43 protein-coding genes (2 of these 43 only partly in view) are annotated in these 57,671 nt (G+C 64.1%); 15 read left to right on the forward strand and 28 right to left on the reverse strand.

The features are described 5' to 3' along the window. On the reverse strand, positions 1 to 855 hold the 5' portion of the coding sequence (locus GJ700_RS01315; RefSeq protein WP_154370840.1) for a ribose-phosphate diphosphokinase. Its footprint begins 147 nt before the window's first position; only the first 855 of its 1,002 coding nucleotides appear in the window; the start codon lies at positions 853 to 855; its stop codon lies off the left edge, out of view. Beyond that, positions 852 to 2,387: a thymidine phosphorylase family protein gene (locus GJ700_RS01320; RefSeq protein WP_154370841.1), complete on the reverse strand. Its 1,536-nt coding sequence runs from the start codon at positions 2,385 to 2,387 to the stop codon at positions 852 to 854. Before GJ700_RS01320 ends, GJ700_RS01315 begins: the two co-directional genes overlap by 4 nt. Positions 2,388 to 2,762: 375 nt before the next feature. Here GJ700_RS01320 and GJ700_RS01325 point away from each other — a divergent pair, with 375 nt between their 5' ends. Beyond that, entirely contained in the window at positions 2,763 to 3,605 is an 843-nt protein-coding gene (locus tag GJ700_RS01325; protein WP_154370842.1) for a universal stress protein, read from the forward strand. A gap of 21 nt (positions 3,606 to 3,626) precedes the next feature. Here GJ700_RS01325 and GJ700_RS01330 read toward each other — a convergent pair whose 3' ends face one another. The 4 genes from GJ700_RS01330 to GJ700_RS01345 form a co-directional block, all read right to left on the reverse strand. Further along, positions 3,627 to 4,373, reverse strand: coding sequence for a potassium channel family protein (locus tag GJ700_RS01330; RefSeq protein WP_154370843.1), 747 nt, complete (start codon positions 4,371 to 4,373; stop codon positions 3,627 to 3,629). Positions 4,374 to 4,560: 187 nt separating this feature from the next. Beyond that, a complete protein-coding gene (locus tag GJ700_RS01335; protein WP_154370844.1) occupies positions 4,561 to 5,337 on the reverse strand; it encodes a DeoR/GlpR family DNA-binding transcription regulator in 777 nt (258 codons plus the stop codon). After that, positions 5,334 to 5,822: a heme-degrading domain-containing protein gene (locus tag GJ700_RS01340; protein WP_154370845.1), complete on the reverse strand. Its 489-nt coding sequence runs from the start codon at positions 5,820 to 5,822 to the stop codon at positions 5,334 to 5,336. The genes GJ700_RS01335 and GJ700_RS01340 overlap by 4 nt, the downstream gene beginning before the upstream one ends. A gap of 9 nt (positions 5,823 to 5,831) precedes the next feature. Next, positions 5,832 to 6,878 (reverse strand): oxidoreductase, encoded by a 1,047-nt coding sequence (locus GJ700_RS01345; protein WP_154370846.1) that lies wholly within the window; start codon positions 6,876 to 6,878, stop codon positions 5,832 to 5,834. A 115-nt stretch (positions 6,879 to 6,993) separates the two neighbouring features. On the opposite strand from GJ700_RS01345, the gene GJ700_RS01350 reads away from it, so the two are divergent. Continuing rightward, positions 6,994 to 7,887: a type 1 glutamine amidotransferase domain-containing protein gene (locus tag GJ700_RS01350; protein WP_154370847.1), complete on the forward strand. Its 894-nt coding sequence runs from the start codon at positions 6,994 to 6,996 to the stop codon at positions 7,885 to 7,887. A gap of 35 nt (positions 7,888 to 7,922) precedes the next feature. Here GJ700_RS01350 and GJ700_RS01355 read toward each other — a convergent pair whose 3' ends face one another. The 4 genes from GJ700_RS01355 to GJ700_RS01370 form a co-directional block, all read right to left on the reverse strand. Beyond that, positions 7,923 to 8,516: an NF038129 family PEP-CTERM protein gene (locus tag GJ700_RS01355; RefSeq protein ID WP_154370848.1), complete on the reverse strand. Its 594-nt coding sequence runs from the start codon at positions 8,514 to 8,516 to the stop codon at positions 7,923 to 7,925. A 10-nt stretch (positions 8,517 to 8,526) separates the two neighbouring features. Further along, a complete protein-coding gene (locus GJ700_RS01360; RefSeq protein WP_154370849.1) occupies positions 8,527 to 11,583 on the reverse strand; it encodes a putative Ig domain-containing protein in 3,057 nt (1,018 codons plus the stop codon). Between the two features lie 191 nt (positions 11,584 to 11,774). Next, positions 11,775 to 12,239, reverse strand: a complete 465-nt coding sequence (locus tag GJ700_RS01365) for a cache domain-containing protein (RefSeq protein ID WP_154370850.1) — start codon at positions 12,237 to 12,239, stop codon at positions 11,775 to 11,777. Positions 12,240 to 12,361: 122 nt separating this feature from the next. After that, on the reverse strand, positions 12,362 to 13,738 hold the full coding sequence (locus GJ700_RS01370; RefSeq protein WP_371867781.1) for an MFS transporter: 1,377 nt from the start codon (positions 13,736 to 13,738) through the stop codon (positions 12,362 to 12,364). A gap of 203 nt (positions 13,739 to 13,941) precedes the next feature. Here GJ700_RS01370 and dsbD point away from each other — a divergent pair, with 203 nt between their 5' ends. The 3 genes from dsbD (at position 13,942) to GJ700_RS01385 (ending at position 20,801) form a co-directional block, all read left to right on the forward strand. Beyond that, the gene (gene dsbD, locus GJ700_RS01375; protein WP_154370852.1) at positions 13,942 to 15,759 is read left to right on the forward strand and encodes a protein-disulfide reductase DsbD; all 1,818 of its coding nucleotides are present in this window, start codon (positions 13,942 to 13,944) and stop codon (positions 15,757 to 15,759) included. Between the two features lie 11 nt (positions 15,760 to 15,770). Then, positions 15,771 to 16,709: a thioredoxin-disulfide reductase gene (gene trxB / locus GJ700_RS01380; protein WP_154370853.1), complete on the forward strand. Its 939-nt coding sequence runs from the start codon at positions 15,771 to 15,773 to the stop codon at positions 16,707 to 16,709. Positions 16,710 to 17,093: 384 nt separating this feature from the next. After that, positions 17,094 to 20,801 (forward strand): SIR2 family protein, encoded by a 3,708-nt coding sequence (locus GJ700_RS01385; protein WP_195763736.1) that lies wholly within the window; start codon positions 17,094 to 17,096, stop codon positions 20,799 to 20,801. On the opposite strand, the gene GJ700_RS01390 is transcribed toward GJ700_RS01385, so the two are convergent. The 5 genes from GJ700_RS01390 to GJ700_RS01410 all read right to left on the reverse strand — a co-directional run bounded on the left by GJ700_RS01390 (position 20,774) and on the right by GJ700_RS01410 (position 28,237). Then, on the reverse strand, positions 20,774 to 21,256 hold the full coding sequence (locus GJ700_RS01390) for a carbamoyltransferase C-terminal domain-containing protein (protein WP_154370855.1): 483 nt from the start codon (positions 21,254 to 21,256) through the stop codon (positions 20,774 to 20,776). The two genes, GJ700_RS01385 and GJ700_RS01390, sit on opposite strands and share 28 nt — an antisense overlap. Positions 21,257 to 21,377: 121 nt before the next feature. Beyond that, complete coding sequence (locus GJ700_RS01395) at positions 21,378 to 22,214, reverse strand: SIR2 family NAD-dependent protein deacylase (RefSeq protein WP_154370856.1); 837 nt, start codon at positions 22,212 to 22,214, stop codon at positions 21,378 to 21,380. A gap of 217 nt (positions 22,215 to 22,431) precedes the next feature. Next, positions 22,432 to 24,096, reverse strand: a complete 1,665-nt coding sequence (locus GJ700_RS35180) for a carbamoyltransferase C-terminal domain-containing protein (RefSeq protein WP_229506724.1) — start codon at positions 24,094 to 24,096, stop codon at positions 22,432 to 22,434. A gap of 51 nt (positions 24,097 to 24,147) precedes the next feature. After that, positions 24,148 to 25,104 (reverse strand): tyrosine-type recombinase/integrase, encoded by a 957-nt coding sequence (locus GJ700_RS01405; RefSeq protein WP_154370857.1) that lies wholly within the window; start codon positions 25,102 to 25,104, stop codon positions 24,148 to 24,150. 277 nt (positions 25,105 to 25,381) lie between these two features. After that, positions 25,382 to 28,237: a TIM-barrel domain-containing protein gene (locus tag GJ700_RS01410; RefSeq protein WP_229506725.1), complete on the reverse strand. Its 2,856-nt coding sequence runs from the start codon at positions 28,235 to 28,237 to the stop codon at positions 25,382 to 25,384. A gap of 359 nt (positions 28,238 to 28,596) precedes the next feature. Between GJ700_RS01410 and GJ700_RS01415 the strand changes: the two genes are divergently transcribed. Together GJ700_RS01415 and GJ700_RS01420 are read left to right on the forward strand one after the other, a co-directional pair. Then, a complete protein-coding gene (locus tag GJ700_RS01415) occupies positions 28,597 to 29,052 on the forward strand; it encodes a universal stress protein (RefSeq protein ID WP_154370859.1) in 456 nt (151 codons plus the stop codon). A gap of 48 nt (positions 29,053 to 29,100) precedes the next feature. Then, positions 29,101 to 29,943: a universal stress protein gene (locus GJ700_RS01420; RefSeq protein ID WP_154370860.1), complete on the forward strand. Its 843-nt coding sequence runs from the start codon at positions 29,101 to 29,103 to the stop codon at positions 29,941 to 29,943. Between the two features lie 17 nt (positions 29,944 to 29,960). On the opposite strand, the gene zwf is transcribed toward GJ700_RS01420, so the two are convergent. Further along, positions 29,961 to 31,424 (reverse strand): glucose-6-phosphate dehydrogenase, encoded by a 1,464-nt coding sequence (gene zwf / locus GJ700_RS01425; RefSeq protein ID WP_154370861.1) that lies wholly within the window; start codon positions 31,422 to 31,424, stop codon positions 29,961 to 29,963. A gap of 263 nt (positions 31,425 to 31,687) precedes the next feature. Here zwf and GJ700_RS01430 point away from each other — a divergent pair, with 263 nt between their 5' ends. Both GJ700_RS01430 and GJ700_RS01435 read left to right on the forward strand, forming a co-directional pair. Then, positions 31,688 to 32,521, forward strand: a complete 834-nt coding sequence (locus GJ700_RS01430) for a universal stress protein (RefSeq protein WP_195763737.1) — start codon at positions 31,688 to 31,690, stop codon at positions 32,519 to 32,521. A 32-nt stretch (positions 32,522 to 32,553) separates the two neighbouring features. Beyond that, the gene (locus GJ700_RS01435) at positions 32,554 to 32,964 is read left to right on the forward strand and encodes a bacteriohemerythrin (protein ID WP_195763738.1); all 411 of its coding nucleotides are present in this window, start codon (positions 32,554 to 32,556) and stop codon (positions 32,962 to 32,964) included. A gap of 7 nt (positions 32,965 to 32,971) precedes the next feature. Here GJ700_RS01435 and GJ700_RS01440 read toward each other — a convergent pair whose 3' ends face one another. The 8 genes from GJ700_RS01440 to GJ700_RS01475 all read right to left on the reverse strand — a co-directional run bounded on the left by GJ700_RS01440 (position 32,972) and on the right by GJ700_RS01475 (position 42,502). Then, entirely contained in the window at positions 32,972 to 34,441 is a 1,470-nt protein-coding gene (locus tag GJ700_RS01440; protein ID WP_195763739.1) for an efflux transporter outer membrane subunit, read from the reverse strand. 7 nt (positions 34,442 to 34,448) lie between these two features. Then, entirely contained in the window at positions 34,449 to 36,407 is a 1,959-nt protein-coding gene (ftsH, locus tag GJ700_RS01445; RefSeq protein ID WP_154370865.1) for an ATP-dependent zinc metalloprotease FtsH, read from the reverse strand. Between the two features lie 41 nt (positions 36,408 to 36,448). Further along, the gene (locus GJ700_RS01450; protein ID WP_154370866.1) at positions 36,449 to 36,796 is read right to left on the reverse strand and encodes a hypothetical protein; all 348 of its coding nucleotides are present in this window, start codon (positions 36,794 to 36,796) and stop codon (positions 36,449 to 36,451) included. A gap of 174 nt (positions 36,797 to 36,970) precedes the next feature. Continuing rightward, a complete protein-coding gene (locus tag GJ700_RS01455; RefSeq protein WP_195763740.1) occupies positions 36,971 to 38,752 on the reverse strand; it encodes a putative bifunctional diguanylate cyclase/phosphodiesterase in 1,782 nt (593 codons plus the stop codon). A 142-nt stretch (positions 38,753 to 38,894) separates the two neighbouring features. Next, entirely contained in the window at positions 38,895 to 39,548 is a 654-nt protein-coding gene (locus GJ700_RS01460; RefSeq protein ID WP_154370868.1) for a response regulator, read from the reverse strand. Then, on the reverse strand, positions 39,545 to 40,636 hold the full coding sequence (locus GJ700_RS01465; RefSeq protein ID WP_154370869.1) for a hybrid sensor histidine kinase/response regulator: 1,092 nt from the start codon (positions 40,634 to 40,636) through the stop codon (positions 39,545 to 39,547). The genes GJ700_RS01460 and GJ700_RS01465 overlap by 4 nt, the downstream gene beginning before the upstream one ends. After that, entirely contained in the window at positions 40,633 to 42,312 is a 1,680-nt protein-coding gene (locus GJ700_RS01470; protein ID WP_154370870.1) for a sensor histidine kinase, read from the reverse strand. The genes GJ700_RS01465 and GJ700_RS01470 overlap by 4 nt, the downstream gene beginning before the upstream one ends. After that, the gene (locus tag GJ700_RS01475) at positions 42,296 to 42,502 is read right to left on the reverse strand and encodes a hypothetical protein (RefSeq protein WP_154370871.1); all 207 of its coding nucleotides are present in this window, start codon (positions 42,500 to 42,502) and stop codon (positions 42,296 to 42,298) included. Before GJ700_RS01475 ends, GJ700_RS01470 begins: the two co-directional genes overlap by 17 nt. A 258-nt stretch (positions 42,503 to 42,760) precedes the next feature. On the opposite strand from GJ700_RS01475, the gene GJ700_RS01480 reads away from it, so the two are divergent. Further along, on the forward strand, positions 42,761 to 43,882 hold the full coding sequence (locus GJ700_RS01480; RefSeq protein WP_195763741.1) for a sensor histidine kinase: 1,122 nt from the start codon (positions 42,761 to 42,763) through the stop codon (positions 43,880 to 43,882). A gap of 34 nt (positions 43,883 to 43,916) precedes the next feature. Here GJ700_RS01480 and GJ700_RS01485 read toward each other — a convergent pair whose 3' ends face one another. Next, on the reverse strand, positions 43,917 to 45,125 hold the full coding sequence (locus GJ700_RS01485) for a serine hydrolase domain-containing protein (protein WP_154370873.1): 1,209 nt from the start codon (positions 45,123 to 45,125) through the stop codon (positions 43,917 to 43,919). A 335-nt stretch (positions 45,126 to 45,460) separates the two neighbouring features. Between GJ700_RS01485 and GJ700_RS01490 the strand changes: the two genes are divergently transcribed. After that, a complete protein-coding gene (locus tag GJ700_RS01490) occupies positions 45,461 to 46,336 on the forward strand; it encodes a transporter (protein ID WP_154370874.1) in 876 nt (291 codons plus the stop codon). Positions 46,337 to 46,401: 65 nt separating this feature from the next. Beyond that, positions 46,402 to 47,424: an AraC family transcriptional regulator gene (locus GJ700_RS01495; RefSeq protein WP_154370875.1), complete on the forward strand. Its 1,023-nt coding sequence runs from the start codon at positions 46,402 to 46,404 to the stop codon at positions 47,422 to 47,424. A gap of 24 nt (positions 47,425 to 47,448) precedes the next feature. Here the strand turns inward: GJ700_RS01495 and GJ700_RS01500 are convergent, their stop codons facing one another. Further along, positions 47,449 to 49,053, reverse strand: coding sequence for a sigma-54-dependent Fis family transcriptional regulator (locus GJ700_RS01500; protein ID WP_154370876.1), 1,605 nt, complete (start codon positions 49,051 to 49,053; stop codon positions 47,449 to 47,451). 253 nt (positions 49,054 to 49,306) lie between these two features. On the opposite strand from GJ700_RS01500, the gene GJ700_RS01505 reads away from it, so the two are divergent. The 3 genes from GJ700_RS01505 to GJ700_RS01515 all read left to right on the forward strand — a co-directional run bounded on the left by GJ700_RS01505 (position 49,307) and on the right by GJ700_RS01515 (position 55,677). Continuing rightward, entirely contained in the window at positions 49,307 to 49,528 is a 222-nt protein-coding gene (locus tag GJ700_RS01505; protein ID WP_154370877.1) for a hypothetical protein, read from the forward strand. A 10-nt stretch (positions 49,529 to 49,538) separates the two neighbouring features. After that, complete coding sequence (locus GJ700_RS01510; protein ID WP_154370878.1) at positions 49,539 to 50,537, forward strand: DUF6976 family protein; 999 nt, start codon at positions 49,539 to 49,541, stop codon at positions 50,535 to 50,537. 163 nt (positions 50,538 to 50,700) lie between these two features. After that, positions 50,701 to 55,677 (forward strand): diguanylate cyclase domain-containing protein, encoded by a 4,977-nt coding sequence (locus GJ700_RS01515; protein ID WP_154370879.1) that lies wholly within the window; start codon positions 50,701 to 50,703, stop codon positions 55,675 to 55,677. 121 nt (positions 55,678 to 55,798) lie between these two features. Here the strand turns inward: GJ700_RS01515 and GJ700_RS01520 are convergent, their stop codons facing one another. Together GJ700_RS01520 and GJ700_RS01525 are read right to left on the reverse strand one after the other, a co-directional pair. Further along, on the reverse strand, positions 55,799 to 56,404 hold the full coding sequence (locus tag GJ700_RS01520) for an alpha/beta hydrolase (RefSeq protein ID WP_154370880.1): 606 nt from the start codon (positions 56,402 to 56,404) through the stop codon (positions 55,799 to 55,801). Between the two features lie 60 nt (positions 56,405 to 56,464). After that, on the reverse strand, positions 56,465 to 57,671 hold the 3' portion of the coding sequence (locus GJ700_RS01525; protein ID WP_229506726.1) for a putative bifunctional diguanylate cyclase/phosphodiesterase. Its footprint extends 989 nt past the window's final position; 1,207 of the gene's 2,196 nt are visible here — the last part of the coding sequence; its start codon lies off the right edge, out of view — the gene reads right to left on this strand; its stop codon occupies positions 56,465 to 56,467.

Consider the following 57,671-nt stretch of genomic DNA (forward strand, 5'->3'; position numbering starts at 1 on the left):
GTTGGTGGCGTGTGGCACGGTGTTGCAACTGACGATGCCGGCCGGGCCCGCGGCGCGCAGCACGTCCAGCGCATCGCCGCCAAACAGCGCGTGCACCACCACGCAGACGGGCGGCGGCAACGCCGCCTCCCGCAGCAGCGAGACAGCCGCCGCCAGCGTGCGGCCGCTGGAAGCGATGTCATCCAGCAGCACCGGCGTGCAACCGGCCGCCGCGCCAAGTCCCTGCTGGTCGGCCGCCACGGCCACGTCGCGGTCGCCACGGCGCTCCTTGTGCAGCACGATGTACGGGCAATGCGCAAGGCGCGCCACCTGTTCGACCCATTGCGCGCTTTCCTGGTCGGGACCGACCAGCACGGGCCGCGCCACGTTGGCTGCCACCCATTGCGCAATGGCCGGCGCCGACTGCACCGCCCACGCCGGAATGCCATAGGGCTGCGACAGGCTGGTATAGCGGTGCAGGTGCGGGTCGATGGTCACCAGCCAGTCGGCGCAGCCGGACAACAGCCGTCCGACGTGGCGCGCGGTGATCCCCTCGCCGGCGGCAAAGCGGGCGTCCTGGCGCATGTATGGCAGGTAAGGCAGCACCAGGCCGACATTGCCCGCGCCCAGTTCCCGCGCCACGCAGGCGGCCAGGTACAACGCAAACAGCCGGCTGTCGGGCAAGTCGCCACTGGCGCCGGCCAGCGCCGCCACCAGCACCACATTGCGCCCGTTGAGGTCGGTGTCGAAACGCGGGCAGCATTCGCCATCGGGGAAGCGGTGCAGCGTCAGGTTGCCGATATTGCACGGCCACGCCGCCGCCAGCCCGGCCATCCAGTCCTGCGCGCCGGGCAGCGCGAACAGCAGGGGTTTCATGGCGTCTCCACGATGGTGAACAAATTATCCTGGCTCTGCGCGTACGTCATGGCGTACGCCAGTTCTCCGGGCGATTCCGCGTGCAGCGTCAGCAGCGGTTGTCCCACGTCGACCTGCGTGCCCAGCGGCGCGTGGAACACCAGTCCCGCGGCGGGCGCCTTCGGCGCCCCGGCCAGCTTGGCTGCGCGCGCCAGGGCGCGGTTATCGACCGCCGCGACCAGGCCCGCGTGCGCCGCATGCAGCGTCCGCGTGTAACGGGCGCGCGGCGGCGTGCGCAGTCCGCCCTGGGCGTCGCAAATGCCCTGGAACTTGCGCCATGCGGCGCCATTGGCCAGCGCGCCGGACGCCATGGCTAGGCCGCCGCCCGGATGCACCTTGCCGCCGAGTTCCAGCAGGTAGCCCGCCAGCATCAGCGCGCGCTTGCGCAAGTCGTCCGGCGCGTCCGCCTGGTTTTGCAGCACGGCCAGCGCATCGTATGCCTCCAGCGCCGGTCCGATGCCGCGGCCGACCGGTTGCTCGCCGCACGTCATTTCGATGCTGACGGTAATGCCCAACTGGCGGCCGACATCGGTCAGCCGCTGCCCCAGCCGCCCCGCCGCCTCCGGCGAGCGGACCTTGGCCGTGCGGCCCACCGGGATATCGATCAGCACGTGGGTGGAACCCGCCGCGACTTTCTTGGACAGGATCGACGCCACCAGCAAGCCATCGCTGTCGAGGCCCAGCGGGCGTTCCACCCGGATCAGCAAGTCGTCCACCGGGCTCAGTTGCACCGCGCCGCCCCACGTGATGCAGCCACCTTCGCGTTCGACCACGCGCCGCATCGCGGACAACTCGAGCGCCACCGGCGCCAGCGTTTCCATCACGTCGGCGGTGCCGGCCGGCGACGTGATGGCGCGCGACGAGGTTTTCGGGATCAGCAAGCCGCAGGCCGCCACGATCGGCACTACCAACAAGGTGGTGCGGTTACCCGGCAGGCCGCCGACGCAATGCTTGTCCGCCACCAGCGGCGCATCCCAACGCAGGCGCTGTCCCGCGGCGATCATGGCGGCCGTCAGCGCATGGGTTTCCGCCACGTCCAGCCGGTTGCCGGAACAGGCGGTGATCATGGCGGCCAATTCGATGTCCGAGTAGCGGCCCGCGGCGACATCGGCCACGATGGCGGCCGCGGCGTCGCGGCTAAGCGGCCGGCCGAAGATCTTGGACTGGATGGCGCCAAACGACTGCAGCGGCGGCGCATGCACCGCCGCCACCGCGTCGCCACCCGCGCCGCCCAGCGCACGCCAGGCCGCTTCGGACACGCCGATTTCATCCTCCTCCAGCAACGGTTCATGCACGACGTTGAGGATCGCCGTGAGGCCCGGACCAGGCTGGTCCAGGCGGCGGATTTCCAGCCGCGACTGCGCCTCGAAACCTTCCGACCGCACGATCGGTGCGTCGGCCCGCAGGTACACCACGTACTGCTGGTACGTATCGATGCCCAGCCGGCGCAAGCGCAGGCTGACCGGACTCACGACAGGCTCAGGCGCGTTCATGGCAGCTCCATTTCGCCGCCGTCGCCCGGCGTGCCGGCATGTCTGTCCGGATCAGTTTCATGGGAACTCCCTTGTGCGGATGCCAGGGCCGGCCGGAATGGCCGCCTGCCCCGCTAGCACACACGATACCGTCGCGGGCCATCCAAGTCAGGCAGCCCATTTGACCAAGATCAAATTTCAGTAACAAACAGCAGGAGGACCCGCCGTGTCAGTGTTTGCGCGCACAGTCAAGCGGTTGGCACAGCTTCTGACGCAGATTTGATCTGGATCATGGCGTCATTCCCGGGGCCTGACGACACTGTACCGGCAACCCGCGGCAGGCATCGGCCCTCCATGCCGCCGAACCGGTGCATTCACTGTTGATCGGAGTCCGACATGTCTTATAAAACCATTTTGCTGCACACCGATATGGCGCGCAGCGCACCAGTACGCACGCAGCTGGCTGCCACACTGGCGCGCCATCAACAGGCGCACCTGGTCTGCGCCGCGATGACCGGCGTATCGCGTTATGTCCAGAAGCCCGGGGGCCGGCCACCCCATACCGGATTCCCGGCCGACCTGATGGAAATTGCCGCGCGGCGCGCCCGGGAAGCACTGTGCGACGCCGCCGCCATGGTTGGCAAGCTCGACGTGCCGTCGCACGAGCAACGCCTGGTCGAGGACGATGCCTACGGCGGCCTGACGCTGCAGGCCCGTTATGCCGACCTGGTCGTGGTCAGCCAGGCCGACCGCGACGACCCGGCCACCGGTTCCCTGTTGCAGGACTTGCCGGAGCACGTGGTCCTGAACTGCTGCCGTCCGGTGCTGACCGTGCCTTGCGCCGGCCACTTTACCTCCATCGGCGGGCGCATCCTGGCAGCATGGGACGGCAGCCAGTCGGCCACGCGCGCCATCACCAATGCGCTGCCGCTGCTGCGGCAGGCGTCCAGCGTTACCGTTGCCGTGATTGACGCCGCCATCGGCGCCGACGAGCACGGCGAAGAGCCGGGCGCCGACATGGCCCAGTACCTGGCCCGCCACGGCGTCGCGGTCGACGTCGTGCGTGAAGCATCCGATGGCGACGTGGGAGAAGCGCTGCTGGCCATGGCGGACCGGCGGCACGCGGACTTGCTGGTCATGGGCGCCTTCGGCCATACCCGTTTCCGCGAAATGCTGCTGGGCGGCGCGACCCGCACGGTGCTCGGCGCCATGACGGTGCCGGTGCTGTTGTCTCACTGACCGGCGGCAGCCGCCGTGGGCTCAGGAATCGCGGCGCATGTCGGCGGCGGCGCCCCGCTGCGCCGCGATCTCCTTGCGCAACTCCGCGATCTGCTGCTGCAACAGGCGCATGTCGGTGTGCAGTTCGCGCCGGATCAGCCGTTCATCTTCGCCGATCAGCAGCGCGGCAATGCTGGCCGTGACCACCGACAGCAACGCGTAGCCCAGCAGCACGATAAACACGGCAAATACCTTGGACGCCGGCGTGGACGGCACGATGTCGCCGTACCCCACGGTGGCGCCGGTGGTAAACGCCAGCCACACGCCATCGGCAAAGCTGTGCACCTGGGGTTCCAGCCAGTAAAAGCCCGCGCCCGCAATCACCAGCATGGCCAGCGACACGCCGCACGTGGGCGCCAGCGAGCGGGCGCCCACGTGTCCCACGGCCAGGGACACCATGCGCAAGGAAATCGCCGCGCACACCAGCAGGCGCAGGAACCATTCGGCATCCGTCCAGGGCGGCGCCGACGGCCATATGCTGCCGGCGATGCCGGCCAGCAGGAATAAATCGATCCGGCGCCAGTGGACGGCATGCCGTACATGCCTGCGCGGCGCGGCCTTGAACAGATACAGGGACAGAAGCAGCGCGGCCATGCCGTACAGGGCCTGGCCGGCCCACCGCTGCGCGGGCGTCTGCGCATCCAGCATCAGGTAAAAACCGGGAATGGTCAGCAACAGCGCTACCGGCTGCAGCCATGGCCCCGCCTTGCCAATATTTGATGAAATCATTGCCTGCCCCCTTTTCAAACCACCATCACATCCTGGGCCAAGCGGTGTGGCGCAGCATCAATTGGATGCACTTTAGCAAGTATGAAAATTAATTTGATTGATCCAGGTCAAATTGCGATGATCTGAAAAACAAGGGAGCCCACGCATGCAACAACGTATTGTCATATTCGCGGGCGCCAGTGACCCACTACACCGCCGCCACTATCACCTGCACGCCGGCCGTGGCCAGCGCGTCGCCGACGGCGGAGGGCGGCGGCTGGTCCGTCACCAGCACGTCGATGGCGTCGAACGTGCACAGGCGGTGCATGAAAGCCTTGCTGAACTTGGAAGCGTCCGCCACCACGATCACCTGGGTGGCCTGGCGCATCATCGCCTGCTTGAGCGATGCCTCATCGTCGGACGGGCACGTCATGCCCAGCGGGTCGATGGCGCAGGCGCCGAGGATCAGCTTGTCGAACTGGAAGTGCGCCAGCGCCAGCCGGGTTTGCGCGCCTTCCAGGCTGCGCTGCCACGCATTGAAGCGGCCGCCCAGCACGTGCAATTCCACACCGTCCGCCTGGCCGAACGCCTCGGCCACGTCGATCGAATTGGTCACCACGCTGAGCGGTCTGGCCGTGGCTGCGCGGGCCGCTTCCTGCACCGTACTGGATGTGTCGAACAGCACGCGGTCGCCGTTGCGCAGCAGCGCGGCCGCCGCCGCGCCGATCGCCTGCTTGGCGGCGGAGGCGCCCAGCCGCTGGACGTACTGCTCCACCTGCCGCTCCTGCGGCGGCAGCACGGCGCCGCCGCGCACACGCAGCACGCGTCCGTCCGTATCCAGCCGCACCACGTCCCGGCGTGCCGTGTCGCGGGTCACGCCGAACAGCGTGCAAATGTCTTCGATGCCGATGCGGTAGTGCTGGCCCAGGTAATCGCAGATGGCGTCGAGCCGGGCGGACTGCGACAGTGTGCCGTCGCCGCTCACGGCCGCGCCTCCGCTTGCGCAAGGTAATCGCGCAGCACCGACGTCACCAGCGCATGGTCTTCCTGCTGCGGCAGGCCGGACACGGTCACGGTGCCGATCACGCCGGTGCCGCGCAGGGACAGCGGAAAGGCGCCGCCGTGCGCGGCGAAATCGGCCGGATCGGCGCCGCTGTCGGCCTCGAAGGTCTTGCCCTTGCTGCGGTATTGCGTGCCGACGTGCCAGGAACTGCGGCCATAGCGCTGCACCACGTTGTTCTTGCGGCGCACCCAGTTGGCATTGTCGGGCGTGGTGCCCGCCATCGCATGGTGGAACAGCTGGTGGCCGTTGCGCGTGATGTCGACCGTGACCGCCTTGCCCATTTCCCGCGCGCGCTCGACCAGTTTCAAGCCCAGCGCCAGCGCATCGTCATTGGAAAAAGCGGCGAACTGCAACGCTTGCTCTTCGCGCGCCAGCGCGGCCAGCATGCCATGGTAATCGTCCTGCATGCGCCCTCCTCAAGCGAAATCGATGGTGCGGCGCTCGTGGTGGCTGCGGTACGCGCATTCGATGACGCGCACCACGGCCACCGCGTCCTGCGCCGCCACGGGCGCCAGCGCCGGCTTGCCATCGGCGATGGCGGCGCGCACGCCACGGTAATACGCCTCGTAGCCGCCGGGGATGGTCTCCACGGTGCGGCTGGCGCCATCGGCGCCGGTGATGGTGGCGTAGTGGGCCGGGATGTCATGGCCCCAGCCCGCGTCACCCGGACGCGCGCCCTGCTTCAGCGCATCCTCCTGCGTGTCGACGCCATACTTGATAAAACTGCCCTGCGCGCCATGGACTTCATAGCGCGGACCGGGCGCGCGCACCAGCGCGCTGGCATGCAGCACGGCCTTGCGTTTGCCGTAATCCAGCACCAGCTCGAAGGCGTCTTCCACCTGCGCCCCTTCGCGCTGGATGGACAGGTGCGTGGTGACCGCCTGCGGCAAGCCGAACAGGCATAACACCTGGTCGATCAAATGCGAACCCAGGTCCCACAGCACGCCGGAACCCGGCTGCGCCGACTCTTTCCAGCGCGCCTTCACTTGCGGCGCATAGCGGTCGAAATGCGCGCGATACGTGTGGACCGGGCCCAGTTCGCCGGATTCCACCGCACGCCGCAACGTCAGGAAGTCGCCATCCCAGCGGCGGTTCTGGTAAACGCTGAGCAGCACACCCTTGTCCGCCGCCAGCGCCACCAGCTCGTCGCCTTCGGCAGACGACAGCACGAACGGCTTGTCCACCACCACGTGCTTGCCGGCCAGCAGCGCCGCCTTCGCCAGCGCGTAATGGCTGGCATTCGGCGTGCACACCACGACCAATTGAATGGCGGGATCGTCCAGCATGGCTTGCGGGGACTCGTCCAGCGAAACACCGGGATAGGCACGGCGGACTTCATCCGGATTGGCGCTGCGGCTGGCGATGCGGGCCAGTCGCAGGCCGGGCGTGGCGGCGATCATGGGAGCGTGGAAAATGGCGCCACCGAGGCCATAACCGATCAAACCTACGGCATATTGCTGCATGGAACATCCTTTATTATGCAAATCACGTACGAATTATAAGCGATTTGAATTACTTCGGAATTCCTGAGGAAACGCTCTACTTTCGTCTTGACGATTCGACTAGACTTGGCCGGCCATGCGAACCCTCAATATCCTGATCCCCCTGCCGAGTACCGACTTCGATCCCACCGAAGCCGCGCTGTCGTGGCAGATCCTGCGCGATGCCGGCCACGCCGTGCATTTCGCCACGCCGGACGGGCGGCGCGCCCATGCCGATCCGGTGATGATCAGCGGCCGGGGTCTCGACCCGTGGGGCTGGATACCGGGGCTGAACCAGTTGCGCCTGATCGGCCTGTTCCTGCGCGCCGACCGCTTCGGCCGCCAGGCGTACCACGCGATGGAACATGACGTCCATTTCCGGCATCCCAAACGCTATGACGAATTACGCGTCGGCGACTATGACGGGTTGCTGCTGCCCGGCGGTCATGCGCCGGGAATGAAGGCTTACCTGGAAAACCCGGTGCTGCAAGCTTTCGTCGCCGATTACTTCGACCACAAGGATGCGCAGGGACGGCATAAACCGGTTGCCGCCGTCTGCCACGGCGTTGTGCTGGCCGCGCGGTCGGTTTCCAAAGTAACGGGGAAGTCGGTCCTGCACGGGCGCAAGACCACGGCGCTGACGTGGAAGCTGGAAAAAAGCGCCTGGGACTTGACCCGGCTCTTCGCCCGCTTCTGGGACCCGGGCTATTACCGCACCTATGGCGAAGCCAAAGGCGAGCCGGCCGGCTACCGGAGCGTGGAACAGGAGATCAAGCGCGCGCTGGCCGGCGAAGCCGACTTCATCGATGTGCCGCGCGATGCGCCCCATCATTTCCGCAAGACCAGCGGACTGGTGCGCGACCGCCGCGGCGACGACCGCGCGGCCTGGGTGGTACGGGACAGAAATTATCTTTCCGCCCGCTGGCCGGGGGATGTGCACAGCTTTGCCACGCAGTTTGCCGGGATGCTGGAGCAGTATTACGCTCCGTGAACGCCACCCTGGCCCGACGCTGCAAAGGCGACCAATCAGCTACGGCGCCGGCGCGCAGTCCATGCCATGCCCAGGCCGGCCAGCAGCATCAGCGCAACCGTCGACGGCTCCGGCACCACCGTCACGTGGCTGAGGGCACTCTGGTTGGCCAGCAGGTAGACGGCGCCCGGGCCGGCGCCCGGTTGCAGCGATATCGTGCCGAGGTCGCCATCGCCCCCCAGATAGCCGGTATCGTCGAACAGCGCCCAGCCAAACGTGGTGCCGACGTCGCCCGCTTCCAGCGCGAAGCTGACATCGAACGACAACACCCCGCCCAGCGTGACCGCCTGGAACCAGTCGCTGCCGCCGTTGGCATTGCCAAACACCAGCGGGCCCGGCGCCGCCCCGGTCACGGCGCCGGTCGCGCTGGCGACGCCCGTCAGTGCGCCGGTCAGGTGCTCCACCGTCGCCGTGGCCGGCGCCGCGTCGGCCAGGCCCATGAAGTACAGGCCCAGGTAAGCTGGGCCGCTGCCCAGGGTGGCGGTATCGATACTGACGCTGTACAGGGGGCCGGCCCAGGCCTGGGACGCGCCGGACAGCAGGCAGACGGCCAGGATGGTCCGGGCCAGCAGGTATTGCAGGTAACGCATGGTGGTCTCCTTAATATTTAACGCTGATCAGCTTGCGGATATAGCTGATCGGTAATTTGGATGGATTGCTGAAGGTGGTGGTCAACGTCACCGTCTGTCCCGGCGCCAGGTCGGCCGACGGCAGCGTGATATAGGGCACGCCATCCTTCACGCCGCTGGCATTGTCCAGCGTGACGCCGGCAGGCAGCCCTTGCAGGTGGAAATGCAGGGGGCCGTCGATCTTCTTCTGCGTGGCGTTGGTGATGGTCACCGTGCCGCTGTATTTTTGCGTGAAGCGGTTCAGTGTCAAGCCCGATTGCAGCATCTTCACGCTGGCGCTGACATCGGCCGGCGCCAGCAAGTCATAGCGGGTGCCATGGAAGCGGAACTCGCCATACGACGAAATGCCGGGATAAGCCGGGTCGGTCGGCGGTCCCGCATGGTCGACCCGTACCAGGAAGTAGCGGAAACGCTCGCTTTCCAGCCCCGGCAGCACGGGAATCACTTCCATCTCGAAGTTGCGCACGCTGGTATCGGTGGTTTCCCGGCTGGTCAGCAGCGTCCAGTTGGCGTTGTCATTGGAGCCATAGACATTGATGCCCTGCGAACGGTTGGCGAACATGAAGCGCGCCTGGATGCCGAACGCGTTCACGGACACGCGGTAGTTTTCACCGAAGTCGAGCGTGACCGGCGCCCGCAAATCGCCCGAATAACTGTTGTAGTCGCCATCGACCAGGATGGGCGCGCGGTTGACGTCGAGTCCCACCGCCGTCACCATGTTCTTGCTCCAATCCAGGCTGCCGTCGGACGCCACCCGTGGATTCACCAGTTCCAGCTTCGCCACCACCGCCTGCACCGACTTCAGCAGGGCCGGGAACTCGGCATCCGTGACGGTGGCCACGGCTTGTTGCAACGGCGCCAGTTGCGCCTTGAACGCCGCCAGCGACGGCGTGGTGTAGATGGCGGACACGTCATATCCGCCCTGGGCGGCTTCGAACGCGGCCTGGCGCGACGACTGGACGCTCAGCTTCGCCGTCATGGTGTTGACGGAGACACCGTCGGTGGCGCTGATGACGACTTCATGCTCCCCGCCCTGCGCGGCGGTCGGCGTCCAGTTGAAGGCCCCGGTGGACGGATCCAGCGTGGCGCCTTCCGGCAGGCGGATCGCCTGGTAGAGGATGGTGTCGGCGGGATTCGCGTCGGTCGCGGTATAGGTCGCCTGGTAAGGCACGCCCTGCACGATGAATTCCGTCACCGGGAAGACCGGCATGGCAAATTTGGGCGGCGTCAACTGCGATTGCGCGGCCGGGTTCAGGAAGTCCACGTCCACCGTCGCCCCCTCCGGGCCGGTGAATTTGAAATAAATGATATTCGCGCCCAGCGGCCGGCCGTTGACGGCGGCGCTGGCCGTGTCGGGAACGAAGTAGCGCCACTGGCCGGCCGTATCCGGCACCGTCAGCACGCTCCACGGACTGGCGTCCTCGGTGGCGCTGGCGGCGAGTTTGGTCACGCCGCTGGTGCGCACCATCAAGCCCATCGGGGCGAACTTGCTGCGGTCCGGATAGCCCACGTCGTGGAACACCACGGTGGCGCCCGCCGGCGTGATCCTGGCGTGGCCATACGTGCGCTGCGCATCGGTCTCGGTGCTCCAGTCTCCGTTCAGGAAAATCGCCTTGCGTTCGGTTTCCAGCACGGTGCTGGTCACCGGCGGCGCCACGCCGGTCAGCGCCTGCGGCAACGTCAGAAACGCTTCCGCCCCCATGTCCTTGTTGTTCGGCGTCGCATTGCCCCACCGGGTCACGAAGTCATTCGCATGCGCATAGGCGGTCGCCAGGTAAGGCGCCACGGTGTCGACGTCGACGCCCTCTTCGTATTTGTAAACATTGTAGAGTTCGGGAATGCCGCCCACTTCGTACAGGCGGCCGCGATAGGCTTGCGACATGGTGGACGTGCCGCCGGTGGTGTCGGCCCAAGGCGCGTTGTAGCCCAGCATGAACTGGGCGTAGGCATTGGCGCCCATCAGCACCCGGTTGCCGCCGAACTTGTACACGCTCACGGCGTCGCCGGAAGTCGACGGGACGCCCGTGTAGGGATCGACCCTGGTGCCCTGCGCCGTCACCATGCGCAGCAGGCCCGTGAGGTTATCGACGTTGTCGCCGCCATGGGCCTGGTCGCGCGCCATTTCCTGGATCTGGTAGAACGGGTAGCCAACCTTGTTCAGCGGGTTGTCCGTTTCGATCAGCGGGATCAGTGGCAGGATGGCGCCATTGATGTCTTGCCGCGCCGAGCTGGCGTTGATGGTCATCCATTCGACGGTTTCATCGTAGCGCGCCTTGTTGTCGGTGAAGATCGCCCCCGCCATGCGGCCTACCAGCGAATACACGTGCTGGTTCATGAAGCGCTCCTTGCTGGCGAAGAAGGTGCGCTCCATCGGGTCGATCAGGTTGTCTTTCAGCTTCTGGGTGTCGGTCGCGGTCCATTCCAGCGGATAGGCGGTATACGTCGGGTCGCCCGGCGTATAGCGCATGATTTCAGCGGCCATCAGCATGCGGTACAGCGGCACGCCCGTATGGATATGCGCGTCGGGGTAATACGCGTAGCCGGCGGGATTCATGTTGCTCCACGTGCGCAGGATGCGCATGGCGTTGCGGCGGTATTCGTTGCGCCCCGTGACGTAATACAGGATGGCTTGCGTCAGCGCGCCCTGCGAATCGTTGATGATGCGGGTTTGCGCCGTGTTGCCGTTGAAGTTCGGCGTATTCGGCGTATCGACCTTGGTGGCGTCGCGGTTGGTCGGCTGCAGGTTGATGTTGGCGTAGTTGCAGCAGACCGTGCTCAGCGTGTCGTAGTAACTCTTGTAGGGCTGCACGTCGGCGCGCAATTGCTGGCGCGCGTAGTTGAGCTGGTCCAGCGTAAAGCCCAGCGCCGGGTGCTTCAGGCCCGTTGCGCCGACGGCCGCCTGCGCTGCGGGCGTGGCGACGAAATCGACGGCCTGGGCCGGCATTCCCGACAAGGTTAATAACGCCGTGGCGATGATGCGGGCGAGTCCCGCCCTCCGCCCGTACTGCGGATTGAATTGGATGTGCATGGAAGGTTGTCCTTATCGTTTTTGGATCAGGTCATTCATATCGATCACAATGTCTCCCCCATAGGGTTGTGTTATCGATATCAAGGACAACTATAACATGCAATTTCGACCACACCGCAGGAATTTGTTATCGATATCTAAAATTGTTGTGGATATGCTAAAAACGGAACGTGCCGCCCCAGCAGCGTTCCTTATTTCTGCGAATAGACGCCCACGCTCACCATATATTTTTCGCCTGCCCGGAGCACATACGCCGACTTGTGTTCCAGCGCCTTGGTCACGGGATTGGGCCAGACATAATCAACCCAGCCGGGCTTGCCCGACAGCGCGACATCCCGCATTTCCTGCGTGAACTTCTTGCCATTGGCATCCTTCAGCTCGAGCATGTCCTTGCCGTTCATTTTCGGACTGATGGGATGGCAAACCATTTTGCACTGGATGTCCTGCACGGCGACATACAGTTCGCCCTGGATAAATCCGCCTGTGGTGGAAGCAAAGTCCTTGCAGGCTTCATCGATACCTTTTTTCTGTATGTTGGCCACCGCCTTGTCGGCCAGCGCGACGGCGTCAGCCTTGCTGGCGTGCTGGGCATAGGCGGGCAACATGGCAGCCAGCATGTACGCGGCGGCCAGACGGTTGAGTGCGGATGGTTTCATGGCGGTCTCCTGTCGCATGGATTGGAATGTGCCGTGGCAGCCGGGTCCGCACCACCAGGCACGGCCTATTGTAATCCCGTGCACTTTATTTCCAACAGGCATTAAACCCCTGCGTCCCGGACTCAGTGCGCATTGATGCCGGCGGTGAGCACCGGCTTGCCGCCCTGCGGCTTGTTTCGGTCGGCAATCTGCTTGATCACCAGCGCCACTGACGCGGCAACGGAGGCGAAGGCGATCACCGTGAATACCTGGGAAAAACCCAGTTGCCGGCGCGCCAGTTCCGCCACCATGAACGAGCCGGCGATACCGCCAAAGCGGCCCACGCCCAGCATCCACGACACGCCAGTGGCGCGGCAATGCGTGGGATAGTAGGCCGCGGCCAGCGCCGGCAGCGACGATTGTGCCGTGTTCATCAACGTGCCGGCGCCAAACACCACCACCGTCAGCAAGCCGACATCGCCGGCCGCCTGGCCGACCGCATAGATGGCCACCGCCGTCAACGCGAAGCCGATCGCGATCACCCGGTTGGCGTCGTAGCGGTCCATCAGCCAGCCGGACAGCACGGCGCCGACTCCGCCCAGCGGGAACAGCGCGGCGATCAGCGTGGCGGTCTTGGGCGCCAGGCCCGCATCCTTGAACAATACCGGCATCCAGTTGATCAGGGAGTAGAAGATCACCAGCCCCATGAAATAAGCCATCCACAGCATGCACGTGCCGACCAGGAAGCGGGGCTGGAACAGCGTGGCGATACCGCGGCTGCCGTCATCATCGCCATGCTGGCGCTCCGCTTCTCCCATGGTGAAGGCGCCGGCATGGGCAGCGGACGCTGAAATGCGGACCAGCACGGCGCGGATGCGCTCCACGCCATAGCCCTTGGCCACCATGTGCCGCACCGATTCGGGCAGCGTGACATACATCAGCGCCAGCAACAGCAACGGCACCGTGCCACCAAGAACCAGCACGCTGCGCCAGCCCCACAGCGGGATCATCCAGGCCGCCAGGAAACCACCCAATGCCGCGCCCAGCGGGAAGCCGCAGAACATGGCGTTGGTCAGCGTGGCGCGCCGGCCATCGGGGCTGAATTCGCTGATCAGCGTGACCGCGTTCGGCATGGCCGAGCCCAGTCCCAGGCCGGTTATGAAGCGCAATACCGTCAATTGTTGAAGGTTGTCGGCCATGGCCGATGCGGCACAGGCGCCGCCGAATAGGCATACCGAAACCAGCAGCACCCCGCGGCGGCCGTAACGGTCCGCCAGCGGGCCGGATATCAGCGCGCCGCCAGCCAGGCCGAACAGTGCAGCACTGAGCACGGACGCCAATTCCGGCTTGGCGATGCCCCATTCCTTCATCAGCGATGGCGCAATGTAACCGATTGCCGCGGTATCAAAGCCATCGAGCAGCACAATAAAAAAGCACAGGGCGAATACCAGCCACTGGTAGCGCGAAAAGCGCTCACGGTTGATGAAATTCTGAACATCAAGGGATTGGGTTTGCATCACTGTCTCCAAAATCATTTTTCTTGGCCCGATGTCGGCATCGGCCCGTTTATCGCCCCATTCTGGCAGTTCGGGCGTGGCAATAGAAGGTACTTATCCAGAAATAACTTGTACTTTTTTAATGGGCATTGAACCCTTTTGCTCCCACCGGGTATAGACGGGCCAACCGGGCGTGACACGCCTGCGCTAATCCGGAGATCACCCACATGAAAATCATCAACTGGCTGTGCGCGCTGTGGTTCGCACTATGCACCGCGCCGGCCATGGCGCAAGACTTCCTGCCGCCCGAGCAAGCCTTTGTCCTGCAGGCGGCGCTGAGCGACGCCAACACCGTGTCGCTGCATTGGGCCATTCCGCAGGGCTACCACCTTTACCGCGAGCGCCTGACGTTCAAGGGGGATGGCGTGCAGCAGCCACAATTGCCGCCCGGGAAGCGCAAGTTCGACGAAAACTTCGGCAAGGAGATGGAGACGTATTACCAGTCGCTGGACCTGGCCCTGCCGCTCAACGCAGGCGCCGCCACCACGCTGGTGGTCGGCTACCAGGGCTGCGCGGACGCGGGGCTGTGCTATCCGCCGATGGAACGCAGTTTCCGCGTCGATCCCGCCAAAGGGACGCTGACCGAGATTGGCGCTGATGGCAGCGCCGACGCCGCTTCGGCAACGGCCCCACCGGTTGCGCCGCCGGCCACGGCGGGCGCAACCGCTGCCGACGACGACACGTCGCTGGCCCAGCGCACGCTGCAAAGCGGCAGCATCTGGCGCATCGGCATCGCCTTCCTCGTGTTCGGCCTGCTGTTGTCGTTCACGCCCTGCGTGCTGCCGATGGTGCCGATCCTGTCGTCGATCATCGTCGGCGAAGGCCAGGTGACGCGCCGCCGCGGCCTGCTGCTGGCGGCCGCATACAGCTTCGGCATGGCGCTGGTGTACACGGCGCTGGGTGTGGCGGCAGGACTGGCGGGCGAAGGCCTGGCCGGCGCCCTGCAAAAGCCGTGGGTGCTGCTGACCTTCGGCGCGCTGCTGTTCGCGCTGGCGCTGTCGATGTTCGACGTCTACCAGTTGCAATTGCCCAGCGCCCTGCAAAGCCGCCTGACCGAATCCAGCGGACGCATGAGCGGCGGCAAATTCGCCGGCGTGTTCGTGATGGGCGCCCTGTCGGCGCTGATCGTGGGGCCGTGCGTGGCCGGACCGCTGGCGGGCGCCCTGCTCTACATCAGCCAGACCGGCAACGCGGCGACCGGCGGCTGGGCATTGTTCTCGATGGCGGCGGGCATGAGCGTGCCGCTGCTGTTGACAGGTTTATCGGCGGGCAGCCTGCTGCCGCGCGCCGGCGCCTGGATGAATGGCGTGAAAAAGGTGTTCGGCATGCTGTTGATCGCCGTTGCGATCTGGATGATCAGCCCCGTGCTGCCGGCGGCCGCCAACATGGCGCTGTGGGGCGCCTTCGCCATCCTGTGCGCCGCCTTCCTGCGCACCGGCGAAGCGCTGCCGCCAGGCGCCGGCATCGGCGCCTATACGGCCAAGGCGCTGGGCGTGGTCATGCTGCTGGCCGGCGTATTCGAGCTGGTGGGCGCCGCCAGTTCCGGCAAGGACGTGCTGCAGCCGCTGGCGCACCTGCGCGGCGCCGCCACCGCACCCGCCGCCGACGGGCAGGCGGGTGCGCATGAAGGCGTCCGCTTCACCCGCATCCGTACCGTGGCGGACCTGGACCAGGTGCTGGCCGCGGCGAACAAGCCCGTACTGCTGGACTTCTACGCCGACTGGTGCGTGGCGTGCAAGGAAATGGAGCGCATGACTTTTTCCGAGGCAGGCGTCAAAGCCGCGATGCGGAACATGCAGCTGGTGCAGGTCGACGTGACCGCCAACAGCGCCGACGACCGTGCGCTGATGAAGCGCTTCCAGCTGTTCGGCCCGCCCGGCATCATCCTGTTCAACGCCAGCGGCAAGGAAGTGCCGCAAGCCCGCGTCATCGGCTTCATGCCGGCCGATGCATTCATGCGCCAGTTGCAGCGCGCCGCCAGCTGAAAGGAATTCCCATGACCATTCATTCCCGCGTCCTGATCCTTGGCTCCGGCCCGGCCGGTTATTCGGCGGCCGTGTATGCGGCCCGCGCCAATCTCAAGCCCCTGCTGGTGACGGGGCTCGACCAGGGCGGCCAACTGATGACCACCACCGACGTGGAAAACTGGCCGGCCGATCCGGCCGGTGTCCTGGGTCCCGACCTGATGGCGCGTTTCCGCCAGCACGCGGAGCGCTTTGGCACGGACATCATCCACGACCATATCCACACAGCCGACCTGACGGAAAAGCCGATCCGCCTGATCGGCGATAACGACACTTACACCTGCGACGCATTGATCATCGCCACCGGCGCGTCCGCCCGGTATCTTGGCCTGCCTTCCGAGCAAGCCTACATGGGGCGCGGCGTATCGGCCTGCGCCACCTGCGACGGTTTCTTTTACCGGGGCCGCGACGTTGCCGTCATCGGCGGCGGCAATACGGCGGTCGAGGAAGCGCTTTATCTTGCCAACATCGCGTCGCGCGTCACCCTGGTGCACCGCCGCGACAAATTCCGCGCCGAGCCGATATTGGTCGACCGCCTGATGGCCAGGGTCGCCGAAGGAAAAATCGTGCTGAAACTGAATGCCAGCCTGGACGAAGTGCGCGGCGGGGAGTCCGGCGTAACCGGCGTGGTCCTGCGGCATAACGGCGGCGAGCTGGAAAACGTTGCCGTGCACGGCGTCTTCATCGCCATCGGCCACAAGCCGAATACGGCGATTTTCGAGGGCCAACTGGCCATGCGGTACGGCTATATTGCGACCCGGACCGGCGCCGACGGCATGGCGACGGCGACCTCCATCCCCGGCGTCTTTGCCGCCGGGGATGTGCAGGACCAGGTCTACCGCCAGGCCATCACCAGCGCCGGGACAGGCTGCATGGCGGCGCTGGATGCGCAGCGTTACCTTGAGCAGTAAAGCAGGCTAACCGTGGCCAGCACACCGGTCACGTAGTTCAACGGTATTTGCACTGCTTCTAAGGTCAAAACCTGCGGCGCCGATGTATTGAAGGCCGGCGCATTAATGCGATGAATCCGGCCGCAAGCAATCCTAAGCAGAAGGGGCGGCACCGCTGGAATTCCTGGCAAGCCACAGTTTCTTGAGTTGCAGCCGCGTTCATCCCGGCAGGTAAACCGAATCTGGCGCGCTGTGGCACCGCTCTCACTTTTTAGCCATGCCACAGGGCTTATGAGACAGTTTCCCTGCCAACATTGTTATTTCTCGGATAAAATCTGCTCATTACAAACCGAAAATGTATCGATAACTGGTAATTATCACAGTGCCGCGGCTACGGAAACGCATATGCAACCACAGAGCTTCCAACAAAACGTCGCGTTGCTAGCGCGGATATTCTCAGACAGGATTTCGCAAACACCCAGGAATCGGCGGAAAATCTGCCTCTTTCTGGGCGCAGGCGCCGACATTAGCTCCGGGGGGCTGACGTTTCAGCAATTTAAGCGCCAAACGTTGGAGGAATACCTCGGGCGTCCGCTGTTTGATGTAACGACGAACGAGCAAATTCAAGTCGAATTTGACCAAGTTATGGCGACGCTGTCCCAAGCAGATAGGGCGAGCATCGTCGACGCGATGTTTCACCGAATGGAAAAACTTCAGCCTTCGGACAGCTATCGCTTGTTGGTGCTACTCGCAGAGGCCGGCGCGGTCGACGCCGTTATCACCACGAATTTCGACGTTATGCTTGAAGTGGCTCAGCGGGAGTTGGGACGCGATATCTTTCAGGTATACGCGCCTGGAAATGCACGCCCTTACAAACCCAATGGCGGACAGACTTATCTGCCGAAGATCCCTTATCTGAAAATTCATGGAGATTTGGGCTCGGCAACTGTTACGATCGTGACTCAGTCCGAAATCGATACGGCGACTTATGACGAAAGCATGCTGGAATTATTAACCAGCATAGTCAGCACGCATGACTTGGTGGTCGCGGGCTACGGTGGCTTCGATACATCTCTCGCACACCATATGCTTGCGGCACTAAAAGACGGTCCACATCATATTTTTTGGAGTGCCCCGACACCTCCTACGTCCGAATTGTTCAAACAGCTTTCTGCCAAGGTCAAGTTCATTGAATTGACCTTTGATAACTTAATTGAACGTATCGCGCGCCCTGTCCTCGAAAAGCCCCGGGTGTCTGTTGGTCGTCCCAGTTTTGTTCCCTGCTTGTATGACTGGCGCATTGCCTACAACAACAAGAATTTTTACGCGACCTACGCGGTACGTAATGGGAAGCCGATACATAAAACATTTACCCGCCGCGCACATGTAGAAGAGTGCCTGCGCCGTTTTATCATCGCGCAACAGCCACTCGCCATTGTGACGGGCCCTTCCGGTTTTGGTAAAACCACCATCGGCATTCGCCTCAATGAAATTTATCGTGAGTCGCCGGATACGAAAGTACTCTTGATTCCGTCGCGACAACTTACGGATATTCTCGATCTCGAAGAATACGTGTGCGATCTGTTGGGGGGGCTTGGGTCGCGAACACAATTTCGTTTGAATGACCTTGAACGTTGGCTTCGAGAACGGGGATCTCGTCTGCTACTGTTCATTGATGCCATCAATGAATTCAGCACGAATTTGGATAGCTGCGTCCACTTTACGCGTAGCGTCCTGCGGCTGAGCAATTTCATGCCGGAGGCATCAAGCGCTTTACGATTTATCGTAACTGTCCGGCAAGAAACGTGGGCGCAAATGCTACCCCGACTTGATGAAACGCTGCTCCGCCAGAACCTATGGCAGCAGCACAGCGGCGAACACGGAATCAAGACAATCAGTTGCGAGCCGTTCACGCATCAGGAAATCACCGATGCCTTAGGATTGCTTGGAGAGTCCGAACTCGCACTGCCAGATTTAAGCCGGGCTTCGCCGGAATTTTGGCTTCAGTTACGCGATCCCTACTTATTTGGCGTCCTTTCGGAAGCAGCCCAAGGAAAATGGATAGGTATTCCGCGTGCCTTGCTATTTCAACGCACGTTTGAGGCCAAGCTCAGCAGACCCGATATCGGCCTGAGCCCTTCGATCCTGCGCGACGTGTTAGCCGGTGTCGCCGTCAAGTGCTTGGAAAATGGGGTATGTCGCGCAGTCGATATTGAACCTGCTTACGCGCGCGAGGATATCGTTCGTGCATTGAAAGATCTCAATATCCTGATTGAGTCGAGTGACAGGTTTCTTGAGTTCAGCCACGATCGAACCTTTGAGTATTTCCTGGCGCTAGCCCTCGGCTCGGACAGTGCGCGACGCCTGGATAGCACTGCGTCCCTGCTCGCCTATCTGAAAGCTTTCGCCGAGCAGGGGAAGGCGCTCGCGGCGGCACGATTATATTTTCAATTGCATACAACACTCTGTTTCCGTCTAGTCGCGCCCTGTCTGCGCTATGTGGATGAGCGGCCAGCGGGCTATACGCAGCCTGAATGCGAGCGTCTTTTCAATTTTGCACGCGACGTCATTTTCGATCTCGCCGAACAGGGCGGTAATGAGATATGTGCCTATTTGAAAGATGCTGTTAGTTTTATTCGTCTCGAACCCTTGCGTGCCCAACATGTGCGCACAGTCATCCAGGCCATCGCTTTGCTACCCGCGTCGCAGGCGATCGAAATGCTCATCAACTTGGGACAGATTGCGTCACCGCAGGCGGCCGATGAAGCGCGTATCTTCGCAATTGATCGCCTGGTGGCTCATTTTTTGAATGAAATTCAAAAAGAACCATGCTTGCTTGAAGATGCGCCTTTTAGCAACTTCCTGGCTCAGGAAGGACCTGCATGGCAATCGCTTGGCAGACTGTTCGGTCTGGTTTCAGAATTGGGCCGTGATAATCTGCACGACAGAGAATTCGAGGTTGCCCAGCATGCGCTGACCGCCGCATGGAGACAACTCGTCGACCGAACTGCCTTCAGCGCAACGGACGTGGAGGAAGTCACAAGCGCCTTGTTTAGTCGCTGTGATCGCCTGCTGTTCAACGCGACCATCGACGGAATCGATGCTTTTTACTCGCGTCCCCGCACAGCGTTCGTTGCGATTCTGGATCGATTGGCTAGCGGCCAGGTCTTCGGTGATACTGACTATGCGGCCTTGGAAGCCCATGTCGGAAAACTGGATTTTGATATCGAGTATCATGGCGCCCACTTGCTCATCGTCTTATCTAGCTTGAACGATTTGACGGCGACGATTGACTTTCTCGAAACACGCCTGCGCAGGGTTGACGATACCGATAACCCTGTCGAAGTCGATTTTCTCCAGGCTGCACTCGTATACGTGCGGTTGGTGAACGATTTGCGCTATGACAGCGTGCGGGACTGGCCGATTCAAGAGAGGCTCTTAGCTCATTGTCCTTCGATCTTGATGCATCGCCCTGGATTGGAGCGCGGCGCCCGGCGTGGTTTTGCCGACAGCTTTGATCAGATTTTTGAAGACGGATTTGGAGTGGTCTATCCGTATGGTTTGCAAGAACCTTCCATTCTAAGGCGCGATCACTTGGCTGCGGAATATGAGTGGCAAGTTGCTCAAGAGCATATTCCGGCCTTACCCTTGTATGCCGATTATTTGAACAGATACCTCCAGCGTGGCGAATTCGACTTGGCGCTCCAGTTGTTGCAGACGCTGTCCGGCGTGATCGTACACTGGCCGGATGTGGGGTTAAGAGCAATTCAGGCCGCAATCGGTTATCCACATGATTTGATCCGCCGCGCAAGCCTTCGCGTGCTAGCGGAAGCCTACGGCCGACATCCTGCAAAAACCATGCGTTTTCTGACTTCTAGCGGCGTTGCTCTCAGCGAAGACGACCTGTTGGATATCCGTGGTCGCCATGAGGCGAATATTGGCCGACGACAACTGAGCGAAATTGAGCACGGTCGTATTCTCCGCTTTTTATTGTCACAAGACGGAGCGCGTGAGCAATTGATTCAAGGCCTTAGGACGGTTTTTACAGCATCGAACGCGAGAAAGGCAATCGAAGGGTTGGTCAGTCAATTCGGCCTTTCAGCCAACCGGTAATAGTGACCATCCATGTACAGCCCGTCGACGCCTAAGCCGCGGGCGCTGTCGATGGCATCGGCCGGAGATTCAACCATGGGCTCACCTCGCCGATTAAACGAAGTATTCAGCAGAACTCCAAGCCCGGTATGCGACTCAAAGGCTTGCAAAAGTCGTGTCATAAATGGGTCCGTTCCAGCTTGATTTACTTGGACGCGCGCACTGCCGTCCACATGGACAATAGCTGGCGCCAGGCTCTGGCACTCGTCCGTAACCATGGCAGTCTTCAACATGAATGCGTCAGCACGGCGCGAATCCTCGAAATACCTTCGGTAATTCTCTTCTAGCAATACCGGTGCAACAGACGAAATGGCTCGAGCCAGCTTGCGACTGCGCGAGAACGCGGCCGCATGGTCGGCTTGACGGGCTTCTTGGAGAAATTCTGTCGAGCATAGGCGGGCGGCGAAATAAAACATTTAAATGCACATCAATCCCTTAACTTGGGTGAATTGGAGAGTGAGCGGCTACTCGAATGTTATTCATACATGGTAAGCGATACGTTGCCGGGATAATTTTTGTTTTAGTTCAAATGAAATATTATTCACCGAGGTCCTTGAGTAAATGCAATAGAGAAGAATGCCGTTCGGAGCCGATTGCATTTAGCGTGGTTTCATACGAAATGATGTGAATGCCGTCATGCTTTCGCCAAAATTTTTCAACATGAGGAGGTACATCCGCCATGATGGCATAGTGTGCTGATGTTGCTCCCTGATATAGGTTCCCTAATATGTCCCTAACATATGCAAAATCGGGATCTCGAAAGCCGAAGCCAATATATACGACAGGGCGCGTCATAAGTAAAATTCGAAGAGTCTCCACTGCTGCATGGAACTCACCATGTGGCATCAATTCGCGATAGTGGCTTCGAGTCATCACTACAGTATCGATTTTTCCCGCATCCCCATGGGGTTTGAATACAAAATTTCTTGAATCAGCTCGAATAATTCGTCCCATTACAGGTACGTCGTTGTTTAGACATATGGTTGGTGATTTTCCTCTTTTCCGATAGACTGCCTCTTCTATTAAATGATCATAATTTGTCGTTATAAAGCAGGTTGGTCCCAGCGAGACCAGCGCGTTATGAATTGGGTGAGGCTCAAAACCTTCAATATATGTTTTGCTCATGAACCCCACTTTTTCGTCATTGGTGAGTTCTTCATACCCGTAACTCGCCGCTTGGAGAAGATTGCCTGCCTTGGTTTCATTATTAATAAGATCTGGTATCTTCTCGCGTCCCTTGCAGATTTGAGAGAGGCTGTCCATCATTCCTTCCCAAGTTGGGAGATTCGACCAAGTCGAAATTCCTGAGCCAACAAAAAGGACCGTATTATCTTTGCGCAGAACTTCTTTTAACTTCTCTAATGTACTGTTCATGCTGTTCCTCACGTTTAAGTAATCGCTATGAGTATTGGTTTCTAGAAATACAATTCTCTTACCCTAATGCATTATGCAACTGTTCAGTGGCTACTCGGCAGTGTCGTATTCTCCGCTTTTTACTGTCACAAGACGGAGCGCGTGAGCAATTGATTCAAGGCCTTAGGACGGCTTTTACAGCAGCGAACGCGAGAAAGGCAATCGAAGGGTTGGTCAGTCAATTCGGCCTTTCAGCAAATCGGTAGAAGTGGCCATCCATGTAAATCCCGTCGACGCCTAAGCCGCGGGCGCTGTCGATGGCATCGGCCGGAGATTCAACCATGGGCTCGCCTCGCCGATTAAACGAAGTATTCAGCAGGACTCCAAGCCCGGTATGCGACTCAAAGGCTTGCAAAAGTCGTGTCATAAATGGGTCCGTTCCAGCTTGATTTACTTGGACGCGCGCACTGCCGTCCACATGGACAATAGCTGGCGCCAGGCTCTGGCACTCGTCCGTAACCATGGCAGTCTTCAACATGAATGCGTCAGCACGGCGCGAATCCTCGAAATACCTTCGGTAATTCTCTTCTAGCAACACCGGTGCCAACGGACGAAATGGCTCGCGCCGCTTCAGTTCGCGATTGATGCGCTCGCGTACATCGGCGCGACCCGGAGCTGCCAGTAAACTACGCCCTCCCAAAGCACGCGGTCCGAACTCGCAAGAGCCGTTGAAGGTGGCTACGATAGCGCCAGACGCAATTTCGCGCGCAAGAGCTTCAGGCGTTTGAATTGAACGGTCAGGCACCAAGAATGGGTAGGCCTGTTGAACCGCGCGCTTGATCGATTCCCCCGAATAGCGGTGGCCCAGACGGGCAATGTTTCCATCAATCGGCTTGCCACGGAGGGTAAATACTGGAGAGCTACCCGCCGTCTCGAATGCTGCGAGCCACGCGGCCCCTAAGGCCAAGCCTGCATCACCACAGTGCGGCGGTATCAAGACCGGAACGTCTAACACACCTGACTCGACCAATTTTCCGTTCGCGACCGTGTTGAGCGCGCAGCCTCCAGTGATCAAAAACAGATCTATCGGTTCACCGGCGAATAGACGAGCACAATGGATCAGTGTTCGCTCCATGATCGCTTGAATGCTTGCTGCGAGATCGGCCTTAATGGTGAATTGGTTCGAGCCTTGCGCGAGAATGCTTTGGATGCCCGAATGCAGTCCACTCGGCTGAAAATCACATTCAAAACAATTGCTTTCCGAGTTATTCAGCCGAATGAATCGCTCGAAGAAATCTACATAACGTGGTTCACCATGGGCTGCCAGCCCCATCGTCTTGCCACTTTCTGCGGGTTTGAATCCGAGGTTTCCTGTGACCAGCTCATACAGCAGGCCGATGGAATTATCGACACTAATCGGGAATTCGTCCGGCTCACGGGTCCACTTCCCGCTTGTCTGGCCACGAAGATGAAACCCAGTTGGATCAAACGTGTAGAAGGAAAAAGTTTCACGTTCAGTCGTACCAACAGCTTCCGAGCCAAAGCCATCGTAAACCAGGATTCCGGCGCGCGCGCCAACAGGCGCAATCAAGTAGGCTGATGCAGCGTGACAGAGATGGTGTGGAAACGTCTGTATTGGTAGCTGCGATGCAAACCGCTCAAGCACTCGAGCGGGAACACTTACACTTGCCACGACGCGACTGATGGCATCAATCGAGATCTGTTCCGATCTCAAACAGTAATCGATAGCGGACTGGTAAGGATCCTCATACCAATACGTGAGTCCATGTTTGCGGCGCGTAATTCGTTCTTGCTCGATACCGACACGTATGTCCGTGCCATTCAAAAGAACGGCAGAAAAATCGTGATCAGAACCTCCTAGCGCTAAAGTCCAATCGCCCAAGCCATCCTCCTCGAAATTGAGCTCAGCGCCATTGGCCCTGATAATTACCAGTTATCGATATGCTTCAAGCCTCCTTCGAACTTGCGCCCCCACAATCTTGGACCGAAGAAGACTATCGGAGACATGGGTATATATCTCGGTTGTCGAAATGCTCGCGTGGCCAAGCAGTTTCTGGAGCACACGAACATCAAGCCCGGCTTCAAGCAGTTGGGTCGCGGCCGTGTGCCGCAGCATGTGCGGGGTGATTCTTCGCGTGAGGCCTGCCTCCTCGGCGAGCTGCCTGGTAACCCGGCGCACATACTGGTCGCTCGCCGGCCCGCCCCGGGAGGTCCGCAAAAGGGACTGTGTCTCTACATGGCTGAATCGTTCGGAGACGAGCGAAAGGTAGCTTCGAATTCGTTCCGACGTCTCGGCGTCAGGAACAATGACAAAACGCTCCTTGTCGCCTTTTCCCCGTATTCGGATCTGGCTCTGCTCAAGCATCAGATCGGCAGTTGAGATCGCTATGAGTTCGCCGACCCTGACCCCGGTGAGTGCCATGATTTCGACTGCCAAGAGGGCCGTGCGTTTATCCCAATCGGCATTGGCGACTCTCGTCGCGTGAGAAACGCCGCCGCGCACGTCCGTTGGCCTAGCGCTAAAGACAAGCCGCGCAACCTCAGAAGTCGAAAGGTTGCGTGGCAGGCGTTGTGGAGTTTTGACTGTTGGCCACCTGATATCACCAGGGCTGACCGTGATGAGTCGACGTTGATCCAGCCATTTGAAAAAGACCCTGGCCGTAGCAAGCTTTCTTTTGAGCGTTCTCGCCGTCCAGTCCGCATTTGACGACCACTGACGAATCAAATGATCAACATCGTCCCCTTTGAGTGTGCAAACCGGGAAGGCCTGCCCCAGCAATTGCAGAATGCCTGACAAATCGTTCGCGTACGCGCGGACGGTTGCAGGACTTAGCTTTCGTTCCTCGCCACAGAATGCCAGGAACCGGTCGACCGCCTCATCCATTCTCATGCTTTCTCCTGAGCTAAAACGGGCGATTGTAGGATCAAGCAATAGAAACCGAAGCCCAGAGCAGACTGCGATCTGCTCGCCTATTCGTAACTCAGGAGTCAGTTCCTGGTCATACCTCGGTGTCTGCGGCGTCCGACATCTTCCTCCGTCAGAAAAGCAGGTCTGGGTAATCGGATTAGCGACCAGCGCCGCCGCACTAGGCTTGGTGGGGAACAAGACGGAATCCTTGAGGGTGGATGGCCGGAAGGTGCGTCGACGTTCTTCCGGCCAGGATGTATTAAAACTTCAGCGTGACCGCCTTGCCCGCATAGTCGACCGACCGGGTCGCCGGCGCCGCGCCGATGGCGCTGGCGTTGCCCGCGCCGACCAGCACCACGTTCAGCTTGCGGGTCTTCACCAGCCCGGGATAGCCGCCCTTGCGCGCGCCGACCGACAGGGTTTTCGCGGCATCGTTCCAGCGCAACTCATACGTCGCGTATTGCCCCTTTTCATAATTGTAGGTTTCGTTGTCGTCTTCGTAGACCGTGAACTTGCCGTCGGCGCCGGGGTAGACGCGGATTTCATACGGCGCGTCCGGGCGTTCCGTCGCGTATTGCACCACGGGTCCCATCGGCACGATGGCGCCGGCGCGCACGTACAGCGGGAACACGTCGAGCGGCACGTCCTTGCTGACGGTGGCGCCGCCGTGGAAGCGCTCATGCGTCCAGAAGTCATACCAGTCGGTTCCAGCCGGGAGGTAAGTCTGCATGGTCGTGTCCACCTTGGCCGGCTTGTCCGCCAGCGCAGCCAGTTGCGACGGCGTACGCCACGCCAGCCGCAGCGAACGCTCGGAAGTGGCCTGGTAATACTCGACGGTCACGGGCAGGCTCTGGCCCTGCTTCAGCGCGATTTTCGTGCTCTGGTAGCGCTTGCCGCCGTTGCGCCAGTCTTCGATCACCGGCTTGCCATCGATGAACAGGCGGTAGCCATCGTCGCCTTCCACGCCCAGTTCGTATTCGCCGTCTTCCGGCGCAACGATGGAACCGGTCCAGCGCGCGGAGAAGTTGTCCAGGCTGCCCAGGCCTGCGGGAATATCCGCCAGCGGTGGCGCCGGCCACAGGAAATCAATCGCCGTGTCGATGGTCTTGCCTTTCGGCGTCTCGAAATTGCGTCCTTCGAAGTACTGCCCGGCCAGGCCCGGTTTGCCATCCGGCGTACGCAGCGCCGTCGCCGGTATGGTGACGGCGGGCGGCGGCTGGAAGCGGTACATCGGACGCGTGACCGGGTGCACCAGGAACGATGGCCCGAACAGGAAGGCGTCGTTGACATGGTGGACCTTGCGGTCGTCAGGAAAATCCATCGTCAGCGCCCGCATCAGCGTATAGCCGTCATGGGTAACGCGCCAGCCCAGGCTGTACGTGTAAGGCAGCAGCCGGTAGCGCAGGTCGACGGAATCGCGCAGCGACTTGTACATCTGCGGGTCCGATTGCTTGAACAGGTACGGTTCGCGCTCCGCATCGGTGCCATGGATGCGCATGATGGGGTTGAAGGCGGCGTATTGCAGCCAGCGGGCATACAGTTCGCGGTAGGCGGGATTCTTGTCGGCGCCGGGGAAATCGCCCGGGACAAAGAAACCGGCCGTATCCTGGGTCCAGTACGGATTGCCCGTGATGGTGACATTAACGCCTCCGTTGATTTGTTCACCCAGGGTTTTCCAGCTGGCGCGCGTGTCGCCGGACCAGGAAGCCGCCGCCGTGCGCTGCGCGCCGGCCCAGGCCGAGCGCGTCAATGTAAACACCCGCTGGTTGCTGGTGGCGCGCTGTCCCTCATACGTGCCCAGCGTCGTCATCAGCGAGTACGGGTTCAGGTAGCGGGTGAAGTCGCCCAGCGCATTGGCGCCCAGGCTCTTGATGTCGCGCTCGTTGTCATCGGCCTGGTGGGCCGCCGTGCCCACTTCCACCTCGGTGCCATCCATCCACAGCGCGTCCACCCCCGCGTCCAGCAAGCCTTGCTTGACGTGCTTGAAGTAGATCTTGCGGCCTTCGGGGCTGAAGGCGTCATAAATGCGTGCTTTCCTGGAAATCCAGTGCAGCGGCTCGAAGCGCAGCTTCGACCGGTCCAGTTCGTGCGCCAGCGCCGTGTCGTTGCCGATCGACGGCCAGATCGACACCATGAGTTTCATGTTCATGCCGTGCAGCGACTTGGTCAGCCCCTTCGGATCGGGAAAGCGCTCGCGGTTCCACGTCATGCCGCTCCACGAACCGTCCTGGTCGCTGCCCCAGTACTGCCAGTCCTGCACGATGTAGTCCAGCGGGAACTGTTCCTTGCGGAAGGTTTGCGCCACTTCCAGCAACCGCGCCTGGGTTTGATAGCGCTCCTTGCTCATGAACAGGCCAAAGGCCTGCTTCGGATACATGGGCGCCTGCCCCGTCAGGCCACGGTATCCCGCCACCACGTCATCGATGGTGTCGCCCGCCATGAAGTAGTAATCGACGCCGCCGGGCGCGCTTTCCGCCCACAACGACGCGCCTTCGGCGCTATCCTTGAACCGCATCTTCGAATACGTGTCCCACAGGATGCCGTAACGCTCGGACGACACCATGACGGGAATGATGATGCCGACATTGGTCTGCACCAGCAGCAGTTCCTTGTCACGGCGGTTGACTTCACCTTCCCCCACGAAGCCGAAACCGTAAATCGCCTCGTCCGGTTTCAGCGTCAACGTGTTTTGCGCTTCATAGGTCGGCGCGCCGGACACCTCGATCTTCTTCAGGCTCTGCGGCGCGCCCTGCTTTTCCTGCGTATAGACCTTGCCCCTGGCATCCTTGAAGGTGACCGCGCCTGTCGTCTTATCGATCACCACTTGCAGCGCTTTGCTTTCCAGCGTCAGCGCACCGGCCCCGTCCCGGGTTTTGAACGGCACGGCAACCGGCTTGGCGGTGACGACGATGCTGGGATGGCGCCAGAAGTTTTCACCCAGCGTGGTGTTGACCCGGACTGTCTTCGGGCCATAAAACAGGATGTTCTTGGTAACGCCGCCGACACGCACCTGCACCCCGTCCTGGACCAATGTAAAGGCAAAGCCGGAAGCGGCGCCGGAAGCGGCCGGTTCCAGGTGGCCATTGGCGTCGAGGCCGGTGGATTGAGATGCCATAACATTGGTGGTTGCGCAACCAATTGCAGCCGCGATTAACGCAAGTACCGGCAATGCGGTGTGTTTTTTCATTGTTTTTCCTGGAAAATGGGGGCGGCACGCCTGCTTGTCTCCGGTGCCAGGGCCAGTATAGGTTGGACGCCTTAATGGAGCAATTCCAGTTCTGGCGCAAGTGATACCAAAATCGACATCATTCGCCCCACTGCCGCTGTGCGCGCAGCCCTCGCGTCCGTTCGATAGTCAAGCCCGCAAACACTGGTATTTGCCCCAATTTGATCTTGATCAAAGCTGTCATGGCGCCGCTTGCGCACACTAGGTACCAGCGTCACCGCTCATTTCCCACCCATCCGGAGATCAATATGTACCAACATATATTGCTGCCAACCGATGGCTCGCCGGCATCGGCTGCCGCCATCCAGTCCGCCCTGCAATTCGCACGGGAAGCGGGCGCCCGCGTCACGGCACTGCACGTGCTGCCCGAGTTTCACACTTTCACGCTGCAGGCCGCGCAGCTGGAAGACACCTACGAATCCTATATGCGCGAGACGTCCGACCACGCCGCCGCCATGTTGAATGTGCTGGCCAGAAAAGCCCAGGCCATGGGGGTGCGCTGCGAGACGGTGATGCACCGTTCAGACCAACCACACCGCAAGATCGTGGAAACCGCACAGACGCACGACTGCGACCTGATCATCATGGCCACGCACGGCCTGACAGGCTTGAAAGGAATGGTACTGGGCAGCCAGACACACAAGGTGCTGCTGGAGAGCAGCGTACCGGTGCTGGTCTTCAACGCCAGCAAGGCCGAGCACTGACCAGCCGGACCGCATCCGCATCGCGACAACCACACACTGGAGGGCACCATGGCATACCGTACGATCCTGGTCCACGCGGACAACGCTTCCAATGCCGCCACGCGCTTCCGGCTGGCCGCTGAATTGGCCAGCCGGGAAGAGGCCCATCTGGTGGGCGCCGCGATGAGCGGCATCCCCAGCTTTATTTCTTCCACCGACCTGTTCGAGGGAAGCGGCGTACTTATTGCCGACTATGCGCGCCACGTATCCAAACGCGTGGACCAGGCACTGGCGCTGTTTGACGAAGTGGCGGCCGCGGCCGGCGCGCCGTCCCGTGAACAGCGCCGCGGCGACGGCGACGAATACAGCGGACTGTGCCTGCAGGCGCGCTATGCCGACCTGCTCGTCCTCGGCCAGGCCAACCCCGATGACCGCGACGAGGGAGGCCTGTTACTGGACTTGCCGGAACACGTGATCCTGAATTCGGGCAGGCCGGTGCTGATGGTGCCCTATGCCGGCCAATTCCCCACGCTGGGAGAGCGGCCGCTGATCGCCTGGAACGGCAGCGTGGAAGCGGTGCGCGCCGTCACGGCCGCGATTCCGCTGCTGCGCCGCGCCGGCAACGTGACCGTGGCCATGTTCAATCCCGAGGTGGGGCCCGATGCCCACGGCGAGGAACCGGGCGCCGATATCGCGCAATACCTGGCGCGGCATGGGGTGAAGGTCGAAGTCATGCGCAGCCCGACGCCGATCGACGTCGGCAACAGTATCCTGTCGCTGGCCGCGACCATCGGCGCCGACCTGCTGGTCATGGGCTGTTATGGCCACAGCCGCTTCCGCGAGAAAATGCTGGGCGGCGCCACCAGCACCGTGCTGGCCACCATGACGCTGCCGGTGCTGATGGCGCACTAGCGCGGGCACGCCCGCGGCTATTCCACCCAGCTGAATCCGTCGCGGGCCAGCAAGGCGAACGATTCCGACGGTCCCCAGGTCCCGGCCGCATACGGATACGGCTTCTCGGCCAGCGTGCCCCAGCCGTTGATGATCGGCTCGACCCATTCCCAGGCGGCTTCCAGCTCATCGCGCCGCTGGAAGTGGGTCAGGCGCCCGCGCACCACGTCGATCAGCAAGCGCTCGTACGCTTCGGCGCGGCGCTGCGAAAACGCGGACTGCAAATCGAGGTTCAGCGCCACCTGCTGCATCTGCATGCCGCTGCCCGGCTGCTTGGCCATCACCTGCAACTTGATCGCTTCTTCCGGCTGCAACTCGATCACCAGCCGGTTCGCCACGCCGCCCGGATTTTCTGGGAACAGCGGGAATGGCGGATTGGCGAATTCCACCACGATCTTCGACGAGCGGCGCGCCATGCGCTTGCCGGTGCGCAGGTGGAACGGCACCTTGGACCAGCGCCACGTATCGACGTAGGTCCGCAGCGCCACGAAGGTCTCGGTGCTGCTGCCCTCTGGAACATTGCGCTCTTCCAGGTAGCCGGGCACTTCCTGGTTGTCGCTGACGCCCCGCACATATTGCCCGCGCACCGTGTCGCGCGCGATGCCGGCCAGCGTGAAACGGCGCAGCGAGCGCAGCACCTTGAGTTTTTCATCGCGCACGGAGTCGGGCGACAGCGAGGCCGGCGGTTCCATGGCGACGATGCACAGCAGTTGCAGCAAGTGGTTTTGCACCATGTCGCGCATGGCGCCGGTGCTGTCGTAGAAACCGGCGCGGCTGCCGACACCGACTTCCTCGGCCACCGTGATCTGCACGCTGGAAATGTTCGGCGCGCGCCACAGGGGTTCCAGGATGGAGTTACCAAAGCGCAGCACCATCAGGTTTTGCACGGTTTCCTTGCCCAGGTAATGGTCGATGCGGTAGATCTGCGATTCCGCGAAATGCTTGCCGACGGCTTCATTGATTTCCACGGCCGACGCCAGGTCGCGGCCCAGCGGTTTTTCCAGCACCACGCGTGCATTGCCGTCGACCAGGCCCGCTGCGGCCAGCTTGTCGCAAATGGTGGTAAACAGCGATGGGGCGGTGGCCAGGTAAAACACGCGCTCCGCGTTCGGGCGCGACGCCTGCGCCAGCGCGGCCAGGCTGTCCTGCTGCACGTCGATGCGCACGAATTCCAGTAATTGCAGGAAGCTGCGCCAGGCTTCTTCCGTGAAGTTGCCGCCGCTGATGAACGAGCGCGAATGCTCTTCCACGAAAGCCAGATAGGCGTTGCGGTCGAAATCCTGGCGGCCGGTGGAAATGATGCGGGTTGCGGGCGGCAGGTTGCCATGCAGGTGCGCCATGTACAGCGCGGGCAGCAGCTTGCGCATGGCCAGGTCGCCCACGCCGCCGAAGATGATCATGTCGAGCGGCAGGCTGGTGTCGGTGCGGGAAGTTGAAGTCATGTTGTCGTGGCTGAGGGTTGATTCCAGGAACGTAGTCTATGGGTCGAGCCCCTCATCATACCCAATGTTGGCCCGATGCCGGCAAGGCGCGCCATTTTCCCCGCCCGGCAGTGAAACGGCATTGTCGCTGCACGACCTCGGTTTCGCTGGATAGTCAAGACTGCCACAGCGTCCAATCATGCAAATTTGACCTGGATCAAGGAAGTAATGCCAATGCCTCCGCACACTGTGGATCAGGCTTGCGCACACAACCGGAGACAATCATGTACAAGACCATCGTCGTTCACCTCAGCAGTTCATCTGCCATCTCCGCCGCGCTGAACACAGCCGCCAGCGTTGCCAACAGCATGGGCGCGCACCTGATCGGCACCACGACCAGCGGCCTGGCGGAACTGAATTACGTGCTGGCGGCCGGCGCGCCGGTGGCGATGATGCCGGTTACCGGTATCGACCAGTTGCGCAGCGACGCGGAACTGCGGCTGCAGGCGTTCCGGCAGCATTGCCGGGAACACGGGGTTGTTTCCTTTGAAACGCGCCTGTTCGACACGTCCCCGGCCGACGCCCTGCTGCTGCAATCCCGGTATTGCGACTTGCTGGTGGCCGGACAGGAAGAAGTGTCGGATGGCAGCCTGCTGATCCCAGCCCCATTGCCCGGGACGCTGGTGACACGGGCTGCCCGTCCCGTGCTGCTGGTCCCGCCCTCGGCCCCGGCCGGGCCCTTCAGGAAGATCATGATTGCCTGGAATGGCAGCCCGGGCATCAGCCGTACGATCGCTTTCGCCATGCCGCTCATCAGCCGCGCGGCAAAGATCGTGGTGGCGGTCTGCAATCCCGAATCGGAACGCATCGACGCGGGCGGTGAACCGGGAGCCGACCTGGCCACGTACCTGGCGCGCCACCATGGCAACGTCGAAGTGGTCCTGCGCGACGGTAACGAAGACACCGGCGTGGAGCTGACCGACCTGGCCGGTGAAATCGGCGCGGACCTGATGCTGGCCGGGGCATTCGGCCACAGCCGGCTGCATGAGTGGGTGCTGGGCAGCACCACCAGCGGCTTGATCGAAGGTACGCGGATACCGCTGCTGATGACGCACTGAGCGGATTACCGCCGACCATGCAGGAGTATGAGATGATGAATTCGCCGTTCCTTCCACCGGATGCCACGCTCGGCGATTCCACGCTCGACGCCGTGCATGGACTGATTTTCGACACCCTGATCAGGAAGAGGGAATTACCCCCCGAGACCTTCCCCGCCGCCTACGACGAACTGGTCAAAGGCATGGAAACCGACTTCCGCCGCGAAGAACAATTGATGGAATCGTTCCCTTATCCGGGCGCGGCGCAGCATCGCGCGCAGCACGCGCGCATGCTGGCCGGAATGCACCACGCGGCCGCGGCCCTGATGCAGGGCGATTGCACACCCGCCCGACGCGCCCTGGCCGCCCTGACCGACTGGTTCCCAATACATATTTCCACGATGGACCGCTACCTGTTGCGCGCCTTCCGCGAACACCAGCAAGCCGCCCGGACCGAAACCTGACGGCCCGTCAAGGGAGCGGCGCCGCGCTACCCTGCCAGCCGCCCCCCAGCGCCTTGTACAGCCGCACGTGGCTGGTACCCTGCGCCACCGTGGCCTGCACCAATTCGTCTTCGCTGGCCAGCAGCGTGCGCTGCGTATCGAGCACAGTCTGGAATTCCAGCGCATCGTCCTGGTAGGCGCGCATGGCCAGCGTGGCGGCTTGCGCGGCAGCCGCCACCGCTTCCTGCAACGCCAGGCGGCGGGCCCGGTCCGCCGCCAGCCCCGCCAGCGCATCCTCCACCTCGCGCAGCGCCATCAGTACCGACGCGCGCAGCAGCGCATAGTTTTCCAATAGCGCGCCCTGCTCCGCCGCCACCCGCGCCTGGCCACTCCCGCCATCGAACGCCGTGCCGCTGATGGCGCCGAACAGGCCGCGCAGCACGCTGCTGCCGGCGCCGCCGATACCAAGGCCGCGCAAGCCGATGGTGCCCTCCAGCCGCACCACAGGCTTGCGCGCCGCATCGGCCTGGCCGACCCGGGCAATGACGGCGCTGACACGGGCCGCCGCCGCCCGCACGTCCGGCCGCTGGCGCAGCGTGTCGGCCGGCAGGCTCAGCGCCAGTTCGTCCGGCGCCTCCGGGATCCGCGACGGCGACGGCAGCGCCAGGTCCAGTGTCAGCGCATCCGGCACGTCGCCGCACAACAGCGCCAGACTGTGTTCAAGCTGGGCGCGGCTGGCGTCAAGGCCCGGCAATGCCGCGGCGGCCAGCGCCAGCGCGGCGCGGGCCCGCTGGCGGTCGATTTCCGCCCCGACCGAACCGGTACGCCGGCCCGCCATGTCCAGCAACAGTTGCTGGCGGACGTGGTAAGCGCGCGCCAGCGCCTGGCGCTGCTGCACACCCCGTAATTCAATGTAGGCCAACGCCACTTCGGCGGCCAGGCTGACCCGGGCGTCTTCCAACGTCAATGCTTCGGCGCGGACGGTGGCTTCGCTGGCGGACAGTCCCTGGCGCCGGTAGCCGTACAAGTCCGGTTCCCAACTGGCGTCCAGGCCGGCATGGTAGCTGCTGCGCGGCGCGCTGTTCTGCTCGCGCACCCGTTCAGCCGATACGCTGGCGCTGACATAGGTGGCCAGTCCGGCCCCCGCCAGGTCGCGCAGCGCGCGGGCCTGCTTGAGGCGGGCTTCGGCGATGGCCACGGACGTGCTGTTGCGCTGCGCCTGCGCAATCAGGAGGGTCAGCCTGGGGTCGCCAAACTGCGCCCACCAGTCCGCCAGTGCCGCGGCATTGGCCGGCGGCGCGTCCCGCGACCAGCGTTCGGGGATGCTGACCGGCTGCGCCGGCGGCACCAGGGGGCCGTCCTGCATGCGGCTGTTCCAGGGACCGCAAGCCGCCAGCATCAGGCAGGGCGCCAGCAAACCGGCGCGGAACACGGCGGCCGCCGCGCCACTGCGCGCGTTGATGCACGTCCGCTTGGAAATTCGAAGCGTATGATCCATGGCAGCCTCACATTGTTCCATTTGATATGAGTTGCTCCGGCATCGCGCACTCCACCATGGCCGCCGCCGGGGCCGCGGGTGCGGCGCCTGGCGCCGCCAGAGCCGGCGGGCGCAGGATGGCGTCGATCGCCGGGCGATCCAGCGTTTCCCTGTCGAGCAGGGCTTGCGCCAGCGCATCGAGCGTGGCGCGCGACCTGGCCAGGGTCGCGCGCACCCGGTCACGCGCCGCCGCCAGCAGGCTGGCCACTTCCGCATCGGCCAGCCGCGCCATGTATTCGCTGTAGCCCCGGCGCGAACCCGGGCCGGGCATATAGCCGCCGGCCCCGTTGGCCGGCTCGAACGAAGACAGCCCGACACGTTCGCTCATGCCATATTGCAGCACCATATGGCGCGCCAGGTCCGTGGCCTGTTGCAGGTCGTTTTGCGCGCCGGTGGACGCATCGCCAAACACCAGTTCCTCTGCCACGCGCCCGCCCAGCAGCACGTCCAGCCGGTCCAGCAATTCCGCCTTGCGCAGCAGGTAGCGGTCCTCGGTGGGCAGTTGCCGTGTATAACCCAGCGCCGCGATGCCGCGCGGGATGATGGAGATCCGGGCGACGGGATCGGCGTGCGCGCGCGATTCGGCCACCAGCGCATGTCCCGCCTCGTGGTAAGCCACGGTGCGCTTTTCCGTGGCGTTCATCACACGGGTTTTCTTTTCCAGCCCCGCCACCAGGCGCTCCAGCGCTTCGTCGAAGTCGGCCGGTCCAACGCTGTCCTTGCCGTTGCGCCCGGCCAGCAACGCCGCCTCGTTGACCAGGTTGGCCAGGTCCGCCCCGGCGAACCCCGCCGTGCGCGCGGCCAGTTCCGCGAGGTCGACGCCGCCGCCGGTCTTGATGCGGCGCAGGTGCACCGCAAGGATTTGCTGGCGGCCCGCCAGGTCCGGGCGGTCCAGCGCGATATGGCGGTCGAAGCGTCCCGGGCGCAGCAACGCCGGGTCGAGGATCTCGGGCCGGTTGGTCGCCGCCAGGATGATCACGCCGCTACTGCTGTCGAAGCCATCCATTTCCACCAGCAACTGGTTGAGCGTATGCTCGTGTTCGCTGGAACCGCCCTCCAGTCCGCCCAGGCCGCGGGCACGGCCAAGCGCGTCCAACTCGTCAATGAAAATGATGCACGGCGCCTTCGCGACCGCCTGCGCAAACAGGTCGCGCACGCGCGCCGCGCCCACGCCGACGAACATTTCCACGAATTCGGAACCGCTGATGGAAAAGAACGGTACATCCGCCTCCCCCGCCACCGCCTTGGCCAGCAGGGTCTTGCCGGTGCCGGGCGCGCCGACAATCAGGACGCCCTTGGGAATCCGGCCGCCAAGGCGCCGGTAGCGCTCCGGGTTGCGCAGGAATTCCACCAACTCCATCAATTCTTCCTTGGCCTCGTCAATGCCCGCCACGTCGGCAAAGCGGACGCCGGAGGTCGACGCCGCATGAACGCGCGCGTGGCTTCGGCCAATGCCGAGCAGGCCGCCGCTTCCCATGCCGCCCCCCTTGGCCATCATGCGCGGCAGGATGAACAGCATGAAGGCCGGCAAAATCCACCACGCCAGTTCACCCAGCAAGGTATTTTTCCGGCGGCCGACAAATTCCACCCCGGCCATTTCCAGTTGCGGCACCAGGAAGGGTTCGTCCAGGCGCACCACGTGAAACGGGCATTGCTTTTGTCCGGCGCAATCGAGCGCCTTCACGCGCGCGGGCGGCAGCAGCGCGCCCAGATCGTCGGCCTGCAGGATGCCGCTGACTTCCTGTTCGGAGACGACCAGCTGCGATAATTTTCCGGCATGCAGGAGCCGTTTGAATTCGCCATACTCCAGCGCCGCCCCGGAAGGCATGAAAGCCACCGCCACCATCGCCAGCAGCATGACGGCCACCGCCGCCAGGTACCACGTGCCGCGGCCGGCGTCGGGTTGGTTTTCCGGGGATGTGCTCATTGGCTCTTCTTTCGGACAGGAAACCCGCCCCTTCGGCCCCGTTACTTGCAATGCTCATCCATCATTTTCATTTGCTTCTCGCGTTCCGCCGCCGACATGCCCTTCGTCTTGTCGTCCGGCTTCGCCTCGTGCCCGCGTTTGGATTTGGACGACATCATGTCCTTGTGCATGTCGCACATGGCCTTCATGTCCATCTTGCCTTCCGCTGCGGAAGCGGACTTTTCTGCTCCGGATACGGCCGGTTTTACCGGCGCAGCCGCAGATGCTGATGCCGCGCCGTGCTCGTGATCGTGTTGCGCCTGCTGCTGCGCCGCGGACGCCGGCGTCATGGCAAGGATCGCGATCAGTGTGGTCGCGACTGACGCCGGCACAAGGAAAGGTTGTTTCATGGCATGCTCCATTCGGGTGGATAAGCTTATCGGCGGTTGAACAGCGCTGCGGCGCGGACGTGCGGCAAGCACTATTCATCGGCCATGGTATTGACACGCATGCCAAAATTGATTGATTCAGATCAAAGATTTCGCGAATGCCCGCACGTGACAATACGGCGGGCAAGCCACCCGTTAGCCGGGAGGGCAGCACACGGGCTGGTCCGGCGAATAAACGCCCGCGATCCCGCAGGCGCCTTGCAACAACAGCGGCATCATTTCCGCAGCCGGCAACGGTTTGCCATACAAGTATCCCTGATGCTCGCCACAACCGCAGCCATCGAGAAATTGCGCCTGCAGTGGGGTTTCCACGCCCTCTGCCAGGACATCGAACGCCAGCGACCGGGCCAGGGTGACGATGGCCCTGACGATCGGGCTATCGGGCGTACGCGCGTCGATGGCGCGCACGAATGACTGGTCAATCTTGATCCGGTTGACCGGCAACCGGTGCAAGTACCCCAGGTTGCTGTAGCCGGTGCCGAAGTCATCGATCGCCAGACAGATGCCCATGGCGCGCAATTGACGCAGCTTATCGAACACCGCGTCCTCGTTGTCCATGGCGATCCCCTCCGTGATTTCCAGCTCCAGGCAATGGGCGTCCATGCCGGTCTCGGCCAGGATCCGGCGCACCATCGGCACCAGGTCGCTGTCGCTGAACTGGAGCGCCGACAGGTTGACCGCCATGCGCTGCAAGCGCACGCCGACGCCTTTCCATGCCATGAACTGACGGCATGCCGTGCGCAACACCCATTCACCGGCAGCAACGATCAGGCCGGTCTCCTCCAGCAAGTCGATGAAGGCGGACGGGGCCACCAGGCCGTGCCCGGGTTGCTGCCAGCGCAACAGCGCTTCCACCCCGACAATAGCGCCGTCGCCGGCCGCGACTTGCGGCTGGTAGTGCAGGACGAATTCATCGTTACGCAGCGCATGATGCAAAGCCTGCTCCATTTGCCAGCGCGCATTGCCGCGCATCTCCATCGCCGGGTCGAAAAACACGATGTTGTGGCGGCAGCCCACCTTGACCTGGCTCATCGCCAGCGCAGCCTGCACCAGCAACGCGTTGAACTGGCTGTTGTCGCGCGGGTACAGGCTGACGCCGATCCGCAACCCCACGAACACTTCCTGTTCGCCGATCCGCAGCGGCCATCCCGTCTCGTTGCTGATGCGCGCCATTTCATCGGCCAGTTGCGCCGGATCCGAACCGCTCAGAAGCAACGCAAACCTGCCCGCCTCCAATGCCCCGACCACGCCGGCGGAGCCCACGCTTTTTCGCAACCGCGACGCGACCTGCGCCCGCACTTCATCGGCGGCCGCCATGCCCAGCGAGCGTCCAATGTGGGAAAACCGGCTGATGGAGATCAGCGCCACGGCCACTTGCGCGCCTGGCAGCGCCGCCATTTGCGCCGCCAGGAAATCCCGCTTGGGCAGTCCGGTCACTTCGTCATAACAGGCCAATTGCCGCAACTGGGCCTGGACCAGCTGGAAATCGCTGGCGGCGCGGGACTTTTGCATTTCACGCCGGATCACTGGTAGCAACCGGGGCAGGCGGTCCTTGCTGATCATGTCCGCCGCACCGGCTTCGATGGCCGCCACCGCGTCCGATTCGCTCATCGAACCGGAAACGATGATGAACGGGGCCGTATTGCCAAATGCCTGCGCCGCGGCCAGCGCGGCCCGGGCGTCGAATCCCGGCAGCGTATGGTCGCAAATCACGACGTCCCAACGGCCCGGCAGGGACAACGCTGCACGCAGCCCGGCCAGGCTGTCGACGCAGGCCGAATCCAGCAAGCCGAATGCGTTGTCCAACGCCAGCAGCAACAGCGCCGCGTCGTCTTCGTCATCCTCGATCAGCAAGACCCGCAACGGCGCCGCCGCGCTGACGTCGCGTCCATCGTGATCATATCGTGCGCCTGGCATCTCCATCATTCCCCCTGTAGCAGCGTGATTCGGCATGACGCCATCTTGCGGCCGGGCGGCGCACTCGGGTATGGGGAATCAACTGAAACCCGGGTCGGATCATTGGTAGTAGGGGTAGGATTATTCCTATCCTCTGGCGCGCCTATTTGTGCACGACGTCTTCGTTTTCGAGCAAGCCGTGCTTCAACGCGTATTTGATCAAGTCGGCGGTGCTGGCAAATTCCATCTTTTCCATGATGCGCGCCTTATGCGTACTGATGGTTTTGACGCTCAGGTGCAGCCGGTTGGCGATGGCCGTGGTGCCATGGCCGGAAGCGATCAGCATGAACACTTCATATTCGCGCGCCGTCAGCAGGCTGTGGCGCGGCGCCTCGACGTTGGTGGACAGGCCGAACGCCAGGTTTTCCGCGATGGATGGACTGATGAACATGCCGCCGGCCGCCACCTTGCGGATCGCCTTGACCAGTTCGGCGGAGGCGCCGGCCTTGCAGACATAGCCGGACGCGCCCGCCTTCAGCGAGCGCACCGCATATTGGCTGTCGTCCTGCATGCTCAGCACCAGGACCGGCATCCGCGGCCGTTCGCTCTTGACCCGCTTGAGCAATTCGATGCCGCTCTTGCCCGGCATCGCCATGTCCAGCACCAGCACGTCCCAATCCCTGTCGCGGATCATGGCCAGCACGGCGTCGCCATCTTCCGCTTCGCCGGCCACCACCATGTCGGCGCATTCGGACAGGATCAATTTCAAGCCATCCCGCAGGATGGCGTGGTCGTCCGCAATCAGGACACGTATCATCGTTCGGCTCCCTCGGCAAGCGCCGGCAGCGGCAGGCTGGCCTCGACGCGCATTCCCGCGCCCGGCGCGCTGCAGATGTCGAGCCGCCCTCCCAGCAATTTGACCCGTTCTTGCATGCCCAACAGTCCATAACCGCGCCGTGGCCGGACGCCGGGCGGCGGCATCCCGCAGCCGTCGTCCTGCACCGCCAGCACGATCTGGCCCGGCTGCTCCTGCAGGCGGATCGCCACGTGGCGCGCCTGCGCGTGGCGCGCCACATTCGTCAGCGCTTCCTGCAGCACGCGGAACAGCGCCGTGGCCGTGGCATCGTCCAGCGCGAAGTCGTCGCGGTTCATCGCGAGATCGCAGGCGATGCCGCTCTGCCTGCCGAATTTGGCGACATGCGATTCGACCGCGGCTGCCAGGCCCAGGTCATCGAGCATGCCGGGCCGCAGGTTTTCCGAAATCCGCCGCACCGTGTCGACCGTCTGGTCCACCGTGCGCAGCATATTGGCCAGCCTGGCCCCGACCTGCTCGTCGCGCCCGGGCAATTTGCGGTCCAGCCACTGGATATCGATGCGCAGCGCCGTCAGCGCCTGTCCCAGTTCGTCATGCAGTTCCCGCGCGATACGCGTGCCCTCCTGTTCGCGCGCCTGCTGCAGGAAGGCCGACAATTCCTGCAATTGCCGCTGCGACTCGGCCAGCGCCAACGCCTCCTGGCGCTGCTGGCGGCGCACCGCGGCATCCCGGATTTCACGTTCAATCGCCGGCGCCAGGCGCGCCAGCTGGCCCTTCATCACATAGTCATGCGCGCCAGACTTCATCAGTGAAACGGCGACCATCTCACCGATCACGCCGGACACCACGATGAACGGGATATCCTGGCCGCTGGCTTGCAACAGCCGCAACGCGCCATAGGCGTCGAATGACGGCAGGTTGAAGTCGGACACCACCACGTCCCGGGGCGACGCCAGCGCGGCTTCCATCGACGCCGCCGTTTCGACGCGCAGGTAATCGACCTGGTAACCGGCCGCCTCGAGCTCGAGCACGACCAGTTCGCCGTCGTCGGCGGCGTCTTCCACGTGCAGCACACGTAGCGCCCCCGTCATGATGCGCCTTCCCGCGGTGGTGGCGCCTGGCGCGGCGCGCAGGTGAAGGAGAAGCAGGCGCCCTTGCCCTCCTCCGCCTGCGCCCAGATGCGTCCCCCGTGGCGGTGCACCACCCGCTGCACTGTCGCCAGGCCGATCCCGGTGCCCTCGAAATCGGCGACCGAGTGCAACCGCTGGAACGGCGCAAACAATTTATGGGCATAGTCCATATTGAAACCCGCCCCGTTGTCGCGCACGTACACGATGCGCTCGCCATCAGTCTCGTACATGCCCACCTCAACGCGGGCGGCGGGATTGCGCGCGCTGAATTTCCAGGCGTTGCCCATCAGGTTTTCCAGCGCAATGCGGATCAACTGGCGGTCGGCCTGCACCGTCATCCCGGCCGCGATCACGAAGGGATCGGCCCGCGCGGGATCGGCCTGCTGCAGCGCGGCGGCCACGCCGCGCGCCAGTTCCGTCAAATCCACGGGCTCGTACGCCAGCGGTTGCCGGCCGATCTGGGCCAGGTGCAGCAAATCATCGATCAGGTCGCCCATGCGTTCGCTGGCCCGGTGGATGCGCCCCAGGTGCTCGCGGCCGCGCTCGTCCAGCACATTGCTATAGCGCTGCTGCAATTGTTCACTGAAGCCCCGGATGGCGCGCAACGGCGCCCGCAGGTCGTGGGAAACGGAATAGCTGAACGCTTCCAGCTCCCGGTTGGCGTTTTGCAGTTCGATGGTGCGTCGCGCCACCCGCTGTTCGAGCGTCAGGTTCAACTGGCGCAGCGCCCCTTCCGCGCGCCTGCGCGTCGCCGCTTCGGCGCGCAGGCGTTGAAAGGGTTGCTGTACGCTGGCCACAAAGGCGGCGCGGTAGAGCAGCAGGAACCCGGCGATCTTCAATGCATGGCCGAGCAAGCTGAACAGATCATGCACAGTGGTGTAGGCTGTGAATGCCAGCTCGCTGAAAATACCGATCACAGCAAACCCGAACAGGTCGACGTTTTCCGGTGTCGGCGCCTGCCGGCTGCGCCGGTACAGCAACACGGCGCCCGCCAGCAGCACGGCGACGATGGCGTATTCGGCCCAGACCTTGAACCGCGTCAGACCGGTCCCTTCGACAAACGTGTGTGGCCACCAGTGCGGACGGAACAGCGCCAGCCAATAGACCAGCACGACGATGGCAAGGTTGGCCGCCAGTAGCAGGTGGCGAATATAGCGTCCCGCCAGCGGCGCCGGCTTGCGCAGCGCTGTCACCAGCAACACCAGCGCTTCCAGGGCGCGGGCGCACAGCCAGAAGTTGATGGATTTTTCAGTGCTGGATGGCGTAATGAACTCCGGCATGCCGCGATAGGACAGGGCGTGTCCCAGGTCCAGCAAGCCAATCGCCAGGGCCGAAATGCCCAGAATCACGACGTTGCCGGAACGTTCATAACTGTAGGCATTCCAGACGATACCGAACAGCAGGAACGCCACGATGACGGCAAACACCTCGCCCAGGGTATGCATCCACAGCGGCATCAATGGCAACTGCCCGACCGCCGGCAGGCGCGCCAGCCCGCCCGCAAACAGGCACGCACAGGCCAGCATGCACAGCATCAGCTCCATCCGCTGCAAAGGATGGGCGATGAAAGAATGCGGATCCGGCTGGCGCGACATGCTGATCGAGATGCGGCAGGACTGGTTACGCGCGGTCGTCATACCGCCCGTTGGCCGGTATCAGTCCCCAGCCTAGCATCTTGCGAATGCGCTCGTTGTCAGGCGCGGCGGATGCGCTGCCGATGCTGCCAGGCAGGCCGCATTGGCCACCGCGCTCCTGCCATTCCGGATTGCCGGCAGCTGTTGCGTTCACACCTTCCGCCCTGCGCTGTTGCCGTCCCCAGGTATCCATGGCCGCCTCCCTGATTTACGTTTGATGCCCAGGTACAGTATCGTCCGCACGCCCCGCGCGCGGTATCGGGCCTGCCACACAAAACGCTTCGGGTTAACCCGCAACCTGCGTGTAGGGGATCGCCGACAGGCGCAAGTCGGTCAATCATGCGCCGGCTCCCCAAGCTGGCGGATAACATGCCCATTTGAATCATCCCTGGCCCTCAGCGGCATTTTGCCTGGCTGCGGCTGGCTGATCCCTGACAAAAAAGGGCGCGATATGACGCTGGCAACTGACCAAAAGCTGGACCAGCAGGGGCTGTCGGAAACATCGAGGTCCCTGCTCCGCCTGCGCGAAGAAGTACTGAACCAATGGCAACGCATGGTACGGACGCAAATCCCCGGCGCCCGCGACGTCACCAATCCCGTACTGATCAACACCTTGCCGGCCTTTTACGACAACCTGGCCGAAGCCGTGACGGCTTCCTATCCCCGCGAGACCGCCACCGGCCATACCAACGCGGCAACGGCTCACGGCAGCGAACGTGCCCGCATGACGTCGTTCAGCCCTGACCAGGTGATCCAGGAATACCAATTATTCAAAGCCGCCGTGCTGCACGTGTCGGCAGCGCACGGCGTGCAACTGACGGCTGCGGAACGGCAGGCGGTGGAACAATCGATCGACAACGCCATCCGGGAAGCGATCAAGGAATTCACCACCATGCACCTGGGCATGCGCGAGCGGCTGGCCGCCGGCCTGTCGCACGACATGCGGTCCCCGTTGGCATTCATCGCCAGCGCCGCGCAATTGATCGGGATCTCGACGGATATCGACGCCGCCCGGCGGGTCGCATTGAAAATCGAGGCCAACGTCAGGCGGCTCGAGCAGATGATGGAGGAAATGCTGGATGCATTGACCTTCCAGCGGAGTGAAAAGCTGTCCCTGCCGCTGTCGGAATTCGACATGCTCAAGCTGGCGCAGGAAGTGGGGCAGGAATTCGACGGCATGAATCCCGGCACGGTCGAGGTACTGGGCACGGCCGTGACCGGGCATTGGTGCTTTAACGCGATGCGCCGCGCCCTGGAGAATCTTGTGGTAAACGCCGTCAAATACGGCGACGGCAAGCTGATCCGCATTTACGTCGACCAGAGCTGCGCCCGTGTGATGCTCAGCGTGCGCAACACCGGCAAACCGATCGCGCCGGAATTGCATGGCAGGATATTCGAATATCTGCACCGTGAAGACAAGTCGCCGGCCACCGGCTGGGGCATCGGACTGCCCTTCGTGCGCGGCGTCGCCGAAGGGCATGGCGGCAGCGTGACGGTGGACAGTGCGGCCGAACGGGGAACCACGTTCCTGATTGACGTGCCGGTCGATTGCAGGCCATTTGCCGGCGCCTAGGCAGGTGTCCTGCCTGTGGCTGGGCGGGAGTGCCTTATCCGTTAACCACAGCCTGGCAACTGTCATAGACCGCCCGCTCGAATTCCAGGAACCCCGGATACGCCGCCGCATCCTGGAACGGCAGTACCTGGCTGGCCCAATAGCCGCCAATGCCCGTCTGCCGGTCGATCCAGAAATAACAGTTGGCCAGTCCGGCCCACATCAGCGATCCGGCCGGGCGCCCGGTCGGCGCCGTCTCGCGGTTGACCAGGAAACTGTACGACCAGCCCTTGTCCTGGCCGGGCAGGAATTCGCCGCTATTGACCAGGGACGGATTGGCAGTGGTCCAGGCGGTGCTGGAAAGGCCCAGGGCCGCCAGGCCGTCCGTGCCCATCATGGCGATGGTTTCCGGCTTCAGCACGCGCCCATGCGGTCCCATGCCGTCGTTGAGGATCATGCGGATGAACTTCATGTATTCCCCTACCGTGGCGTACAAGCCGTGGCCGCCGCAATCCATTTCCGGCGGCTGCGGCAAGACCAGCTCCGGCAGCGGCGCCAGTTGCCCGTGCTCGCCCCGCTCGTGGATCGTGACGCGGCGCTCGCGCATCGACGGCGTCATTGTGAAGCCGATATCGGTCATGTCCAGCGGTGCGAACAGCCGTTCCCGCATCACGTCGCCGAGGCGCTTGCCACGGATTGTCTCGACGATGCGGCCCAGCCAGTCGATGTTGACGCCATAGCTCCAGCATTCGCCCGGGTCGTGCAGCAGCACCGAACGCATCGCCGCCGCTGTACACGATATGAGGCCCGGCACGCCCCTGGCGGCGCGGTACCGCTGGTCGTCGCTGCTGAAGAATTCGTAACCCAGGCCGCTGGTATGCAGGAACAGGTCGTTCACGGTGATGCGGCGTTTCGGCGCCCGGGTTTGCGGCTGGCCGGCGGCGTCGAAGCCCGTCAACACACCTAGTTCGCCGATCTCGGGCAGGTAGCGGTCGGCCGGGTCGTCCAGCGACAACAGCCCCTCCTCCACCAGTTGCAGCGCGCAGGCGGCGGTCATGGCCTTGGTGGTGGAAAAAATCGCGAACACGGCACCGGTGTCCATGGGGCGGGAAGTATCGCCCAGTTCGCGGACACCGGCGGCGCCCTCGTACAGGTTGCCGTTACGGCCAGTCACCATGGCGACCACGCCGGGAACGCCGCCACGGCGGTGAACGGATTGGTGCAGCAGGGTATCAAGGGTCTTCTGGAATCGAGGCTGGTTCATTGCATGTCTCCTGTGGCAAGCGGATTGGTGTGAGTCCCGGTCGCGCCGCTTTTCTGCGCCGGGAAAACCAGTCTGGGGGCCGCGCCGGCGGCGCTCGATCGGAATCCGGCAAGGCCCTGTCGACATCCGGCAACAACGTGCAGGGCCCCGTGGCCAACACATTCCTGCCATTGCCAGACAGGCGCGTGCCGGATCGCGACAGGCGCCGCCGGATTTCCTGCGCAAACTGCTCCGCTGGTCCGGTAACGACAGCGTCACCGCGGCCGGCGGCGCCGCCTGTCCCGTGGGGCGCCAGCTTCCCTATAACGAGCGTCATCACGCCAAGGAGACCCACCATGCACCACCCAACCATCCGCGCCATGTTCGGCGCCATCGCCATGCTTGCGGGCAGCGCCCATGGCGCCACGGTCGACGCCGGCGACTACACACGCCTGCCCGACGGCACCAACCTCGCCGTCCTGTATGCCCAGCATGTCGAAGGCAAGGAGCTGTACAGCCAGGGCACCCGGCTCTCCGGCAACGCCAGGCTGAGTGCCGACATCGGTATCCTGCGCGCGGTCCGCTTCATCGACGTGGGCGATGTCACGGTGATCCCGCAATTCCTGCTGCCCTTCGGCAAACTGCGCACCGGCGGCGACCTGTCCGGCCTGTCGTCGACCAACGGTATCGGCGACCTGATTTTTGCCCCCACCGTGCACCTGATACAGGACTCCACGCGGAAGCGCGCGCTGGCCGTCACGCCCTGGCTGTACCTGCCGACCGGCCGCTACGACCGCAACAACGCGCTCAATGCATTGGGCGAAAACCGGTGGAAACTGGACCTGCAGGCGGGCTACATTACGCCGCTGTCGGACCGATGGTCGCTCGACCTGGTCGGCGACGTCATCTGGTATGGACGCAACAGCGACTACGGCAGCGCCGGCGCGACACTGCGGCAAAGCCTGTCTTACCAGGCCCAGGGCCACCTGCGCTACCACGTCGATGCGGGCACCTATGTCGCCGGCATGCTCTCCTGCGAGTGGGGCGGCGAGACCAAAGTCAACGGCGCCAGCCAGGGCGACCGGCAGCAACGGACCAAAGGCCTGCTGTCCGTCGGGCACTTCGTCACCCCCACCGTCCAGCTGCTCGGCTCCTACGGACGGGACTTTTCCGTGCGCACCGGGGCCAGGGAAGACCACCGGTTCAACCTGCGCATGGTCAAGGTGTTCTGAGGCCGGCGCCGCCGCTGTGCGATGATGGGCGGCTGCCGCTCCATGGATGGCATCAAGGGGGAACAATGGATTTCTTGCAGAACGCTTTGCTGCGCGACGCGCAGGACCGCCCGATCGCGGACTATGAACTGATCCAGTCGACGGATTTCGATGAAATCCGCGTCTGGTCCGACCAGGTCTACATGCCTTACAAGGTCGTGCCCAGCGGCGCTGCCCTGCAGCCCGATTCCGCACTGCATGCGATCGCCATCGGCAGCATGACACTGAGCCGTTTCTCTTATGGCATCCCGGTGCATTTGCGCGACTTTTCCATGGGGCCCGGCATGGGCATGGCGCTGACCACAGTGCGCGGCAACGGCCGCCACGGGACCAGCCCGGGCGCGTCGGCCGACACGCCCGCCGGCCACTCGTTCCTGGTCGACACCAGCCGCACCGACTACCGGGTCGACTTCGACGCCGCCCACCTGCAGGTGAATATCACATTCCCCCACCAGTACCTCGAGGAACTGTTCCTGCGCTGGTACGGCGCACCCGCCGGGGATGACATCTGGCGCCGCAAGGTGGCCTTCGGCGGCCCGGACTCGGCGTGGCTGGCGCTGCTGCACTACGTTTGCCGCTGTGTCGCCGAAACACCGGGGATCGTCACCGGCGGCCCGCTTGGCAGCCACCTGGAGGAAATGCTGGGCATGCACATGCTGTCGGAGTGGATACGGCACAATGGCACGCCGGCCAGATCCACGACACGAACCGGCGTCGTGCCCCGCTGTGTCAAGATCGCCGAGGAATACATGGAGGCGCATGCGCGGGCCTGCCCCACCTTGTCGGCGATCGCGCTGGCCGCCGGCGTCAGCGTGCGCACGCTGAGCAACTCGTTCAGGCACTTCCGGGGCCATACGCCAATGGATTTTCTGCGCGAACAGCGCCTGCAAGGCGTCCGCAAGGCGCTAATGGCGGCGCAGCCCGGCAGCACGGTCGTCGCGATCGCCAACCTGTACGGCTACGCCAGCCTGGGCGGGTTCGCTGCCGTGTATTTCAAGCGCTTCGGCGAATATCCGTCGATGACGCTGAACCGGCTGCGGCCGCATTGAACGTCAACGCGTCCCGCACCCGCCTCAGGCCGGTGCGGGCGTACCGGCCATCTTGCGGTAAATCGTGTTGCGCGATATGCCCAGCGCCTTCGCTGCGGCGGACACGTTGCCGCCGCAGCGGGCCAGCGAGCGCTGGATGGCCGCCAGCGCTTCCTCTTCCAGGCTGCCGGCCACTCCGTGTGTAAGAGCCGGTTCCAGGACCGGTTCGGCGGCTTGCCGCGGCGCCGCCATCCCCTCCAGCAAGTCGCAGGACAGATGGCACAGCGCCAGCACCGGCGCCGGCGCGCCATCCGATGTCGCCAATGCCACGGCCGTGCGCAACACGCTGTTCAACTGGCGCAGGTTACCCGGCCAGCCGTGCCGTTCGAACAGGCGCATGACCTCCGCCGACACGGTACAGCGCGCGCCGCCCGGCAACCCCGCCAGCATCCGCGCCACCACCTCGCGCAAGTCGCTGCGCTCACGCAACGGCGGCAATTTCACCACCAGCCCGTTCAGCCGGTAATACAAGTCTTCGCGGAAGCTGCCGTCGGCGATCATGCCGCGCAGGCTGCGATGGGTGGCGCACACCAGGTCGATGTCGACCGGCACGGCGCGTCCGCCGCCCAGCGGGGTGACGCTGCGCTCCTGCAGCACCCGCAACAGCCGGGCCTGCAGGCTGAGCGGCATGTCGCCGATTTCGTCCAGGAACAGCGTGCCGCCGTGGGCCTGCGCGATCCTGCCGGGCGCGCCCCTCTTGCGCGCACCGGTGAACGCGCCCTCTTCATAGCCGAACAGCTCGGACTCGATCAGCGCCTCCGGTATCGCGGCGCAATTGACCACCACCAGCGGACCGGCCGCGCGCGGTCCGTCATGGTGGATCGCTTGCGCCAGCAATTCCTTGCCGGTGCCGGTTTCGCCCTGGATCATGATGGGAATGCCGCGTCCCAGCACCTTGCGCACGGTGGCGATGGCCAGCGCCAGCTGGCTGTCGCCGGTATCGAGCGCCTGCAGCCCGGCCAAGTGCGGAGCCGGTGCCCGCTGCCGAACCGGGCCGGCGCCACGCGCCTGCGCGCGGGCACCGCAAAGACGGGTTTCGATCGCCTGTACCATCATGCGCACCAGCGCCAGGGTGTGCGGATGCGCGCCCAGGCCATCGGCCGGCGTTTCCACCACCGCGAGCGCGCCAAGCACGCCGCCATCGGCATCGCAGATGGGCGCCGCCGTGCCGCCGAGGAAGCGGCAGGCGCGAAGGTAATGTTCATCGCCATGCACCTGCACCGCCCCCCGCCGGACCAGCGCGGTGCCGATCGCGTTGGCGCCGAGACTGCGTTCGGACCAGTTAGTCCCGGGCAACATGGCCGGCGGCCCCGGCGCCGCCAGCCAGCCCGTGTCGCCCAGCGCATGCAGGATCACGCCGCCGGCGTCGGCCAGCATCACCACATGGCGGCCATCGTCGACCTGCGCATACAAGGCATCGAGCAGCGGCGCCGCCTGCCGCAACCAGCCATCATTGCGCGCCAGGAGGCGCGCCAGTTCAGCGGCCGCCAGTGGCGCGGACGGCGGCGCCGCGTCGTCGCGCAAGCCGGTGGCAACACAGCGCCGGTGCGCCTGCTCGATGATCTGCCGTTGCGTATCGCAAGTATGCATGTGCTCTCCCAAGCGCTGGGTGGTGTGGAATGCCGGCCAGATTAATTCTTTAAAACAAGAAAAAGATTGATCCAGATCAAATTGTCCCCACAGCTGTTGCCAGACAGCCATTTTTTGGTCCGTTTTGATCTGGATCAAATACAGGCGCTCCAGTGTTGCTGAAAATCATCACCGATGGCCAGGCAGCACTGGCGCCATCGTCCGGGTGCGGGGCGTTCCGCACCATGCGCAACCATCATGAAGAGGCAAGCCCATGCTCGATAAAAACCACAGGAGATGGAAGGAACTGGCGACCGGGACATTCAGCCTGGCCACCGATAATTTCGGCCTGCAAATGTTCCTCACGCGTTCGATCTCGCGTTTTTCCAAACCACAACCGCCCGGTGAGCTGGAGAAAACCGCGGCCGAGATCCACAGTTTTTTCATCAAGTACGAGCGCCTGCTCGCCAGGGAAATTTCCCTCATTTCAAAATAAGCCTCCCATCATGAACAACCATACCTTGCTCTCCATCGATGAAACAGCGGCGCTGATCCAGGCCGGCAAAGTGCTGTCGCTGGCCGGCGACGAATCGCTGCTGGCGCAACTGCCGGCCGGACGCTGGATAGCCGGCACCATCCCCTACTTTGTCGACACGGAAGGCGGCATCGAAACGCGCGACCATATCTTCGTCACCGAACTGACGGCGGCCGACGGCGCCACCGTCGATATCCGCAGCTACACCGTGGATACGATCCGGCATATCGCCGAGGATGCGCCGGACAACGGCTACACCATCGTGATCCTGCCCGCGATGAGCGCCATCCACACGGAATTCGCCAACCACGGGCGCGACTATGAACAAATGTTCCTCAAGCCGCTGGCCGGCTGGGTCGCCGGCGTGCACCTGTCGGAGATTGGCAAGGCCACGCCCAAGGTCTTCAACGGCCTGACCGGCGCCATGCTGTCCGACCAGGCCGTCGCGCTGCACGTGCCGCTGCCGTCCACCATGACGGCCGTGATCCACATCCTGAACCTGTTCCGGCAGGATCCCGATGCCGACGTCATCACCTTCCCCGGGGACGGCTTCAGCGCCACCACCTGCCACGTCAACGGCGAACCCATGCTGTTCGCCGACTACCTGGCGGCGCGCCGCATCAATACCCGGCATCCGTTGGTGGCGGACTACAACGGCGCGCGCATCAACACGTCCTACCAGCAGGTCGACCAGGACAGCAAGACAGTGAAGTTCTATGCACCGGTGTTCGCCGGCATTGAATACCGCCAGGCAGCGCCAATCGGCGACTACGTGCGGGAATTCGATGCGCTGGCCGAGGGCGCCCACGACGGCGTCCAGTTCTCGTGCAACTGCATCCTGAACTACCTGTATGGCGAATTGCAGGGCCGCCGGACGGGCGACCTGGCCGGGCCGGTCACGTTCGGCGAGATCGCCTACCAGTTGCTCAACCAGACGCTGGTGTATCTGGACGTCCAGCATCACGACTGAGTCCGGGCGGGGCCGCGCCCATTCACTTTCACAATGCAACAAACAGCCGCAGTGTTGCTCTGCGGTTGAGAACGTACCGCAAATGATGGCGTGCCGGTCTCCGCGACGCTAGACTGGAACGGGAATGGCAAAAGCGCGGCCACACGACCGGGGAGACGGCTGATTGGACAAGCACATCGAGCGCGATGTACCGGTGGCGTGGGAAGCCCCGGTGGAGGATCGGGAAACCGACACCCTCCTGTACGAGAGCGAGCGCACGGTGGTGTGGCGCCGCCGGCGCGACGGCCAGCCCGGCCTGGTTTGCAAGCAGCCGCTGGGGCCGGGGGCAACCGAACGCTTGCGTCATGAAAGCCGTATTCTGGCGCGGCTGGAAGGCGTGGCCGGGGTGCCGAAGCTGGCGCGCGATGCGGCGCTGCCGGAAGCGATTGTGCTGGACGACAGTGGCGGCATTCCGCTGGCCGACGTGCTGCGCACCGAGTGCTTCGCCTTGCCCGCGCTGCTGGCGCTGGCGAGGCAACTGGCCCTCATCGTGGCGGCCGTGCACCGCGCCGGCGTACTGCACAAGGACATCAACCCGGCCAATATCCTGCTGGCCGGGACGCCCCCGCGGCCGCTGCTGATCGACTTCGACCTCGCCACCACGTTCGCCGAGGAGGCGCCCGCTTTTACCCACCACGATGGCATTGCCGGAACGCTGGCCTACCTGGCGCCCGAGCAGAGCGGCCGAACGGGCCGGCCGGTGGACCAGCGCGCCGACCTGTACGCGCTGGGCGCCACGCTGTACCAGCTGGCCACCGGCAGCCCGCCATTCCAGGGCGATGACCCGCTGCAACTGATCCGCGACCACCTGGCGCTGACGCCGCCCGCGCCGCTCCTGCTGGCGCCACACCTGCCGCCGCTGCTGTCGGAACTGATCCTGCGACTGCTGGAAAAAGAACCGGAGCGGCGCTACCAGAGCGCGGACGGACTGGCGCACGACCTGGCCAGGCTGGCCGCCGGCGGCCCGCCCTTCACGCTGGGGGCGAACGATTTTCCACGCCGGCTGGCGCCGCCGGCGCGGCTGGCCGGGCGCGAACGCGAGATCGCCGCCCTGCACGCCGCCTTCCAGCGCGCCTGCGACAGCGACCAGCGCGGCATCCTGGTGGCCGGCGCGCCAGGCGTCGGCAAGACCGCGCTGATCAATGAACTGCGCGCCATCGTCACCGCGCATGGCGGCTGGTTCGTCAGCGGCAAGTCCGATCAATACCAGCCCGGCGCCGAACCTGCCGGATTACAGGCGCTGGCCGCACTGGGCCGGCTGCTGCTGGCCGAGCCGGAAGCCGCGCTGGCAACGCAGCGCGCGCGCCTGCTGGCCGGGCTGGGCGCCCAGACCGGCACGGTCACGGCCCTGCTGCCCGAATTCGCCATCCTGCTGGGTCCGCAACCTGTGCCCGCTCCCGCCGAGCAAGCCAATCCGGCCGAGGCCGACCAGCAACTGCACCGCGCGCTAGGGGCATTGCTGCGCGCGGTAGTATCGCCTGAGCGGCCGCTGGTGCTGGTGCTGGATGACTTGCAATGGGCCGCGCCGGCGCAATTCGCGCTCATCGACCACCTGCTGACCGACGGGACACTGCGGGGCCTGTTGCTGGTGGGCGCCTACCGCGACCTGGATATCGGCCCCCGGCACGCGCTGACGGCCATGTCGCCGCGCTGGCAGCGGCTGGAAGCACTGGCGCCGCTGCTGCGCCTGGACAATTTGCCGCAAGCCGGCCTGGGCGAACTGCTGGCCGGCATGCTGCGCCTGCCGGCTGCGGATGCGGAAGCGCTGGCCGCCGACCTGCTGCCACTGGCCGGCGGCAATCCCTATGACACGGTCGAGCTGGTGAACGCGTTGCGCCGCGAGGGGGTACTGACGCTGGAGCAAGGCGGCTGGCACTGGGACGCCGCCGCGGTGCGGCGTCACGCCGGTGCCGGCGGCGTGCTGGCCGCGCTGGCCGCCCGCATGGCCGCCCTGCCCTCGCCCGCGCCGCAATTGCTGGAAACCATGGCCTGCCTGGGCGGCGAAGTGGCGCCGGCGCTGCTGTGCGCGGCCGCCGCGCTGGAACCGGCCATGCTGGAAGACGCGCTGGCGCCGGCGCTGGAAGACGGCTTGCTGCTGTGGGACATGGATGGCGCGCCGCAGGGCAACCTGCGCTTCCGCCACGACCGCGTGCAGCAGGCGGCGCACGAGCGGCTGGCGCCGGAACGGCTGTGCGGCCTGCACCTGGAACTGGCGCGCCGCCTGGCGCCGCTGGCCGGCCACGGCCACGCGGCGGCTGCGCAATACCTGGCCGCGCTGCCGCTGTTGCGCGAGCCGGCCGAATGCCGCCACGTGCTGGCGCTGCTCCACGCGGCAGCCGTCCATGCGCGCCAGATCACGGCGCACGGCATGGCCGAGCGCTACCTCGCCGCCGCCCTGGCGCTGGCTGCACGGCCGGAAAGCGGCGCCGGCGCGGCGCTGTTGCTGGCGCTGGAACAGGAGCGCCACGCCGCGCTCTACCAGCTGGGGCGGCTGGGCGAAGCGGACCAGGCGTATGCCCGCATCGCCGCCGCCTGCAACGACCCGGTGCGGCTGGCGGAATCGGCCGCGGTGCAAATCTGCAGCCAGATGCTGCGCAACCAGGAGCGCGCCGCGCTGGACCTGGGCCTGCCGCTGCTGCGCGCACTGGGCATGGCACTGCCGGACGGCAGCCTGGGCGCGGACCTGCCGGTGCAACTGGAGCGCTTTTACAGCTGGTTTCATGCGCGCGACCTGGCGGCCGACCTGGCGCGCCCGGCGCAGCAGCAGGATGCGCGCCGGTTGGCGCGCACGCGGCTGGCGCGGCAATTGATCCCGCCGGCGCTGTTCTCCGATCCCGAAGCGCTGACCTGGCTGGTGCTGGAGAGCCAGCGCTGCTGGGAGCAGGACGGGCCCTGCCCGGAACTGATGTTCCGGCTGGCGCACGCCAATGTGGTGACCGTCGCCGTCTACGAAGACTACCGCACCGGCTACGACGTCCTGCGCCACGTGCTGGCGGTGGGCCAGGCGCGCGGCTACACGCTGGAAGCATGGCAGGTGAGCTTCCTGCTGGGGATCTCCTGCGCGCACTGGTTCGAGCCGCTGGAGCATTGCGTGACGCTGGCGCGGCGCGCCCGCGAAGGCTTGCTGCAGGGCGGCGACTGGCAGGTGGCCTGCTACAACCATTACACGCTGATTTCCGGCGCCCTGGAGTGCGCCGCGCAGCTGGACGATTGCGCGGCCGAAGTAGAGTCCGGCATCGCGTTCGCCACGCGCATCAGCAACGAATTCAACGTCGACATCTTTTCCGCCTACCGCCAACTGGTGCGCGCGCTGCGCGGCGAGACGGCGGCGCCGGGCGCGTGGAACGACAAGGACGGCGGATTCGACGAGGCGCGGTACGTGACCGGCATCGCCGCCAATCCGCTGGGGCGCGCCATGTACCATCACTGCCGCGCGCTGACCGCGGCCATCTATGGCGACGCCGGCACGCTGGCCAGCCATGCAACCGGCGCCATGGAGCAATTGCCGGCGATGCAAACCTTCTATCCGGGCGCGCTCAGCTTCGCACTGCAGGCGCTGGCGCTGGCGCAAGCCATGCACGCAGCGCCGGACGCGCGCCCGGCGCTGCTGGCGCGCTTCGATACCTGCCGCGACTGGCTGGCGGCGCGCGCCGCCGACGCGCCGGCCAATTTCGACCACGTGCTGCGCTGGCTGGCGGCCGAACGCGCATGGGCCATTGACGATACGTGGGGCGCGGCCGGCGCGTTCGATGCGGCGCTGGCCGCCGCCGAGGGCAGCCGGCGCGCCTGGCACCGCGCGCTCATCACCGAACGGGCCGGCCTGTTCCACCTCGAGCATGGGCTGGCGCGCGCCGGGCGCCAGTTGCTGGCTGAAGCGCGCCAGCTGTATGCGGCCTGGGGCGCCAGCGGCAAGGTGCGCCAGATGGAGCAGGCGCACGGTCTGCGCCGCACCACCGTTGGCTCCCACCTTGCCGGCGCGCTCGCGGCCTCCGTCGGCGGCGCCGCCACCGGCAAGGGCGGCAGCATTACCGCCGATTCGGTCGACCTGCTTGCCATTCTGCGCGCCTCCCAGGCGCTCAGTTCCGAGACCAGCCTCGACCACCTGCGCGGCCGCGTGACGGAGCTGATCGGCGCGATGACGGGCGCCACCGCCGTGACGCTGGCGCTGCGCGACGATGACTGCGCCCCGTGGCTGCTGGCGCCGGCCGGCGCCGGCGCGCCCATGCCTGTGGAACAGGCCGGTGCGCACGGCCTGCTGCCGCTGTCGGCGTTCCGCTACGTCGAGCGCACGCTGGCGCCGCTGCTGGTGGCCGACGCCACGTGCGACGACCGCTTCGCGCATGACCCCTATGTGGCGGGACGCCCCCATTGCTCGCTGCTGGTGGTGCCGATCCTCAGCCACGGCGCGGCGCGCGCCATCCTGCTGCTGGAAAACACGCTGGGGCAGGACGCCTTTTCCGCCGGCCGGCTGGACGCCGTGATGCTGGTGGCCGGGCAACTGGCCGTGTCGCTGGAAAATGCGCAACTGTACGCCGCGCTGGAACGCAAGGTGGCCGAGCGCACCGAAGCGCTGGAACAGGCCAACCAGCGGCTGGCGCTGCTCAGCACCACCGATCCGCTCACCGGGTTGGCCAACCGGCGCCGTTTCAACGAAGTGCTGGAAGCGGAATGGCTGCGCGCACTGCGTCCGCACAGTTCGATCGGCGCCGTGATGGTGGACATCGACCAGTTCAAGCTTTACAACGACCACTACGGCCACCAGGCCGGCGACGCCTGCCTGCGGACGGTGGCCACGACGCTCGCCGCCGGCTTCCGCCAAGGCACGGACCTGGTGGCGCGCTACGGCGGCGAGGAATTCGCCGTGATCCTGCCGGGGGCCGACCTCGGCGCCACCTGGCGCGTGGCCGAACGCGCGCGGCTGGCGGTGGCGGCGCTGCGCGAACCGCACCTGCACGCCACGCACGGCATCGTCACCATCAGCATGGGCGTGGCCGCGATGGCGCCGCTGGCGAACGTGCAGCCGGAACAATTGTTCGGCGCCGCCGACGATGCGCTGTACCGGGCCAAGCAGCGCGGCTGCAACCGGGTGGAACGCGGCTGAGCCGGTTGACAACCCGTTTAAATTCCCTTAACTCCCAAACAACCCGACCGTCCGGTCGGTCGCATAACAATACACAGGAGGAGTCATGTCGGAAGTCATTCGCAGCACCTTGTGGCGCCGCTTACGGGCGTCGGACGGCCGGTAGCGGCGACGGATGCCGCCATGCCGCCAGCAGCGCCCGCAGCGCGGACACGAAGGCCAGCGGCTGGTCGATCAGCACGGCGCTGTGTTCCCCGCGCACCATGGCCAGCGCGCAGGTGCCGCGCCGCAGCGACTCCGCCAGCGTTGGCTGGCGCGGACGAGCCAGCACCAGCGGATCGAATTTCCGGCGCCAGCCACCGGCCACCTGGCGCATTGAATGGCGCGCGATGCATCCGAACAGGGCAACGTGCGGGCAAGGCTGTTGCGGCAACAGGCGGAAGCGCGCCATCGCCGCGGCCAGGCCGGGATACACGGCGACCGGCCGCACGGCCCGCGCCAGCGCACCGCTTTCCGTATCGGGGCTGTGCACGGGCGCATCGACCTCCACCACGCCGGCCAGCCGCGCGCCATGCTGCGCGGCCGCGACGATGGCGATCTGCCCGCCCAGGCTGTGGCCGGCCAGGAACGGGGCGCGCCTGCTCGACCGGCCGCTCAGCGACGAGCGGGCATGGCGCGCGTTTAATGCCTTGCTGGAACAGCGGGGCTCGTAGCCGGGATTCGTATCCGGGCACGCTATTCGGAGCATGGATATGGTGCAGGCCAGCCCATGCCCGGGCGCGTAGCCGGCCAGGGATATCGTCTATTCCTACGCTGCCTTCCTGGTCAGTTGTGCCTGAAACGCGGGCGCCGTCATGGGCCGCCCGAACAGATATCCCTGGTAACGATGGCAGCCCAGCCGCTCCAGCAAGGCGCGCTGCGCTTCCGTTTCCACCCCTTCGGCGATGACGTCGAGCTTCAGGCTGCGCGCCATCGCGATGATGGTCAGGACAATGGCCTGGTCGTTACTGTCGGTTGCCAGGTCGTGCACAAAGGACTTGTCGATCTTCAATTGATCCAGCGGCAAGCGCTTCAGGTATTGCAGCGACGAATAACCGGTACCGAAATCATCGAGCGAAAACCGCACGCCTATCTCCTTCAGCGCACGCATGCTGCTGATGGTTTCCTCGATGTTTTCAAGCAGCATGCCCTCCGTCAGTTCAATCTTCAGGCAGGCCGGATTGCAGCCATGCCGCTTTACCATCTCGTGCACCTCGCCGCAAAAGCCCGGTTGCTGGAACTGGCGCGCGCTGACATTAATCGCCAGCACCAGGCCACTGGTGGCGGCATCGGATTGCCAGGCATGCAACCGGGAGCAGGCTTGCTCCAGCACCCAGCGGCCCAGCGGTACGATCAATCCGGTTTCCTCGGCCAGCGGGATGAAACTGGACGGCGGCACCGATTGCCCATCGGGCCGGATCCAGCGCAGCAGCGCTTCCGCGCCGGTCGGGCAACCGTGCTGGTCGACCTGCGGCTGGAAATACAATTCAAACTGGCCGCGTTCGAGCGCCAGCCGCATTTCTCCCTCCAGCCTGGCGCGCGCACTGAGGCTGTCCTGCATGCCCTGGTCAAAGAAGCGCATGCCGTTGCGGCCAGACTGCTTGGCCTGGTACATCGCGATGTCGGCCTGTTTCAGTACGTCTTCGGGCGTTCCCGGCCGCCCGTCATGGAACAGCGTGGCGCCGATGCTGGGTGTGCTGCGGCATTCGTGGATCCCCAACTGGTAGGGTTCATTCAGCGCCGCCAGGATCTTGCCGGCCAGCGTTTCGGTTTGCGCCGCCGCTTCCCGCACGTGGCCGCTCATGCCCTCGACCAGCACGACAAATTCATCGCCCCCCAGGCGCGCCACGGTGTCCCCCTGGCGCAGGCTGCCGTGCAGCCGGCCCGCGGCCTGCTGCAGCAACAGGTCGCCGATGTTGTGGCCCAGCGTGTCGTTGAGCGTTTTGAAGTTATCCAGGTCGATGAACATCAGCGCG

This window comes from Pseudoduganella rivuli, from assembly GCF_009674485.1.
Taxonomy (GTDB): Bacteria; Pseudomonadota; Gammaproteobacteria; order Burkholderiales; family Burkholderiaceae_D; genus Rugamonas; species Rugamonas rivuli_B.

What these genes read in the sequence shown, in the direction of transcription:
- GJ700_RS01320 (WP_154370841.1), bottom strand. Translation starts at nt 2,387, where the DNA reads ATGAACGCGCCTGAGCCTGTCGTGAGTCCGGTCAGCCTGCGCTTGCGC.
- GJ700_RS01325 (WP_154370842.1), top strand. Translation starts at nt 2,763, where the DNA reads ATGTCTTATAAAACCATTTTGCTGCACACCGATATGGCGCGCAGCGCA.
- GJ700_RS01330 (WP_154370843.1), bottom strand. Translation starts at nt 4,373, where the DNA reads ATGATTTCATCAAATATTGGCAAGGCGGGGCCATGGCTGCAGCCGGTA.
- GJ700_RS01340 (WP_154370845.1), bottom strand. Translation starts at nt 5,822, where the DNA reads ATGCAGGACGATTACCATGGCATGCTGGCCGCGCTGGCGCGCGAAGAG.
- GJ700_RS01345 (WP_154370846.1), bottom strand. Translation starts at nt 6,878, where the DNA reads ATGCAGCAATATGCCGTAGGTTTGATCGGTTATGGCCTCGGTGGCGCC.
- GJ700_RS01350 (WP_154370847.1), top strand. Translation starts at nt 6,994, where the DNA reads ATGCGAACCCTCAATATCCTGATCCCCCTGCCGAGTACCGACTTCGAT.
- GJ700_RS01355 (WP_154370848.1), bottom strand. Translation starts at nt 8,516, where the DNA reads ATGCGTTACCTGCAATACCTGCTGGCCCGGACCATCCTGGCCGTCTGC.
- GJ700_RS01360 (WP_154370849.1), bottom strand. Translation starts at nt 11,583, where the DNA reads ATGCACATCCAATTCAATCCGCAGTACGGGCGGAGGGCGGGACTCGCC.
- GJ700_RS01365 (WP_154370850.1), bottom strand. Translation starts at nt 12,239, where the DNA reads ATGAAACCATCCGCACTCAACCGTCTGGCCGCCGCGTACATGCTGGCT.
- dsbD (WP_154370852.1), top strand. Translation starts at nt 13,942, where the DNA reads ATGAAAATCATCAACTGGCTGTGCGCGCTGTGGTTCGCACTATGCACC.
- trxB (WP_154370853.1), top strand. Translation starts at nt 15,771, where the DNA reads ATGACCATTCATTCCCGCGTCCTGATCCTTGGCTCCGGCCCGGCCGGT.
- GJ700_RS01385 (WP_195763736.1), top strand. Translation starts at nt 17,094, where the DNA reads ATGCAACCACAGAGCTTCCAACAAAACGTCGCGTTGCTAGCGCGGATA.
- GJ700_RS01390 (WP_154370855.1), bottom strand. Translation starts at nt 21,256, where the DNA reads ATGTTTTATTTCGCCGCCCGCCTATGCTCGACAGAATTTCTCCAAGAA.
- GJ700_RS01395 (WP_154370856.1), bottom strand. Translation starts at nt 22,214, where the DNA reads ATGAACAGTACATTAGAGAAGTTAAAAGAAGTTCTGCGCAAAGATAAT.
- GJ700_RS01405 (WP_154370857.1), bottom strand. Translation starts at nt 25,104, where the DNA reads ATGAGAATGGATGAGGCGGTCGACCGGTTCCTGGCATTCTGTGGCGAG.
- GJ700_RS01410 (WP_229506725.1), bottom strand. Translation starts at nt 28,237, where the DNA reads ATGGCATCTCAATCCACCGGCCTCGACGCCAATGGCCACCTGGAACCG.
- GJ700_RS01415 (WP_154370859.1), top strand. Translation starts at nt 28,597, where the DNA reads ATGTACCAACATATATTGCTGCCAACCGATGGCTCGCCGGCATCGGCT.
- GJ700_RS01420 (WP_154370860.1), top strand. Translation starts at nt 29,101, where the DNA reads ATGGCATACCGTACGATCCTGGTCCACGCGGACAACGCTTCCAATGCC.
- zwf (WP_154370861.1), bottom strand. Translation starts at nt 31,424, where the DNA reads ATGACTTCAACTTCCCGCACCGACACCAGCCTGCCGCTCGACATGATC.
- GJ700_RS01430 (WP_195763737.1), top strand. Translation starts at nt 31,688, where the DNA reads ATGTACAAGACCATCGTCGTTCACCTCAGCAGTTCATCTGCCATCTCC.
- GJ700_RS01435 (WP_195763738.1), top strand. Translation starts at nt 32,554, where the DNA reads ATGATGAATTCGCCGTTCCTTCCACCGGATGCCACGCTCGGCGATTCC.
- GJ700_RS01440 (WP_195763739.1), bottom strand. Translation starts at nt 34,441, where the DNA reads ATGGATCATACGCTTCGAATTTCCAAGCGGACGTGCATCAACGCGCGC.
- ftsH (WP_154370865.1), bottom strand. Translation starts at nt 36,407, where the DNA reads ATGAGCACATCCCCGGAAAACCAACCCGACGCCGGCCGCGGCACGTGG.
- GJ700_RS01450 (WP_154370866.1), bottom strand. Translation starts at nt 36,796, where the DNA reads ATGAAACAACCTTTCCTTGTGCCGGCGTCAGTCGCGACCACACTGATC.
- GJ700_RS01455 (WP_195763740.1), bottom strand. Translation starts at nt 38,752, where the DNA reads ATGCCAGGCGCACGATATGATCACGATGGACGCGACGTCAGCGCGGCG.
- GJ700_RS01460 (WP_154370868.1), bottom strand. Translation starts at nt 39,548, where the DNA reads ATGATACGTGTCCTGATTGCGGACGACCACGCCATCCTGCGGGATGGC.
- GJ700_RS01465 (WP_154370869.1), bottom strand. Translation starts at nt 40,636, where the DNA reads ATGACGGGGGCGCTACGTGTGCTGCACGTGGAAGACGCCGCCGACGAC.
- GJ700_RS01470 (WP_154370870.1), bottom strand. Translation starts at nt 42,312, where the DNA reads ATGACGACCGCGCGTAACCAGTCCTGCCGCATCTCGATCAGCATGTCG.
- GJ700_RS01475 (WP_154370871.1), bottom strand. Translation starts at nt 42,502, where the DNA reads ATGGATACCTGGGGACGGCAACAGCGCAGGGCGGAAGGTGTGAACGCA.
- GJ700_RS01480 (WP_195763741.1), top strand. Translation starts at nt 42,761, where the DNA reads ATGACGCTGGCAACTGACCAAAAGCTGGACCAGCAGGGGCTGTCGGAA.
- GJ700_RS01485 (WP_154370873.1), bottom strand. Translation starts at nt 45,125, where the DNA reads ATGAACCAGCCTCGATTCCAGAAGACCCTTGATACCCTGCTGCACCAA.
- GJ700_RS01490 (WP_154370874.1), top strand. Translation starts at nt 45,461, where the DNA reads ATGCACCACCCAACCATCCGCGCCATGTTCGGCGCCATCGCCATGCTT.
- GJ700_RS01495 (WP_154370875.1), top strand. Translation starts at nt 46,402, where the DNA reads ATGGATTTCTTGCAGAACGCTTTGCTGCGCGACGCGCAGGACCGCCCG.
- GJ700_RS01500 (WP_154370876.1), bottom strand. Translation starts at nt 49,053, where the DNA reads ATGCATACTTGCGATACGCAACGGCAGATCATCGAGCAGGCGCACCGG.
- GJ700_RS01505 (WP_154370877.1), top strand. Translation starts at nt 49,307, where the DNA reads ATGCTCGATAAAAACCACAGGAGATGGAAGGAACTGGCGACCGGGACA.
- GJ700_RS01510 (WP_154370878.1), top strand. Translation starts at nt 49,539, where the DNA reads ATGAACAACCATACCTTGCTCTCCATCGATGAAACAGCGGCGCTGATC.
- GJ700_RS01520 (WP_154370880.1), bottom strand. Translation starts at nt 56,404, where the DNA reads ATGCTCCGAATAGCGTGCCCGGATACGAATCCCGGCTACGAGCCCCGC.